The following is a 57,671-nucleotide window of genomic DNA, read 5'->3' on the forward strand; positions in this document are numbered from 1 at the left end:
AAGTACCGTGCCCCTTGAAGTCATTCATGCTGGTATAAATCCCCATCCATTTTCCACAAAAAAGATCGAATAAACGCGCTGGCATCAGTCCTCTAATAAGCGGCAACAGTCCAACCACCCTGGGAGCGCGCACATAGACTTTCCCTTTCTTCATTCCATCCCAAATAGCATTTGCCATCTCTTCAGGTTTGATAAGAGGTGTCAGCAATGGTGCTTTCACTCCTGAAAACATACCCGTATCGATATAACTGGGCGTAACAGTGGTCACCTTTAATGGAAAGCCAGCCTGTTCCATTTCAAGACGAACAGATTCCGACCAGCCAATCACGGCCCATTTGCTGGCCGCGTAAACTGACATTCTGGGGTTAGGCACAAGACCAGCAGCCGAGGCAATATTAACCAGCCGGGAGCCTGGTCTGTTTGCCATACCCGGCAGAAACAGTCTTGCCAGATGCATCGGAGCTGTCGTATTGATGGCGAGGGTTCTTTCAATATCTGCCGCTGAATGCTGGACAAAATTTTTGCCCACCACAATGCCAGCATTATTAAACAGGATATCTATGTTTGGATTGCTCTTCTGTGTCTCATGAAAAGCCTGCTCGATTGACTCTACTGAGTTGAGATCAACAGAGAAAATCTGAACATCCCCATCACTCTGACGAAGAGCATTGCTGGTCTTTTCCAGTTGCGCTTCATTAATATCCCACAGAATAACCCGGGCTTTTTCAGCTACTGCCCGCTCTGCCAGTAAACGCCCAATTCCTTGAGCGCCACCAGTAATCAGGACAACTTTGGATGCAAGTGTCGTCATAAATAGATTACCTCTTCCGCCTTAAACATCTTGCTGCAGTGTTTTACACAGTGCTGTGGTTTGTGGCACAGCCATTTTTAACTGATCAAAGTGAATAGCCTGCAGCTGTCCTGATACGGCAGAAAGAGTCTTGTCAGAGAGGATTCGCTCCTCGAATGATCTATCAAAAGCTGTTGCTGCCTGTTTCAACAGGATTCGGGCATGGGTTAGATCAGCCTGGCTGGACTCAGGGCTGCTCTGCTGATACCGGCTTGCATTCTCAAGGCGCAAAGAGGCCGAGCAGATAGCATCACGCAGCAGAAGATGGTTGTTCACAGGCTTATAGCGGGCAACGCCACCAATAATTGGATCAACCAGTGGCCCAAACAGCGAACGGCTTATCGACCGGCGGACAGGTGAATGGGCAATATAGTAACCGCCGTCCGGCCCGGTAATAGTTGTGGCAACAGACTCTTCCGCTCCTTCGGTATAGGAAATCACTTCCCCGGTCTTTCGATCCAGCAACCCTACCCCAACGGAGATTGGCAGACGGACAGTTCCCTGCTCAAAACCGTGACCTAACATCACCGCTATGCCGTTGGCCGTTACGGTCATTGTCAGCATATTAAGGTTTTTCTTGCCGAACATTTCGGGATACATATCCAGGTTGGCTTCCCAGACAATCTCCCCGCTCTTGTTATTGTCCTTAACTTTAAAGAGTGAACTGGTAGTAATCGCAAACACTTCATCATTTTCAGACGCCACGGTAATAGACGCAGGTATTTGCTCACCGACATTGATACGCCAGCGTTCATTAAGGTTGTTATCCAGCGCGATCAGATTCCCGTTATCATCTGACACATAAACCCGCTTGCCATCAGGTGTTAAAGCGGGAGTTGAACCCGTTCCCCCTTGAAAGAACTTACTGACTGCTGGCTTCAACTGATAAAGGCCATTTTCGGCCTCAACCATATCTATGCCATATAGCGCGCCGTTGGAAGCCTTGCCGTCCTGCTGTCCATCAATATCATCAGGAGCTGTTGCCGCAACCCAGATTCGGCCAGTATTAGGATCAATAGAGAAGTAGTTGGCAACATTCACGCCCCCACCATAAAGAACATCGGCCACTTTACTGAACATGCCTTTGGCTCTTGGGTCATGACCAAAAACGTCTTTCATGGTCTCGTCGGTTTTATCTATCAGCCAGGGTGCTGGGCGACCAATTGTTGTTTCAAGGGAAGGCGCGCCAGGAACAACAAAAGCTTCTGCAAATCGCTGTGCACCGGTTTTTCTATCCAGGGCAAACATCTTTCCATCTATCAGCAGACCGACAATGCTGTCAGATTGAGGGTGATAACTGGCACCAAAGTTATGGGTGTTGCGGTACTCACCGGGGCCAAGCTCTGGCTCTTTCAATCCGGTTGAAACATCCCAGATCACAGTACCATCCGGCCTTACCGCCAACGCACGCTCGTAAAGCGTCAGGTAAATGATTTGTTTGCCGGGATTATCAGGGTCGTCGAGCACCAGGGGGGCACCCCCACCCTGGTTATAGATTTCTCCAGAGATAGACCAGCGTCGTTCACCGGTATCCTTATCCAGGCTGACCAGCACTACTGGCTCTGTTGGGGAAACCGGGCTGAAATAGAGATTGCCGCCCCGATCTATAGATGGACCTTCCCCCACAAACAAATCCTTCTCAACAACCCAATCCAGCTCAACCGTAGGTGAGGTTGCTGTTAACACTTCATCAGAGTTACGGGTACTGCCATGAAGTGAACGAAATGTGTCGTTCACTCCCAGAACAGGGTGCTCCGGCATTGCGTAACGGGGGCCTTCCGGCTTCCATTGGCTTAGTGACGGATTGGAATAGGTTTTGGGTGTAGACAGATAAGCGCTTAAACCGAGGCCGAGCGCAGCCGTAACCGCAACCACTGTACCGGTGGCAATGAATGCTTTTTTCATAGTTTATGTCTTAAGGCTTGTAATTTTTGAAGAGCGGCATCAACGGCATGCCGCTCATGTAGTCACAGGAGGCTGGGGATAATTAACGCCCCCAGCGTCTTATTGCTGCTGGCGTGTAGTCAGACTTTGCAGCCCGCATCCCAAACTTTATGCCGGTGCCGTTTTTATTGATGGGTCCATTGGTGATGTAGCGATTGGAATGAAGGTCATGGAAAACCTCATTCACCATCCAGGGCACCTGAGCCGGGTTAAACTGGATGCTGTGAGCCATACCCACACGCCATAGCTGGTTACGGCTGTCATACAGATCTGCTATGGAAATCTGCCAGGTATCTTCATCAAGGAAGAAGGTTCGCTTGCCATACACATTACGCACATCATCCTTGAGCGTCGCTTCAATTTCCCACACCCGGTGCAGTTCATAACGAACATACTCGGGGTTGAGGTGCCCTGGTTGAATAATGTCATCGTTGTTCAGATCATTCCCGTACAGCGTATAGCTGTTGTAGGGAATGTAGAGTTCTTTTTTGCCTTTCAGCGTCCACTCATACTGATCAAGGGCACCATTGAACATATCCAGATTATCGGATGTTTTCAGGTTCTCAGTGGCAGCAGCCGGGTTATCGTAAGAAACGTTAGGCGCACGGCGCACACGTCGCTGACCTGGTAAATATTTCCAGGCCCGGCGAGGCTCAGCCACCTGATTGAGGGTTTCGTGAACGAGCGTGACCTCACCAGCCATGCGGATGGGTGCCAGCACTTTCGACTTATAGAGATAGAGCAGATTGTCATCGACGTTTAACTCATCAATGCTGGTGTAGAAGTTCAGCTCAGTCTGCTTGATGATTTCCCTGAAGTCGCCATTAGGCTCGGCAATGATCTGACTCAAACGCATTTCAGCACTGCCTCCCCTGTAGCGAAGCAGGTGGTTCCACATCGCCTGCATACCATTTTCAGGAACAGGAAAGGGAACACCACTCGTCAGGCCTTGCAAACCATTACCGCCATCCAGCATTTTGGTTTTGCCCAGACTCTCAGCTGTCGCCTGATAAACAGACTCTGGATAGCTCGCACTTCTCCGGGTTGGATAAACGTCCATCTTGAATGTTGTCGGATGCCGCTCGAACAGCGCCAGCTGCCCGACGGTGAGTTTGTCCCGGTGCTTCTCAAGGTTCTCAGAGGTAATGGTGAACATCACTTTATCTGCAGAGAAAGGATCACTCATCGAACCATCCGCCTGCACCATGCCCTGCTTGGCGGTTAAACCGCCGGTCCAGGGAGGAATAGTTCCGCTGGCATTACCGGCTTGTTGTGCGCCAATGGGTGTCAGCCCCTGCTCCGCTAATGGATTCGCTGCACTTGTCAGGGCTGGCAGTGCCAGTAAGGCACTGAAGGCCAGGGATTTTGCAAAGAAACTGGTCATCATAGATTGGTCTCTTTTTATTGTTATTGGTTTTAATTAGAAACTTGCGCTCACACTGGCGCTGATAAAGTCACGGTCATCAACCCAGCTGTAATGGTTATTTCCGAAGAAACTGGTGTAGGACAAGCTGGCCTTATAGTTATCTTTATAAACAGCGCCCAGATTGAGGGTTGCGGCCATTTGCCCTTCTTCGAAAGCACCTGCTGGCTGATAGGCGTAGCCATTCACGTCATGACGGAATGACAGGGAAGGCATCAGGGTCAAGCCTGGCAATACACCGCTATAGGTCAGAGTGGCATTCAGGCGATAGCCCCAGCTGTCGGATGTCGTGTAACCATCATCAGTACAGAAACTGTCTGTGGTTTTACTATCCGCATCACACACTCCGGTGCCGGTGGTATCTCCACGACCAAACAGTGCAGAACGGCCATAGCGGTTTCTGTCTCCCAATGAACCGATATGCATAAAACCAACTTCACCGATTAATGCCAGTTCAGAAGCACCCAAAACCTGCGGGATAGTATTCAAAGCAGTAACCTGTACTTGTGTCACCGGTTTTCTGACATAACCCTGCACCTTCTGGCCATAGGTGGCAGCAGAGCCTCCACCAGTTGCAGCATTGGCGAGAAAGTCGTTGATATTGAGCTGCAGTGGCATATTGGGGCGGTAAGACACTTCCCCAGATAATGACCAGCCGCTATCCAGACTGGTGTTGAAACTCAGGCCATAAAGACGGATATCTTCCGGATACACCGCATTGTATTTAGCCCCGTTAACAAAGCCTGCCGGGCGAATCGTGCCCAGTAATGGGTGAGTAATGGCTGGTACATAAAAGTCGATAGCACTGGTTGGCCCGACGTTTACAGGACGGAACTGGCTCTGATCAGCATTGGTTGCATTCAGGTAAGGCAAACGACTGTGGTAATTAATGAAGTAGAGACCAAACTCAGTACCATTTAATGCTTCCGCATAATATTTAAGGGAAGCACCCCACTGACCACTATCTCCGGGCAGCTGATCTGCGGTTCGATCGATGATGACATTGCCACCCAATGGAGTAATTGCTGACTGTTCAGCGGGTGAAAGCGTGGCACTGGTATAAATCGGTCCACAACCTGGCTGAATAGAATCGGTGCTGGCAAAGAATGTGTTACAGCCATCCTGTACCGTTGGATGCCAGTTCATTTGATAGAAACCTTCTAGCGTAACGGCTGAAGTCAGGCCGATGCTGCCATAGAGCATTTCTACAGGAAGAAGACCTTCCTTGATTTCAACACCCGGGCGATTAAACGCTGCAGCATCTACCGGGTTAATAACATTTATCCCGCCCTGCACAAAGGTACTCTCTCCCCAACTGAGTACCTGTTTACCCAAGCGGATATCTACAGGCTTCGTACCCAGATCAAAATAGGCCCAGCCATAGGCTTCCAGCATTTCAATACCGCTGAAGCTGGCCATATCATCAAAACCACTGTCGTCGAACTTTGTATAGCGGCCGTTTTTGGTTTCCAGCCAGTGGTCATACCAGTACTTCACGCTGCCCTTAAAACCGTAGTTCTGGTACTCCAGAGTCAGCTCTGTCAGACCTTTGTACTGGTTTGATATCACATCACCTTTTTCAAAATTCAGGCGTCCATTATCGGCGTTTGGACCAACACCAGTTCCCGGTTTTATATTCAGGTTCTTACTATCACCGTAGGAATAAAGGCGACTGTCCGGGTCTTCCGTACTAACACTGATGCCTGCGCTAAGAGTGGTATTCAGGCTGCCTGTCAGTTCGCCATTTAGACCTTCAAAGCTGACAGCCTGCGCTGTACCTGAGATTAAAGCTGAAGACAAAGCGACAGCCAGAGTGAGAGGGTGGAGAGTATGTGTTCTGCTCACGGCATCATCCTTATTATTGTTTTTGTTTTTCGTTTTAAATTCGCAGGACGAAAATTTATTTATTTCATGCCGGATGGTATAACTCCTCCAAAATGTTGACCTGATCCTATCGGACGGAAGTTTGATCTGAGATGACAAAAAAAAAAGAAAATCGCGCTCAGGCTATAACCGTTGATGATGGAGCAACGACCTTGAACGGTGTTGCAATCGTGCTGGCAGGAACACTGGAAGAGCTGGGAATTGCAGTCGCCCCTCTATTAGAAGAAGCCAATATCGAGCCTGGTTTGCTATCGCAAATTGGTCAGCGTATTCCGATGAATAAAATGGCTGTTTTATGGAACGCAGCAGCCAGGGAAACAGCAAATGATACGATCGGCCTAAGGGTTGCGGAACGTTTTCATATTAATCATTTACACGCCTTCTACTTTGCCCTTCAGGCCTGTGATACCGTTCGCGAAGCTTTCTCCAAAATCATGCAGTTTTCTGCGGTGATCAGCACGGCCATGACTGCTGACCTGAAAGAGCTTCCTGATCGTGTGGAATTACGTTTTCAGTTGCGTGATAAATTGGTTTCTCCCTGCAGCGAAGCTATTGATGCCACGGCAGCAATCTCTCTTCGCTTTCTGAAAGAATATTTAGCCCTGAATGCCAGCGATCTCCTCTCTATCCACCTACCTCGCCCTCAACCGGAAAACCCTGAAGTGTGGGAAGAATCAATGGGATGCCCGGTGAGTTTTGATGCTGACCATTTGCGGATCTGCTTACACCCTTCGATTATGGATAGACCATTACCAACGGCAAATTCTGCTATTGCTCAGGTGAACAGCGACCTACTTCAACAGTATCTGGATAATCTTAATAACGATTTTCTCACCCGAGCTAGAAAGCAGCTGGCAACTTTATTCAATTCTGGTCAGGCTACCCAGGACGCTCTGGCTGAAGCTTTGGATACCAGCCCTCGCAATTTACACAGGAAATTACAGTCTGAAGGGCTGAACTTTCGACAGTTGTTAGACGAGCTAAGACATAAGAGAGCCCTAGATGAAGTACGCCACTCTTCCCAGCCGCTGACAAATATTGCCCATGGATTGGGTTTTTCTGATTCCGCCAGCTTTAGTCGGGCTTTTAAGCGCTGGACTGGGGTTTCTCCTACAGTTTACCGAGAAACATCAGAGGTGCAGTGATCGTCTCTTGACCATCAAAAAGCAGAGATAATTTTTTAAAGTAAAAACCAGAAAGGCTAAGAGCCCTTCCGGCAATTTTACACTTAGCACAGAGCCCTATTATTGTTTAACCACACTACGTTCGTAGTTCAGGCGCTTTGCGGCATCCAGAGTGAGAATCTGCATAAAGGCTTTAGTTTCTGAATCATTCCCAACAGGCGCGCCTGCGGCACCTCCACCAAAAACATTTGTCGGTACTTTACGCTTGGCAAACGCTTCCGCCCATAGCTGCTGAATCTTGATTTCTGCTTCCAGTTTTTGTGCCAGAGCATTATCAGCCTGAAGAATCACTTGTTTCTGATAGGCTTCAGCATCCGCAAGAGTTCGCTGTGTTTGTGCTTCAATTTTTGCTTTTTCAAGATTAATTTCTGCAGTTTCTTTCTGGATTTCAGCTTCTGCTTTTAGTTTTTCTGCGCCAGTAATTGCAAGCTGCTTATCAGTTTCAGCTTCAGTGGTTTTTTGAATCTGTTCAACTTTTGCCTGAGCCTGACGTTCAGCCACTTCACGCTCACCACGAGCAATGGCTAACAGGCGCTGTTCTTCTTCCTGAACTCTCTGCTCCCGGGCAATAGCACGATCTGCGGATGCTTTCTGTTTGAGCTGCATACGCTCAATAAACTTTTGATTGGGCTTCATATCTGTAACAAGTGCAGACACAACAGTGATTCCAAAATCGGTAAAGCGTTGAGCCTTTCTCTGAGGGAGTCCGCTTTCATCCAAGACTTTTTTAACCTGAAATACAGTCTTTGAATCTTCCCCGTACTCTTCCTGATCTGTACCTAAAGAAGCATTTGCGGAACCAACAGGAGATTTAGACGACTGAATAGTGACTTCTTCCCTTTTCACAAGGAAGATGCCGTTGCTCATTTGGTTTTCAAACTCAGAGTTAAATTCAGTTCGTCCACCAGCGTAATATTCTTCTGCAGCCATCAACGAAGCATTAGCCTGCAAAGTTTCTTTAAACGCAGGCAACAACGCAGTACGCAAAAGGTTTTCAGGTGAACGGTACTCATGGGCTAATTTGAGGAAAGAGGCTTCATCAGAAGGAATAGAAAAGCGTACCGTGGCTTCTGCGTGAGCATCTACCTGATCAAGGAACATAATGCTCAACGGTGGCAAGCTGGCTGATGCTTTATCAGCTTCACGTTCCGCAGAAATTGCACTCAGGCCTGACCCGGAAGCTGCCTGAACAGTCATAGCTCGCTTCCAGGAGTTGTAACGACCAAATGGATAAAACTTATAACCAATTTCAGTCACTACAGCCTCGTTACCAGTGACTGTACGAACATGGTAGATATACCCAGGCTCAGCATAAAAAAATGACTGGCTAAGTACGTAAGTCAAAATTAATAGCAATACACCGGTGATACCAGCTTTTGCGAGAACCGGAGAACTAATATTCATTGTTATTCTATATCCGTTAGAAATATTTTTATTTTTGGCTAAACATTGAGCCCTTCACCTGTAGAGCTCAATTATCTTCAGTAAATTGAAATCTATCTCTTATCTACGTGTTCATTGATAAAAGATTTTGGGTCAGAGCGGTTCGGCCATTTCTACCAGATTATAAACGACAGCGCCATACTCCTATTTAATGCTTTCCTCCTCAGCTCTTCATTTAAATCTTGATAAAGTCGCATCTCTGGCTGTTGATATGTTGCTTGCCAAAATACAGAGTGAGAGGAATGAGGGAATCTTTCTAACACCCTATTCCTCCACTACATACCTCCAGCCATACGCAGCGCCCCATAAGCAATCACTCCTGCTGCACCAACAACGCCAAGATTGCTCAGGCCACTCATAGTATTCCAGAACATAGGCCAGTAACTTCTCTGGTTTACGTTCTCTGGCGTTTTGAAATCGATATCGAGACTTTTATCTGAGAAATAACCATCTTCATATCGTGTTGGGCTGAACCAACCTCCTCCCGCATAAAAGCGGCAATCCCAGGCTTCAGGATCATCCTCACAGGCTTGGTGGTAAATAGATAAACCTCTCTGGTAAACCGTCAGTTTTATCTGGTAATCCGTTCCCGGTGTCAGTTGATTTTCATAGCTTAGGTCTTCAGCAGAGAACAAAAGCCTTGCCGGATAATAAATCAGCCAGGGGATATGATTCCGATACAGGTTTTTTCGTGGATCAATACTGTCAGTTGCCAACATCAGTTCCCATAATTGAGAACGCCGTACTTTCTGGTCTTCAGATAAAGCATTAAGGGTTTGGGCAACAGCTTTCCGCTCATTCACATAAATGGTGTTTCTGGCCAAAGGCCAGCCAAATGTTGATTTATCAAACAATTGAATACGCACCACAACATTCTTGAATACGTCTCCCATATCCCGGGCAAATTCATTGATGGTTGTAGATGAATAGTCCTGCACTCTCAGCGCTGCCGGGAATCCCTTTTCCTGTCGTTGCCCATCAACATCTTTTGCACTCTGCCAAACCAGAGGTTCAATCTTTTCGCCATCAAAAGACTTCGGCAGCGAAAATGCATTTCCAGAACGGGAACGAATACGTTCTTTGGGCAACACAGTAAAACCAATATGGTAGTTACTGTGCTGGCGACACATCAGGCTGGAGCCTTCATAAGAACCACCATACATTCTCGAAATCAGATAATTGTTCCGAGGTTCCTTAACCGAAAGTTGTGGTGACATGGTTGCGCCATGGAAATAACCAATACCGTTATCAACCGTCACGCCCTCCTGCTCACCGGGCAGCAAATCAAACCCATTAGCAAGCCGATCCAGATAACCGTTGTCGTCTTTATCAACTTGCTGGTATTGGACGTCATAGGTCAGAGTTTCATTGCTGCAGTGCTCCGATTCTGAAACCACAACATCCATATAACAGGTTCTGGGAACACTGTGACAACTCTCTGTTTCTTTGCCATCAGTGTCTTTGGTTGTTGTGCACACTTCATCGGAACCGCAGGCATAACTGGTGACTAACTGACAATCTTCCCAGGACCAGTGCAGATGAGAATTATATTGCACGGCACCTGCCCACTCCGGGACAGGCAGCGCACGCAACATATCTTTGGCAGCAGCAGGATCTACATTGTGCAGATCCCGCCACTCCTCTTCATCAAAATCAACAGGGCCTCTGGTTTTGGTATGGCTGCCACTATCACAGAGCAACTGTTCCGTATGAAAGTTGCGGGTTTTATGGGAAGGAATAACTTTCCCCTGACAATAGTGGCTGGGCCGGCTGGCAGGCCAGCTCTTTTCAACACAGAAGTTGTCGTAACTGTATGCCCTGAAAGTTAAGCCAATAACGAGCCAACACAGGGCTTTCAAGCAGGCTGTAAGTTTCATAAAAGGCACCAATTAAAGGGCTGTTCTTTTTTTCCGTTTGGTTGCGGTATGGCTGTCTTTGGTCAGGAGCACCAGAGAGTCCTGAAGTTTTCTGGCTTCATCCAGACGAAGCTCCATTTGCTCAAGAACACTGATGCACTGGGTAATTACTCCTTTCAGGGTTCCAGCTTCAACAACACCCACATCAGCTTCTGGATCATCATCGTCTTCATCACCAAATACGATATTTTCTTTCTTCTTATACAGTTCCTTCTGCTCTTCGCTGGTGTAGAAATAATCCCGGTAGTTGGCTCTGACTTTTCTTAAACCACCGCTTTTTCCCAGTGCTAGCTCTTGCTCGAGATCCTGCTTAATCAACCCAATAATCAGCTGTTTCGCTGCTTCTTCTGGTTTGCTTCCCAGCAGAGTGGTACTGAAGTGTTTGATAGACTCACTCAACCACCAGGCACCTTTGTCATGCAGAGTGGCCTCCGCTTCTGTAGCGTGATTCAGAGCACGAACAAGATGGTTTTCATCCCATGCGGTCATAGCGCCAATGGAAACACTGCTGAGCAAATAATCCGCGTTGAAGATGCGTTTCTGATAGTTCACAGGAATGCTGCCAATTTTTATTCCATAGCTGGCACGAATGTAAAAGCGAGCCCAGAACGCCTCTTTCAAAGCAACAAACGCATCTCTCATGCCTTTCTGATCTGAACTGGTTCTGTACCTTTCAGACTTACCAAACACATCAACAAAGCCTTCCAACGCTTTGCGGGTGAAAGCATTGATACTCTGATCAATGGTGTTGCGCTCTCTGGTAGACATGGCCCTCTTATGAAGAACCTGTCTTTTCATCTGACTGATGGCTTCAGCACTCAGCAACTGAACACCACGCAGCTGATCTGTTCCGATACCATCCTGCTCATGGAGAATTCCACCGGGCAGAGTCAGGCGAAAATGCAAACTATCAACTTTTCCCTGAACCACTTTGAGCTGTTGCAGGTAATGTTCTTTCAGTGGTGAAAAATCTACCTTGTTCGCGAGGTCAGCTTTTGCTTCCTGTTGAAGGGTAGGCAATAGAGCCAACCCGGCAATACGGTCTTCCAGAAAGTCCACTAGCTCATTATGTGAGCGTATTGCAGCAAAAAATCCCTGAACGGAAACAGAACCGATAAGAGACGCATCAGACATCTGCTGAAGACTTTTCAGAGAACCACGAAGTTCTTCAAAACCACTATGAAGAGTTTCCATAGCCGCAAAGAGATACTCATGGGAACGTTTGTCACGCTCTTTCAGCAAATTCAGGGATTCAGCCTCAAGGCGGGACTCGTCATACAGGTGAATATTCAGGCTTTCCAGATCACTGACACGGCTTGATAACCCAGGCTTTTCCTGAGCATCTGTAGCGTCCAATGTGCCGGTGTTAGCAAAGCCGAAATTTGCAAAAGAGTTGGCTGTAATGAAAGCGGCAACCAGTGTCGTAAGAGAGGATTTCATAGTTAAGGCCCTGTTGAATGTCAGGCCGTGAGACTGAGGGTTTTCTGGATAGTTCCCAAACAATTTAAAAAACTTAAAATCGTTCTAACCCCATGATTTTATTTACATAAATGAATTAAAAATAATTTGCCAAAATGCATTTTTGGTACTACGCGCCCGAGTCACTTGTAACGTGCTATCTCTGAAATCTGATGTTGATTTCAACCTTTTCTATACTTCCCAATTACTTCAAATGAAAACTTTTCTTATGGACAAGATACCTGCTCCCAACAGCGGTAGACCGAGACATTCGGAAGAACAAAATCCCTCAAAGCAGAAGAGAGACAAACCTCATTTCCGGGGCAGTGCTCTTACATCTCAAACCAGCGAAAAGCTCCTCCCTATTGATGAGAATGACGGGGGATATGTTTCAGGTTCTGGACATAATTCACCCGTTAGGCGAGCAGCAACACCACCTTCTGACGGCTCAACACAATCACTGAATAACGGTTTATGGGAGAGGATTGATAGTTTTATTGCTGCCCGAACCATTCCTGCTCAATACCCTGATCCTTTAATTCATCAGGCAGTCAATCATATGAAGGCGGGAAGGCAAAAAAAGATGATTGATTGTCTGCAAAAGATTCCTCTCCCCGAACGCTATGATGCAATCAAAAGGCTGCGCTACCCTCCGCCAGAATTTTTGGTTGATCCATTAATCCTTGATCTGCTGGATCAACTTATGATCCACGCTTTTGTTGACCAGTTTGTTTTTACCTTTGCACACGACCTTCCCGATATTTATTACGGGTTTTTAGATGACTTTAAAAATCTGCATGATTTCATGGCTTCACTGGAATTAACTCCCAGCAATCCAAACCACAAGGTATATATGGACATCACCGATCACTTAATGATGACATTACAGAAATTGATAGAAGGTCGTTAACCTTCAAACATCAGTTTTTATTTTTCGAAATGAAAACTGAAATCAGCTCGCAAGATGGTAAAGTGCACGCCTGAGAAGAATAAATCCAAGCAGGGCCGCACATGCACAAGGAAGACAGTATTGGCAAAGGTGTCATCATGGCATTACTCACTGCTCTTCTGTCTTCAGGCACAGCTGCTCTAGGCAAACACACCGCTGAACTGGTGCCACCAACAACCATTGTTCTTATCCAATACATTGTTTGTGTGGCCATTATGCTTCCCTGGCTCTACAAACAAAAACCTGATTATTTGAAAACAACACGCTTTTCTACGCACCTAATTCGAGGATTAAGTGGCTGGCTCTGCTTTGTGGCTTACTTTGTTGCTTTAAAACATATACCACTTGTAGATGCCTCTCTGCTTAGAAATACCGCACCGTTGTTCGTCCCTTTAATGGCGTGGGCCTGGCTTAGAGTTGTTGTTCCTAGAAATCGCTGGATACCTATGATCGCTGGCTTTGTTGGCGTTATCTTCATTCTCCAGCCCGCCGGTGACGACACCAGTATCTGGCATATTGTTGGGCTGATGTCTGGTATTACCCTTTCACTTTCGATGTTGGGAACGCGGACTCTGTCCAGCACGGAGCCTCAGGGGCGCATTCTTTTTTATTATTTCTTTCTGTCCATGGTTTGCAGTATTCCGCTGGCACTTTATTTCTGGCAACCAGTTCCGATGCAGGCATGGCTCTGGCTGATCATGATTGGGTTATCAATCTGGGTGATGATGTGGTGTTATACGCAAGCCTACAGTTATGCCAAGCCCAGCGTGATTTCACCAATCAGCTATATGGGTGTGGTATTTGCAGGTTTGATGGGATGGTACTTCTGGAATCACACGCCAGACAGTCTGAGCCTTTTCGGTATGGTGATTGTTGTCGGTGCAGGAGTTATCACGGTAAGACTGGGAGCCAACCCTGCAGCTAAAAAACAATAGAGCATCAAAAAGCCCGAACAGTTACCTGCCCGGGCTTTCACACACACCTGGCTTAGCCAGTATCACAAGTCACCCTGCCCCCACAGCATGACTCAGTGATAAGTTGCATTGCTTGAGGTTTCCCCCAGAGCAACTGCGTACATCAGAGTTTCTACCGCTTCAATTTTGCTTAACTCACCTTCACGGAGTTTATCTGCCAGGAACTTATTCACAGGCTCTCCAGACGCTAAAGCATCCACAATAATGCTTTCGAGTCGCTTAACTGGTGTGGCGATGGTGATGCTGTCCGTAGCAGGTGTAAAATCGATACCGGGTTGAGGATTTACATACGGCTTAGTCATTATTCTTCTCTCTACAGCATACGAACACTGTCATACGTATTTGTGCTTACATCCTGTGGTTTTCTATTGACCTCTGTCAAGGGTGTTCAAAAGGTTTCCTGAAATATTTCCGGGCTATGCTCTGTAAATAGAGCCAAACCTAAAAGAGGCAGAAGATTATTAAAATTATTTTGAGAGGACTACGAGCGTAGCCCTCAGTTGCTACCAGAGCTTACTACTCGTCGCAGCCAGAACAGTTTTTAGCGACGGGTGTATGACCTTCAACACCATACTCCAGCAAATCAACTACATCCGCAGCCACTTCTCCGGTGAACCGAATACATTGCTGAATATGTTCTCGAGAGCCAAACTCCACATGCTTGATCAACTTACGACAGCAAACGTATTTATTGCGAAGGATAAAACGGTTATGTAGCTCTTCAGAAAGAGGAAACATGTCGTCTGACATTCTCTTTCCTGGTTTTTCCCGCCCTTTATCAAGACCAAGTGCCATAACACCACCAGCTACAGCACCACAGATACAACCGGATTTACCAATACCAACAGGAAAGCCTGAGGCCATTTTCACCATTGCCGGGTCTGCGGGTTTTCCAAGGTGATCGTTCACAACCGAGAATACGGCTTCTGAACAGAGGAACTTACCTTTACGGTAAAGCTTTTCAGCCTTTTTTCGAGCCTGCTCACTGATGTCGGAGTACTGTCGCGAACGCTCCTGTTCACGCTGTAAGTTTTTTTGCTCTCGTAACGAAAGATTTCCCGCACAGGATTCTTCACTGGCAGAGCGTGATGGAGCCATAAACTTTTTAAAAAACATGTTTCACCAGGTTCAATAGCTGGTTAATTGATGTCATGGAATTCCACAAAAAAGGGCAACTATAAAGTTGCCCTTCTTAATGCCTTACGCAGATTTCACATGACTAACGAAATCAAAACGCTTGCCCCGATACTGGGGATTTTTCAGGTTTTCCAGAGAGAAAATTTCATCCAGTTCTTCGTTGTCCAGCAGGCCACGCTCCAGAACAACATCACGTACATTGCGGCCAGACTCTGCACAGATACGGCCAACAATATCACCCTCATGATGACCGATGTGCGGGTTCAGGAAGGTGATAATACCGATGGAATCCAGTACCTGACGCTCACAAACCTCACGGTTAGCGGTGATATCAGTCACACACTTTTCAGTCAGGGTTTCACAGGCGCTGGTCAGCAGGTTCATGGACTCGAACAGACTCTGGGCAATTACCGGCTCCATTACGTTCAACTGAAGCTGACCGGACTCAGCTGCCATGGTGATGGTCATATCGTTACCAACAACCTTGAAGCAGATCTGGTTAACCACTTCAGGAATAACCGGATTCACCTTGGCAGGCATGATGGAAGAACCAGCCTGACGCTGTGGCAGGTTAATTTCATTCAAACCAGTACGTGGGCCAGAAGACAGCAGGCGCAGGTCGTTACAGATCTTGGAAAGCTTCACCGCCATACGCTTCAGAGCGCTGGACAGCATCACGTAAGCACCACAGTCAGAAGTGGCTTCAACCAGATCAGCAGCCTGGGCATAAGGCTGACCAGTCACCTCAGAGAGCTTACGCACGGCCATGGCAGAGTAACCGGATGGAGTGTTCAGACCGGTACCAATGGCAGTTGCGCCCAGGTTTACTTCCAGCAGAAGTTCACGGCAGCGCTGAATGCTTTTCACTTCTTCTTTCAGAGTAACGGCCCATGCGCGGAACTCTTGTCCCAGAGTCATAGGTACAGCGTCCTGCAATTGGGTACGCCCCATTTTCAGAATGTCAGCGAATTCTTCAGATTTGGTTTCCAGTGCTTCAATCAGGTTTTCCAGATTCATCAGCACGGTGCCAATACCGTTGTACAGTGCTACACGGAAACCAGTAGGGTAAGCATCGTTGGTAGACTGGCTCTTGTTGACATGGTCATTCGGGTTGATGATGTTGTACTCACCCTTATTATGACCCATCAGCTCCAGAGCAAGGTTGGCAACAACCTCGTTGGTGTTCATGTTCACAGAGGTGCCAGCGCCACCCTGGAAAGCATCAACAGGGAACTGATCCATGCAGCGGCCAGTGTCCAGAATCAGATTGCAAGCTTTGACAATATATTCAGCAATTGTCGGATCAAGTGTGCCCAGGTCCCGGTTAGCCAATGCTGCGGCTTTTTTGGTGTAGATCATACCGCGGACAAATTCCGGATTGTCGCCAATACGTTCGCGACTAATCTGGAAGTTCATCAGGGCCCGAAGAGTGTGAATACCGTAGTAAGCATCAGCGGGTACCTCCATGGTACCCAGAAGATCTTCTTCCTTGCGATACTGCATAAAATTGTCACCAGAAGAAAAAACAGAAAAGCTCTCGGGAGGCAAAACCAAGAAAGAAGCACTCGGGAGGGCATTAAAATCAGGTCGGCAACAATACTCGTGTAAAGTAACCTCTGTCGATTGTTGCCTTCACGTAAGTTATGAAAATATTGACTTGAGTCGATCTTTTTTTACGAAATAATTACCTCTGCCGGGCAGCACGAAATTGCGTTTCTATTACGGTTACACGAATCCTGCACTTTTTGCACATCCATCACCCATGTTCTTTTTTGTTACCTGAAGTTAAAAAATATTGAAAACCAGGCATTCCTAAGCTGAATAAATATTGACAAAAAACGGCTCCAGCCCTTGCGTACAAAGCTTTCGTTGATTTGTATCACCCAGCAAACAAAAATTAACTTTTCCCTGTCCATTTATTTTGCATTCCCCTGTTTTTTCTGTTTTATTTTGCGGCACAGGATCTTTTTGACCGTTATACCAGACAGACTTTTGCTCTGATGGTGTGAACTGAACGAAAGTCCAGCCATCAAATTATTAAATAGAATTACCATCGGAGCATTTGATAATGGCTCAGAACAAACTGTTCATCGGCAACCTCTCTTTCCGTGCTACTGAAGATGAACTGTCTGAACTTTTCGGTCAGCATGGTGAACTGGAAGAAGTCAAAATCATTCTTGATCGTGAAACCGGCCGCTCCCGCGGTTTCGCCTTCGTGACATTTGTTGAGGAATCCGCAGCTCAGGAAGCTCTGGCTCTGGACGGCAACAGCGTTAGCGGCCGTGATATTCGTGTAAGCATTGCAACCGAGCGCCCTCGTCGCCCAGCTGGCGGCAATCGCGGCAACCGTTTCTAAAGCCTGTTTGATTCTGCTGGTTGATCGCCTTGGGAATCAACCAGCATCCCTACTCTCCTCCTGTTTAATTAATTTCCACTGGCGCACTGCCAGAGTGGAACTATATTTTCCTTCCGCTGCCTGATAGCCAGAAGTTTTTAAGATCTATCCGGTTATTAATTCGGGGGAAATATGCGCGCTTCAGCTTTTTTCATACTTTCTTTTCTTTCATTAACGGCCCAGGCCTGGACGCCATACAGCCCTGAAGGGCTTTCCCAACGCTATGATTTACCAGAAGAAAAAGCCCAGACCTATTCAAAACTTCTGGATAATATCCTTCACATAGACCGTCACCGCTCCTCACTGGAACAGGTAAGTGATCAGGGCAGCGATTTCTGTCAGGTTTTGCTGGATCAGCTGAAAGAAACAGATGAAGAAAAAAGTGTTCGCCAGCTGGCTCTGAGCCGGGCAGTGGGTCGTTGCAGTAGCGAAGATGCCCAGAAGATCATCTCAGGCACTCTGGATGCCAGCTCTGATAATCTGAGGCAGGCTAACACTATTATTTCCGGGCTTCTTTACAACCCTAATAAATTTACCCTCCAGACTGTGGACGCTTTCCTGAGCAAGGCTTTGGTCAGCAAAGCCCAGAAACTTGCTCATGTCAAAGCCACCGGAGAGCCAGTAGAACACCAGAACGAGGATGGTAACAATGCCTATGATGAGATGGTGTCTGTGCTTTGGACTGTCGCTACTGAAGCGAAAAGCCTGCCTCCTTCAATGACCACACTGGTTAGAGAGGCCATTGCAGGAAAAACGACTCTTCCCGATGACTATCTGGAACCCGCGCTTTATGGCCTTGCCCGCCATAAAAATAAAATAGATCCCCAGCTGGTAAGCGGCCTTGCAGACTCTGGCCTATGTCAGAGACTACCAGCAACCTGTGCCAGCACACTGCATAAGTTTGATAGACATGATGAAGTGCAAACTCTTCTTACCCGCTACCAAAATCTGTGTGGTAACCCACAGGATGCTGCAGAGAATGAAAGGCTCTGTACTTCTCAGCAATGGCAGGCCTCATCCTTGAAAGCCATGTTAAATTCCGGAAGAGAAAACCCTCTAATCCATGAAGATACAGGCGAAGATCAGGAAACGTCTTTCGTAGAGCCTGATTATTACTACCCCCTGTAAAAATCAGGCTCATGACCTTCTATAGGACATTATCACTGTTAGTCTTAGGGCTGAAGTTTTCAGATTAAACAGGTGCGTGATGTCCTATCAGGTTTCTTTTCCCCAACGACAGGTTCAGTGCTCAACGTTGATATCCCGTCTTGAACCAGTCGGTGGCGATATACTTGCCGTGATTGTAAAAGAAACGCCCTTTCACCCTCTGGATTATGCTTGGCCAGACCAGCCTGCGGATAAGGGGCACCTGATATTTAACAGTCAAACCTTTCCCGTTATCGATTGCCTGACCGGTGCCATCAACCAGAACAGCAACCAGCTTTTTATCGACAAAGATATTCCCGTTCGTAAAGGTGACGATGGCTGGGATTTTGTTGTTGTTCATATTCTGGAAAAGACACCAGATACCGAATCTCTCCAGCAAGAATCAGAAGTCACTCTGTGCATTGATGAAAAGTATCAACACCTGCTCAGCGTTGGTCACACTGCCTGCCATTTCAGCGCTATGGCGCTGAACAAAACATTGATTCCACTATGGCGAAAAGATCCGGGCAGAAGAGATGCACTGAACAGCCCGGACTTTGATCAAATGGCAATTGTCAGCTCCAATATTCAGCCCGGTGGTTCACGGGATCATTACCGGCTGGGTAAAACTATTCGCAAGAGAGGCCTGCAAAGTGCTGAGTTAATGGAACATGCCTCAGAACTGTTAAAGCAGGCTGAAAATCTGGTGAACAACTGGTTGCAACTGGAAGCAAATATTGAGGTTAAATGCGACGGATCATCATTAACTGATCGCCGCTATTGGCACTGCAACCTTGGAGAAGACGGAGATGTCGTTATCCCCTGCGGTGGCACCCATGCCTCCAATATGAAAGAACTGGGAAAGGTGAATATCACCTGTGAACCCGTTGGAGACATGGAGTTTGTAATGGTCACCAAAACAAATCAGTAATCCTGATTAAACACTGGCCACTCATCAACAACCTGATCTTTGCGCACGATCAACAAGCGACCAAACTGCAGGAATACAAATTCACTCTGGGTTGGTCGCAGGAAAACCAGATCATCGGTTTTGAGTTCCACGGACTCAGAGCCGGTTAACAACTCCTGGTTCGTGCTTCTTCCATAAAGCGCGTTATTGCAAAGCCCCTGTGGGGATACAGGTTCAGCCTTCCACCAGCCACCATAGGTGAAAAACACTTTACCCATATTTGGCGAGATCAGTTTCCACAACCCAGAAAGCTTCTCCATCATTGGCAATTGAAGGTTATCCAATGTTTTCAACACTGGCGCCGCAATAAATGCCGCTGGATGATGGGTTGTTAAGGTTTCCAAATCAAAGCCCGTAGGCTTTACAAACGCGGAGCCTATAGCCAGATCATTGATTGCCCCACGGTCACTTTCCGGATACAAGGCATAAGTTGTACTGCCACCAGAGTTGAAGCACAGGTCATCGGCATACAGCTCTGGAAAATCATTTTTGATGGCATCAACAAACTGCTGATAGCTGTTTAATACCTGATTCCTCGCTGCCATCCTTTTTGAGGCCAGCAACCCTGAGAGTTTGCTGACATGGGGCTCATAACCCATAAGGCCAGAAAACGACAAATACTCTTTATTCTCCGTAATAAGCTGAAGCAACTTTTTGAAACTATTAGCATCGGCAACACCGCCACGGTGCAAACCAATGTCAATCTCTACAGCTATTCTCAGGTTCCTCTGCTGCTCAATGGCAAGCTCAAGGTACTGCTCCAGACGTGCATAGCTGTCTACCAGCCACTGAACCTGAACGCTGGCTCTTTGGGACCTTTCTTCTGATGATTTCTCAAAAACTTTACGAGCCGCAGCCACAGGAAAAGGTTTACCAACCAGATAGTCTGCACCAGGAAACCGATCCAGCAGCTGGCTTAAAAATGGCTGATGAAAAACCATTAATCGGTTAGTGCCAAGCTCTTTTTGCAGATACTCAAGAAGCTCAAAAGACGGCAAAGATTTAGCGGGAACTCTTAATTTTGAAGTGTCGCCAACCACCTTTTTAACTTCAGCGATATTGGCATCCATGCGATCCAAATCAATCACCATGCGTGGATGACTCACACCGTGATCCTTTAAAAGTTTCTGTAGCTTTTGAAAATAAAGCGTATGGGGGCGACCACGGTCTCTGCGCCAGTAAAAAAATGCAGCAAGCAGAGCCAACAGCAGTAACAGCTTCATATACATCCTGTTTTTTCTTTTTATCTAATTATTTATAACTTTATTTCGAGTCTTTCTTCATTAACCGCTCAAGGGCAAGACCAACCCGCGCCAGAGCCAAGAGTTTCCCTGGTCCGGAAGGGCTGGTCACAGCTTTCATTAAGCGACTCATAAGCGAGAGTTTTTCCCGTGAGTAGGGATACCAGTTAGGTTCCGGCTTACCTTTGGTGCTATCAATCAGCACGGCTTTGGAGCGCGTCATTCCCAGCAAACCTTCCGCGCCTTTCATGCGTCCGTAACCAGAATACTTCACACCGCCAAAGGGAAGGTTCACATTGCCTTCGGTGAGCATCACATTGTTGATGTTCACACAGCCAGTTACTACAGCCCGCGCAATGCGATCGGCCTTTGCACTGTCAGTTGTCCAAACGCTGGTACTTAAACCAAAATCACACTGGTTATGCCTGCGGATAGCATCATCAACTGAGCTGAACTTATAAACGGGAACCACAGGGCCAAAGGTTTCTTCTGATGCAAGACGCATATCTTTAGTTACACCGAGAACAATCGTTGGCTTATACATGCCATGACCGGCCGGTTCGCCACCACAAAGAATTTCAGCGCCTTTTTCCCGGGCATCCCGAACCTGCCCATCAATAATTTCCATCTGAAAAGGCGTGGTAATTCCGCCCATATCAGAATCGGCTCCGGTACCCAGGGTAATTTTGCTGAATGCCGCTTTCAGGCACTCCACAAAAACATCATAAATACCGTCCTGAACATAAAGCCGCTCAATAGCCGTACAACTCTGACCACTGTTATGCATATTGCCCCAGGTTGCAGCTCCAACCGCTCGGTCAATATCGGCGTCATCGCAAACAATCATGGCATCCTTGGCGCCAAGCTCCGCAACCACAGGAATCACCATAGGAGCAGCTTGCTGCAGTATCTTCTTGCCAGTACGAACACTGCCAGTAAAAGCAATCAGGTCGGGACGATGGGCAATCAGTTTTTGTGCGGTTTCACCGGCACCGTGAACAACTGTAATTGCCTTGGATAACAGAGGGGAAAGGTTACAAATCTCCTCGAAGATATCCTTCATAGGAGTCTGTTCAGAAGGTTTAATAATAACGGCATTGCCAGCGGCGAAAGCAAACAGGGCTGCAGTGCCGGCAATGGCAAGAGGCAGGTTCCATGGCGAAATAACCAGCACTACACCACGGGCTTCGTGATAGATGCGAGATTTTTTTCCCAGCAGAGTTATGGGTGTTGGAACTTTCTCATCAGCCAGAATACGTGCTGAGTTTTCTACCAGCCAATGGCAATCCTCGATCATCTGAACCATATCAGACAACATGGCATCGCCACGGCTACGACCGGACTCTTCCACTATCCGGTCAAGCAAACGTTCTTCATTGTTCTGCAGATAGTTAATAACCCGGTGTATTTCACGGGTTCGCTCTTCAACAGTCGACAGGCGCAGTTCCTCACCTGCTAGCCGTGCTTTGGCAAAAGCCTCTGCAATTTCAGCGTCGCTGGCATTCTCAATGCTGTAGAGCGTTTTGTCTGTTACCGGGTCAATAACATCAATCACTTGCACGGAACCTATTTGTTTTGCTTCACGCATTTCTTACTGAACAGCAACATGCAACGGTTGGGGCCACGTTCAGCTCCAACCAATCTGTTACCATCGTACCAATCAAGGTCGAACAAAACCAGAACAATAGTGCAAAGTAGAACATTTTCTACTGATCGGCAGACTTATCCATCATCATGCACAACTTTTAAAACGCCATCTTTATAGAGCACCTGCAACATGTGAGTTGCCTCAGGCTCTTTTAGACGCTCCTTAACCGGCACCGTGTAAACATCCCAAACCAGGTTGTCTTTATTGATAGTCAGCACAGCAAAGCCATGCTTCTCACTGTTGAAGTGAACCAGATGGTGGTTCTGATCCTTCAGATACATCCGGATAATATCCATCAGTAGACTGAACCCGCCAAACATTCCGGCTTCATCTTTCATATTGGGAGAGGTGATGGATGGAGTCATCAGCTCGATGCCCAGATTTTCAGGGGAATCTGGCTCTTCAAAGGGTTTGATATAAGAGACCAATGAGGTGTGCATATCCCCGGTCAGAACAACCAGATTCTTTATTCCCATAGATTCTATGCTGTCTTTAATCATTCCCCGTTCATGCACATAACCATTCCACTGGTCAGTATTAATTAACTCATCAGGAATAATGTCCAGATGGGAACCATAAGCGACGAACCGGGAAAACATGGTCTGGTTACCCCAAAGCCGCCAGTGGGCATCACTGCTTTTGATCTGCCCCAGCAACCAATCTCTCTGCTCCACTCCCAGCATGGTTTTGTCTGGCGTATCTTCAGGAATCTGCTCTCCATCCCGGAAACTGCGAGAATCGGTCACAAAAAAATCGGCCATTTTTCCCAACCTGAATGAACGGAAGAACTTCACCAGTTCTCTGGGATCTTCAGTATTGCGATTAACTCTGGCTTTGGATGGATTGTAATTCACCCATGCAGTGCGTGAATCCAACATCAGCTGGTTTTTCTCAGCTGCTGTTAGGTGGCGATAACGCTTTCCGGGAATTCCGGCCTTGTTATGTACCCTGTCCCAATAATGGTTATCAGCCACTTCGTGATCATCCGGAACAAGAATAAAAGGCATGGAAGAAAGAGATTCCTGTAGCTGCGGATCAGACAGATAGTTCTGATACAGGAAACCAAAATCGGCGGCATTCATTGCTGAACGACTGCGACTGGGTAATGTAAGAGGTCTTAAGATTTCAGCAGAGTCCGAATCATAAGATGCATATTCGTAGGTGAAGTCTCCATCAAAAAAGGCCAGATCAAGCTCACCACGCTTCGCCATAGCCGCCATTATCTGGTGAGCATTAAAGTAACCGGTTGAGAAATCCTGACAGGTCAGAACAGCCATACGGAAAGAACGTTCCTGATCTTTCCCAGGAAGGGTTTTTGTTCTTCCGGTTATGCTGACATCACTTTCATGGCGAAAACGGTAGAAGTAAACCGTGTCCGGAGAAAGCCGCCCCTCCAGATTCACATGCAGCGTGTGGTCAGTGAGGGAAGAAACTGTATGGGTTTCCTGAATGATAGTTCGCCCGAACTCTGGATCGCGAGCGACTTCAAGTGTGATGGAATGAGTGCCGGGGTGAAGTGTCGGGTCCAACCTTGTCCACAGAACAACACCATCCGAAGAGGGATCTCCCGAGCGAACACCTTGAGGAAAAGAGTTATCTGCAGACACGCCCCAAGCGACAAGAGAACAGATAACAACCAGAACATAAAAACAGCCTGATAAAAAAACACGGCACTTCATCTTTATCCACAGCCTTCCAAAATACGGAAAGCAGGAAGTCTAGATGGCGCGCCGTGTTTTTCCTGCTTAAGGAGTTCGTCCTCCAACACGAGGTCTCTTCCATTCAGTCACTTTTACAGACATCTTGATTTGAGAGTGCCTTAACGGTGATTCCACCTTTACTGTGGGCCGCCCGGTCCGCCACTTGGCAGCCCAAACATCGCCCAAGCGCTTGTTAGCTTCGAACACCCCCTGATCTTCAATGCAGCTTATATGGAAGGGCTTAGGTGAAGAACTACCACCTGAAGGCCAACCAGACAGCGGCTTCGCTTCCCCCTCTGCACCAACCTCCCCAAATGTGCAGATTGGGCATACATCATCTTCAGACTGTTGAGTATAAGGAGTAAGTATTCCCTTATCTGCATCCTCCAGCGTAACTTTGCTAACAGCAGAGCCACCAATCCAGTGTCTTCCCAGAAAATTAAGAATCGGGTGTTCTTCCTCCCCAGCTTCTATTCTGCGCTCTTCCTCTCTCGCAAGGCGCTCCCGATTCGCAAGTTCACGCTGATACCCCTCAACCCCGACAGCCCGGGTTATCCAGTCACCAGCTTTATCCACCGCAGTAGCCGCAATATTCCGTCCCCTATAGGCCAGTTCCGCAGTAAGGAAACGACTCCCCCACTCAGGGATTAGCCATTGCTGAACAGATATATCAGTACTGTTCGCCACAACTGTCATCCCAGGCCAGAACATTCCATCCTGCCAATCAATACCTACAGGATCCTGCTCATCATCGGAGCCAAACTTAAACATAGATTTATCAGTTTCATGCTCGATATAAGCAACCTGACCAAAGTTGTCTGGAACAGAAAAAACATTGCGGGCTCCAGAATCTTTTTCCAGATAAGAGCACTCTCCGTCCTCGGCTTCATGTAAACATTGCTGCTGATTAAAATAAGCCGCGCAACTGTCTGCTACGGCTTGAATGACTGAAGGGTGCAAGGCGCTGCGAACAGATGGAAAACTTGTTCGCTTTACCTTCAAATGCATAGCATGCAACATCCAGGGAATTACCCTTTGACTGGCACCTTCCGCAGCAAGGTTTATTCGAGCCATTCTTTCTTGCTCAAGATCATAGAAAAATATTGTCAGTGCTCCTCCCCCGCTCTTATCAGGGAGCAGAAAAATACGTTCTATTCTTTGTTTGCCCAGAACTCGCGCCAACTGGTGATAGCTACTGCTTTTATTGCTCTCTGGCAGACTGGCTGAAATAACATTCACTTCATAAAGAGCAGGCAGATCGGCCCGGTCCTGAAAGATCGCCTTAACGACAAAGTGATTCGCAATATCTCCGGTCAAAGGCACATGAATATATTGAGTATTCGTGCGACTCTTCATCTGCTTCATGTGACCACCCAGCGAATGCAAACCCTTCAGCCCCGCAGCCAGAGAATAAATATGAGCTTCCGTCAGAGGTTTTTCGGTAACCAGCTGATAAATAGATGGGATGCCAAATTTGGTTAATGTAGAAGGAAGTGCATACCAGGCACCTGCCTGCAAGATATGATAGATATTACTGATAGAGTACATCGCGTTTAAACCATAGCCACCAAAAGCAACCAAGTTCAGCAAAAACTTTGCTCCCCAAACTTGATGGGCAATAGCGGTATAGAAAGAGTAAAACCCGATAGTTCCAATCACCGGATAAACAATTCCCCCCCAGACAAAACTGTCATATATCCACTGAGCACGGCTGCGGTCCAGCTCATCAAAATAAAAAACCTGATCACCGATATGGAACGTCGATCCAGTTTGAGAAAAAACAGCCCGAATCGGGGTTCCATTAGGCAAGCTCGCCTGCTGGGTATCACTGTTTTCCTCAGGCTGTCCTGTAGCGCATACAGAAAAACTGCTTATACACAAAGCAGCGACCATTAAAAGAATCAGCCTCTTCATAACGCGCACTCACAAGCTGTTACTGTTTGGCGGCTTTCGACCATGGGCTGTCGAAAAAGTTCTAGTACAGATAAATATTTTCAACACTGCCTATAGTTAGAAAAAGATTGACAAGGATGCCTTTTCACAGTGGCCGACAACAGAATTCCACCGGGGAGAAGCTCACAGGCTCCTACACCTACTCAAGAGCCCACTGAAACAGGCAAACAGCCCAGTGTTTGGAATAGGCGTATTACCTCTGCCGTTAATGCCATAAGAAAGAAGCTTGGCCTTTCTGTACCAGACGATTTTTCCACAACTCTTTCAAAAAAAACTTTCGATAAGAGAACAATCAAGCATATAACGCAGCCAGTTTCTGACCAGAAATATGAAGCAATAAAACTCGCATCCGCAGGTCACAAGTGGAAAGCGCGTTGGAAGCGAATAAAAGCTGTTTTTAATCCAAAATCCTCAGTGTTAACAACTTTCAGAACCCTTGGAAAAGGACAATATGGAAAGGTTGATTCCGTCTTCGAGGGGCATGCAGGCAAGATGCATGTGCAAAAAACTCTGACAAGATCCGTGTCCTATGATGAGAGACTGAAGTTTGTTGAAGAAAAAAGGCTCCAGCGACAACTAGAACACCCAAATATCGCCAAAATAGTAGAAACATCCGGAGAAACATCCGCCAGCACCATGCATATGGAGAATGCTGGAGTACCTCTAACCCATATGATTCACGGCGTAAAAAATACTGCGCCAGAGGGAGCCCTAAAAAGGGGAAAGGTTTATGGCATTAAACCTTCTAAAGACACAACTATTAACGAACGAAATATCTTTCGTGTTTATGGAGGCCAAATCCCCCATCAAGCCTTGCAAACCACCTTCAGCCAAACACTGGGTGGCCTCGCTTACCTGAAAAGGCAAAAAGTTATTCACCGGGATATCAAGCCTGACAATATTTTGGTCAACCCGAATTTGTTAGGCCCTGAGAAAGATGAGAAAAACAAACAGGCTGAAGCCATTAAAATCGCTGATTTTGGTTTTGCCAAAGCACTTGTTTCCAACAAAACCAACGAGGTGAAAGGTACGCCCGTTTATATGGCTCCTGAGGTGATTGATTCAATTATGTCTGGCGGCTTACAGACCTACGGCATTGAAGCGGATATGTTTTCTGCTGGCTGTGTGTTTTTTGAATTGATCACAGGGGAGAAATTCCAGGCACCAAGGGGTTTTACAGATCACGCCTCGTTTTACACTTTTTACCAGAGATGGACAAGAACGCCTGAAGCCAGAGTCTATATGGTGTCTGCAATAAAAAAAGCGCTTGTAAGGGAGCCCAAGGCCTATTCTGATCAGGCTGTTGATTTGATATCAAGAATGCTTGATCCTAATCCCGCAACCCGAATTACTCCGAGAAAAGCTCTCCAGCATCCATTCCTGACACGCAGATTTCCTTCCGCCTGATAGGCTGCATAAATGCTTGAATATAAAAAATGGCAAAAAAGAGCGTCTTTATGTAAGCGATGAAGAGAAATATCTCTTCTCACGATCATCGTTTTCATGGCAGACCATGGTTATAATTGCTGATTCAGGAATATTCTGGCTAACAGCGAATCAGCAATATGAACCGAATTCAAAGGATTTTCTCTCCCGTTCTGGTAATGGTAATGGCTCTGATGGTAACCGCCTGTGGCTTTCAGCTGCGCGGCACTATCGATATTGCCTCCGAAATTCAGAACCTTTCTCTGGAAGTATCTGACCGCAGCTTCCAGCGCACCCTGACCCGCACCCTTGAACAGACTGGTATTACCATTTCTGAGGATGCTCCCTATACCGTAAAAGTTGTTAGCCTGGACAGAGAAGAAGCCATGGCCACAACTTCTGGTGGTGGCATTGTTACCGACTATGACGTGATTGGTACTTTGAACTGGCAGCTGGTTGATAAGAACGGTCTGGTGCTGATTCCTAAAGGCGAACTCAGCCAGTACGGTACTTATCAGCGTCGTGACGGCGAATACAATGCTTCACAATCGGAGCTGGAGCTGGTCTGGAGTGAGATTCAACGGAACCTGGCCTTCAGCCTGACCCGCCGTATTGCATCTCTGACTAATGCTGAGCTGGACACACTGACTGAAGAGGCCATCGAAGCACAGGAAGCAGCAGAAAGAGCCGCTGCGCAAACCCGCCCTTCCGGTTTACTGGGTCAGTAGCCGCTTCATGAAAGTGCGCATCGACCAGCTACAGGGCCAGCTTCGCAAGAATCTGGCTCCTGTCTATATTGTCTCAGGCGACGAACCCCTGCAGATTGAAGAAGCCTGCGACACTATTCGCAAAGCTGCCCGTGATAACGGTTACACCGATCGCATTGTGCACCATGTTGATCCTGGTTTTGCCTGGCAGGAGATTATGGCAGAGGCCAATAGTCTCTCTCTGTTTGCCACCAAACAGCTGATTGAACTGCGGGTAGCTTTCGACAAGATAGGTGACGGGAAAAAGGTTTTGCAGGAATACGCCGAGCACATTCCTCCCGATACCATGCTGTTGTTGATCACGACCCGCATTACCAAAAAGCAGGAAAAGGTAAAGTGGTTCACCGCTCTTGAGCAGCAAAGCGTTTACACTCAGATCTGGCCTGTTGAACCCCATCAGCTACCGGGTTGGATCAGTCAGCGCCTGAAACGTGCCGGACTCAATGCTGAACCAGAAGCCGTCACTCTTCTTGCAGACCTTCTTGAGGGCAACCTTCTGGCAGCCGCTCAGGAAATTGAGAAACTCAAACTACTCAGCGATCAGGTTATTACTGTTGATACCGTTCGCAATGTTGTTGCCGACAATGCCCGCTACGATGTTTTTGGCTTGGCCGATGCCGTTCTGGCCGGCGATGTTCGTCACAGCCTGAGAATATTTAACGGTCTGCTGGCTGAAGGTACCGAGCCAACAATTATGCTCTGGTCGTTATCCCGTGAACTGAGGCTGACAAATCATATAGCCAGCGGTTTGCGACAGGGAATGGGACTGGATGCAGTGATTGAACAGGTGGCTCGCCCCCATAAACAGGTTCCTTTTCTTCTGAAGAAAAAGAAAAACAACTATATGGGCTTTATTCGTCGCCATGGAGAAAAAGCTATTCGCGATATGATAAATCGCGCTGCCTTGATTGACCGCACCCTGAAAGGGGTTGAATCCAACTACAATACCAATGATGAGCTACTGGGCCTGACCATGCGTATGGCCGGCATGCCAACCCTCACTTCGCTCAACTAATAAAACCAACCAGTAAACAGGATAATCAAAAGCCGTATGTCCCTGACGGAATGGTTCCCGATTTTCACAGTTTGCCTGCTAGGAGCCATTTCTCCCGGCCCAAGCCTTGCGGTTGTTTTGCGAAACACCATGAATGGTTCCCGCATTCATGGTGTTGCCACGGGGGTCAGTCACAGTATGGGTATTGCCTTTTATGCGCTGGTTGTGACAACGGGTATCTCCGTTCTTATTACTGAAACACCGCTTGTTTTCCGCTTTATCACCTGGGGTGGAGCGCTTTATCTGACATGGTTGGCCATCAATGCGCTCAAAGCTTCAGCAGACATTACTCATGGTGGAGAAGTCAGTAGTACGACCGAACTGACCATCGCCGGAGCGGCCAGACAGGGATTTCTGATTTCTTTTCTGAACCCAAAGATTGCTGTTTTCTTCCTGGCTCTGTTCAGTCAGTTTGTAAAACCGGGAGCGGAATGGGTGCAACAGGGAATTATGGTGTTAACCGCCACAGCGGTGGATGGCATCTGGTATTCACTGGTTGCCCTTGCCTTCAGTCACCCTCGATTAATGCCGGCGATTCAGAAAAAAGCAGGATTAATTAATAAACTGACCGGCATTGTGTTGCTTTTGATAGCGATCAGGATTGTTTTGCCCTGACAGTTTCTCAGTTCAACTCATCTTCCAACTGCATCCTGTTTTCTGCCATGCAGGCACGGAAAATATCGCTGTCTTCAATAAAATCCTGAAGAACAATATTCACCCGTTTGTTATTTTTTTCAGCGGCATTCATCAGGTATTTCATCATTCCTGAGGGTTTGCGAACCGTATCAATTAATTGATCCAGCGAACCGGGAAGACCGGGCACTGCCATTTTCTCAATATCATCATCCCTTGGTGTCAGAATCATCTGGGAAACATAGAACTGATCGTTACGCCGGTAGGGAATATTGGCGGCAAGCCTTTCCAGAATTTCATCGGGACGGTTTTTGTCGTACCAGGTGTTGGAAAGATTTCGATACCAGTACCAGATCATTGGATGATCACCGCTGTCTTTAGCGACCACAATGACCTGCTTCCCTGCATTCTGGAACTCCTTAAGCGAAGCTCTCGGTGTCATTATCTTCGGGTCGGAAATCCTTTCTCCAAGTTGCGACTCTAAAAGCTGATAAATTTCCCGCCGCTCCTCACGGCTCATGCCATGGGTTTCACCAACATGAAAAATGACCACTTCCCCTGGATTTTCATCAAGAAAGCGACGCAGGTCTTCCACAACTTTCGCCATACTTGCGCCTTCAAGCTGGTGCACTGTTACCAGCTGCCCCTTAATCTTTCTTGCCCGAATATCTAGATAGCGAACACCTTTTTTCAGTTGCTCATAAACGCTTAAGTCCTGGGTTTTCGCCCAGAGCTCTACGACCTGTCTTACGGGAATACCCAGCAGTGGAAACTTCAGTTTGTTGAGAATATCCCGCACGGGCTTGTCCATAAACGGATCTTCACGGGAAAGGGCGTTGATTTTGTAACTGCCAGTATTGTGGGTGCCCGGCATACAGATCTGGTTTAAAGAGATATCGCTGTTGGAGTACAACTCAGTCATCCAGCGGGCAGGGGATGGCAAATCTTCCGCTAACTTTGGGTTGTAAACATAATTCAGCCCATAAACCTGATCGATTCTGCCTGCCCTGCCTATGCGTAACTCCATATTTTTCAGCAGGCGGGTTTCGATACTGGCTTTCTGCTTCCATGATCCAAAAGCTTTCTTATCCAGAATCTCGACCCGTTCATCACCGGAGACGTCCCGGCAGAACTTCTTCCCCCACTTCAGATGGAATACCTCTCCATCCTCTGGAAAAACAATCCGCCCCCTGTAACGAACCTGAATACCAATACTGAGATTGCTTGCCACAGCTGTAGCACTGGTGTGCGCACGGTTGTTAATACAGAACTCACCGTCAGGGACAGAAGCCTGAACCGTAGCTACAGACCAAAGTAGCAGGAGCAAAATCCAGCGAAGAGTCTTTTCTGCAACCACAGCCATGCTTCCTTTCTAGGCGCGCTAATCCTCTTGTTATCGGCCTGATTCCGGTATCTGTTGAGAACATTCCTTTATGACTCAGACCTTAGCCGTAGCATGGCCTGTTCCAGCGAACTTCTGTGACGTTCTTCCTGTCAATAAAGGCATACGAATGGAATACATAGATATTGGAGGCACTATGAACAGACAGGACGTTGTATGGATTTTGGTACGGGCTACAGGATTCTGGATGCTGGCTCTCAGCCTGCAGATGCTGCCTTCACTGTTTATGGCAATGCCTGAAATTATCAATATCTTGCTTTCATGGGATATGTTGATGGAGAGCGGTAACTGGCAGGCACTACTTAGCCATGGCCCGGTTGCTCACTCTGCCGGAATACTCAGCAAGTTAGCTGTTTACCTGATTTCTGCTTTTTATCTGATTGGCAGGGGCGAAGGGTTGATTGCTGCGATTAACAGAAGGTCTTAAGACAATATGCCTGGAGCGCTTGCTCCAGGCATAAACACTTCTTAGAAGGTTCTTACCCGCCTTGCGTTGTACCACTCATTCGCTTTGTGCTTTTCGTAGTAATACCAGATTTTTCTGTAGGCCAGATCAAAGTTCACAAAATTCTGACGGAAGATTTTCGCCAATGTTTCTGGTGAGTAACCCTTTCTGAATAACTTCATCATTTCCTTTTTAAAGCCGCTTTTATCCTCAACTGCCGCCTCAAAGTGGCTCAATACCTTGTCTGATAACACGGCATACCAAACAACAGATTGAGCAAGACGTGGAGGGATGCCATCTGGATTGACCGGCAACCGCGCCTGGGATAGCAACAAAGTCGCCAGAGCTTCTGAAGGAATACTATCAGTCAGAGTTGAACCAGGGAGGTCAGAGGTTGGTTGGTAGCACTTATAATAATAATCAGAAAGCTGACTGCCTTCCTGATTCCCGGCGAGCTCAGCCAAGGCCTCTCGACACTGCCGGGTTACATTAGCCTTCTTTTCTTCAAAGGATGCCGTACTACTTTCAGCAGGGTTGAAATAGTAATAGAACGCCTTAATCGACCACTCTTTTAATTTTTTCTCCAGCCTTTCTTTTATCTTTTGAGGATCTGATATTTTTGATTCAGACATTCCTGCCAGAGCATCTATCTCAGCAAAGAGGAATCCTTTGAGTGGGTTATATACCGCTTTTAAGTAATTCGTCCAAAGCAATTGATCCGGATTACTTCCTTCAAATTGCTCAGTAAGGACTTTATGGGAGTACTCCATGTACAGTTTTTTGGCTAATGCCTTGCTACCGGCATCAATCATACCCATAGGACTGTGGCTATAAGCTGTGGCTGGCACGGCATAATCAATTGCCATACGAGCAATGGGAGGAACAACATTCCTCTCTGCTGCTGGAGTTTTCTCTTCCTCAGAAGAACAAGCCGTTGAAAAAATAAGACTGGCCGCCAGTGAAACATTCCGAATAATGCCTTTCATGCCTTCTCCCTGCTGGATAATTCAATATTCCATTTCAGAGTAGACCCAGATAATTAACTGATAATAAAAACGCCCGAAAAAATCGGGCGTTAAATAAATGAAAGGACAATCAGGTGTTAATCAAAAAGGCTCAGATCCCGAACCGCACCACGATCAGCACTGGTTGCCATCTTGGCGTAAGCCTTGAGGGCTGTTGATACTTTACGCGGACGCTCAGCTACAGGTTTCCAGCCATCTTTGCCTTTGGCATCCATAGCAGCGCGACGCTTAGCCAGTTCATCGTCAGAAACTTTCACGTTGATGGTTCGGTTAGGAATATCAATATGGATCAAATCGCCTTTCTCCACCAAACCAATAGCGCCACCAGCCGCAGCCTCGGGAGAAGCATGACCAATGGAAAGGCCAGATGTACCACCGGAGAAGCGGCCATCAGTCAGCAGAGCACAGGCTTTGCCTAAACCTTTGGATTTCAGGTAACTGGTGGGATACAACATTTCCTGCATACCGGGGCCACCTTGAGGGCCTTCATAGCGGATAATAACAACATCCCCTTCCTTCACCCGATCTTCCAGTACATCACTGACAGCATCTTCCTGGCTCTCACAAACGTGAGCCGGACCTTCAAACACCAGAATGCTTTCATCAACACCGGAGGTTTTCACCACACAGCCATTCTCGGCAATATTACCGAACAGAACCGCCAGGCCACCTTCCTGGCTGTAGGCATGATCGAGTGTACGGATACAGCCATTTTCACGATCGGCATCCAGGCTTGGCCAACGGGTACTCTGGCTGAATGCCTGAGTAGTGCGGATACCGGCAGGGCCAGCTTTGTAGAAGGTTTTTACGCTGTCATCCGTGGTAGTCATGATATCCCACTTAGCCAAACCTTCCTCTACAGTTGTGCTGTGAACAGTGGGAATATCACTGTGCAGTAACCCTGCTCGATTCAGCTCGGCCAAAATACCAAATACGCCACCGGCCCGGTGCACATCTTCCATATGGTATTTCTGGATATTGGGCGCCACCTTGCAGAGCTGAGGAACCTTGCGGGACAAGCGGTCAATATCCTGCATATCAAACGGCACTTCCCCTTCCTGAGCCGCAGCCAGCAGGTGAAGAATGGTATTGGTTGAACCGCCCATGGCAATATCAAGACACATGGCATTCTCAAAAGCCTTAACGCTGGCTACAGAACGAGGCAGAACAGATTCATCATCCTGCTCATAGTAACGACGGGTGATATCCACAATACGGCGACCAGCTTCAAGGAACAGCTGCTCACGATCCGCATGAGTTGCCAGCATGGAACCATTGCCTGGCAGAGAGAGACCCAGAGCCTCGGTCAAACAGTTCATGGAGTTGGCAGTAAACATACCGGAGCAGGAACCACAGGTTGGGCAGGCAGAACGCTCGTATTCATCCACCTGTTCCTGATCGGCATCAGAAGCTGCAATCACCATCGCATCAACCAGATCCAGCTTATTCTCAGAGAGCTTGGTTTTACCGGCTTCCATCGGCCCGCCAGACACAAAGATCACCGGAATATTTAAGCGCATGGCAGCCATCAACATTCCTGGGGTGATTTTGTCGCAGTTGGAGATACAGACCAGCGCATCAGCGCAGTGAGCATTCACCATGTACTCGACAGAGTCTGCAATAATATCCCGGCTAGGCAGAGAATAGAGCATGCCATCATGGCCCATGGCGATACCGTCATCGACAGCAATGGTGTTGAACTCTTTTGCCACACCACCCACTTTTTCAATTTCACGGGCAACCAGCTGGCCCATATCTTTCAGGTGCACATGGCCGGGAACAAACTGGGTAAAAGAGTTAGCTACGGCAATAATGGGCTTCTGGAAATCTTCATCGGTCATACCTGTTGCGCGCCACAGGGAGCGAGCGCCAGCCATGTTACGACCCTGGGTAGAAGTTTTTGAACGATAAACAGGCATGGGCCACCTCAAAAGCAGGTCGCAGTCGTTTACTGCGTGGTATTTTTCTAAATTATGATCCTTAACAGAAAAGCATCATACCAGATTTAGCACTGACAGTGATTTACTCTGCAATTAATGATTTTTCTAGCTCAGAGCGAATGGCATCGGGTATAGGTGCTGACTTTGCGGAAGCATAGTCATAATGGATCATCACAGCATCCCCACGGGCACAGCATTTGCCTTGTTGCCACACTTCCTGACGGATGGTCATGGAGGAGTTACCAATCTTGACCAGCCCGGTACGAATCTCCACATCCTTATCTGTGCCGTAATGAATCTCGGCAAGAAAGTCGACGGTAATTCTGGCGATAATCAGCTTCCAGTTATTCACATCCATATCGGGAGTAAATAGCTGAAAGATTGGCTCTCGAGCTTTCTCAAACCATACAGGCACAACAGTATTGTTGATATGGCCGAGTGCATCGGTTTCAAAAAAGCGGGGTGAAATGATTTCTTTATACATCTTTATTTATTCGTGAAACCACAGAGCTGAAATCTCAGGCTTCCACTTCTTCTGTTGTTTGTCTGTAAAATCCGGGGGAATGTCCCGTCCATTTTCGGAAGGCACGGCCAAAGTTACTGGGATCGTTATAGTCCAAACGCTCTGCAATTTCTTCAACGGTTAAACGGGTATTACGCAGATAATGCAGTGCCAGACGTTTACGCTCACGGTTCACCAGAGTGCGATAGGTGATATCCAGTTCCTGCAGCTGACGACGCAGAGTTCGGGGTGAAATCGAAAGGTAATCCGCGGTTTGTTCCAGGGAAGGAATAACACCTTCCTTACTGCGAATATGGGCCAGCACCCGGCCAAGAAGACCAGTCTCCACCTTCATATCCGCTAACATTTTCTGGCACTGACGCTCGGCAACTTCCCGGGCAATATCGTCCGCCATGGGCATAGGCGTGGAGATATAGTGAGCCGGAAAACGGTATTGGTGTGCAGCATGACCATAGGTGACTGAGGTATCACCAAAATCAAAATCGTCGTAATAGTCCACCTTGTCCATAGCCAGCTGCAGGGTGTGCCCGGCAGAGGCCTGGGGGCCAAAGGTGTACATTTTCATAACCTGCTGGGAACCGATAAAAGCTTCCACATAAAAGCGGCGGTTATCCCCAAGGTCCAGCGCTTCATCAAACTGGAGAATGGCAGTGTCGCCATCCACCTCCAGTGACATAACCATTAATGGAAAGCGTGTGCCCAGATACCGGACCGACATACTGATCATTTCACCAATATAACGGCTGGCCATTGCGGCGGTAGCAAGAATGCCATGGCTGGGGAGGTTCAAACGCATGCCAAGCTTCCAGCCCAGACCATCAATTCCAGACTGCTGGCAAAGAGTGATCAGTTTGTCGCACCGTTCAAAATCAATTGAGCCGTCATCTAACTCAAGCTCGGAAGGTTGAATTCCAGCCCCTCTCAGGAGAATGCTTTTATCAAACCCATGTTCCGACATCAGCGCCATCAAGTGGCGGATATAAACAATAGGCAGAGCTATATTTTTTTTTATATTTTTCATAGCGCCCTATTAACACCTCACTCCGTCAAACATGCCACTACAGAATCAAACCACTTAATGGACTATTGTGCCAGATAAAATCCGGGGGCTTTCTTCATTTTTATCACACCCTGTCTGGTTATCATACTCACACAAACGACGGAATAAATATAATAATGAGTCACGTTAAGAATCAGGTAGAAAGACCTGCTGGTGTTGATGTAAAGCCCCGTCATGTTCAGTTTGACCTGAATAATCTCGATCGATACTGGCACGGCGGTGATCCATTCATCACTCATTTTTTTAACGGGCTTTCAACGCTATTTCCTCAGGGTGAGCGTTTTTTTATTGATTCCGTCCGCGCGGTTATGGATCAGGTTGATAACCCGAAGCTGCAGGAAGAAGTGAAAGGCTTCATCGCCCAGGAAGCCATCCACGGCAATGAGCATGACAAATATAATAACCTGTTAAAAGAGCAGGGTTATGATATTGATATGCTGGCACGCCACCAGGACTGGTGGACTCGCCTTGGCAACAAAACCATGACCAAAAAGCAGCAGTTGGCCACAACCTGCGCTGTTGAACATTTCACCGCTATTTTGGCTAATGGCATGATGGAAGAACCAGACCGCTGGCTGGGCAATGCTCCTGAAGCTATGCAGGCCATGTGGCACTGGCATGCGATTGAAGAGACTGAACATAAAGCTGTTTGCTTTGATGTTTATAACGAGATTGGTGGCTGGTACATCACCCGCAACCTGATGATGATTCAGACCACCATTCACTTTTCTTACATGATTGCCCGTCACGTTATTCACTTCCTGGCGAAGGACAAGGTTTTGTGGAAATGGCAAACATGGAAGACCGGTTACCAGTTCCTTCTGGGTAAGCGAGGCATTATTCGCCAAGTGTTCCGGGATTATGTCGATTACTATCGCCCCAGTTTTCACCCTTGGCAGCAGGATAACAGCTCATTAGTTGGCAGCTGGAAAGAGAAGTTTGGCAATCGTTATCTGCGCAAGAAAAACCCTCAGCCGGCGGCTTCCTGAATCAGGAAGCCTGCGACTCATCAACCGGGCAGGTATTCTCTAAAACACCGTTCTCTTTGCTAAAGAAAAAGGTAAGCCTGCCCAGGTTGATTCCCCACTTGCTGACTTCAGCAATGTTCAGTATTTTGTTGTCCTGTTGTAGATAAAGGCGATCATCAAGTTTTACCCGCCAAGTGCTGCCTGATACAGGAAGATCAAGCACATACTTCCATTTAAAGCTGTTACCCGCACTTCTCCCTTTGGCCAAACCAACAACATCTCCAGCAGTACCTTCGTAATACCCATCGCCCAGAGAGTTAATCTTCCACAGCCTTTTAGAACTTGTGCCATCTTCGTAGGTGAAACGTTCATCCAATGTGAGTTCACGCCCTTTAACGGTTCCATCCATAACCACCTTGAAACAGTTGCGTACTGTGCCAAACCGGTCTTCAAAAATGCCCCAGGCCCAGGTTCGCCCTAGAAAATAATCTTCAATCACAAGATCAGGCATCTGCGTTTCCATAGGCTTTTTCTCCGCAACACAAACTCCCGCTAAAAGTGCCCACCAGCCACCTAACAGAATATGCCATCGATTGTTCATACGGGCTTCCTGAGCTGATAAAGGCGTACATCAATGCCTTTGTTCCGAAACCCTGCTGAACAGTAGGCCAAGTAGTAATTCCACATCCGCCGGAAACGATCATCAAAACCTAACTTTTTGATGGAAGCCCAGCTGTTATTGAAATTCCTGTACCACTCATCAACCGTTCGCCCGTAGTCTCCACCAAAAGAGCGGGAGTTCATCAGCTCTAATCCTGCCCGGGACACCTGCTCATACATAACCGAATGGGAAGGCAACATACCGCCAGGAAAGATGTACTTTTGAATAAAGTCAGCGCCTTCCCGGTAATTTTCAAAGCGGCTTTCATCGATAGTGATAACCTGGAGAACAGCTTTACCACCAGGCTTAAGCGTTTCATAAATTTTGCGAAAATATTTTGGCCAGTGCTCTTCGCCCACAGCCTCGATCATTTCGATAGAAACAATACGATCACACTGCCCATCAAGATCACGGTAATCAGTAAGCTCAAAATTAAAATCATCACTGACTACCGTACGACTTTTCGCGTAATCAAGCTGTTCAGTTGAAAGAGTGACTCCTCGATATCCAACATTGTAATTTTCCTGCAACTTACGGGCAAAGCCGCCCCAGCCACAGCCAATTTCAACCACGCTCATGCCATCATTTACATCAAGCCAGTCCAACACCACCTGATATTTGTTACTTTGCCCTTGTTCCAGAGTTTCTGAATCATGATGAAAAAGAGCACTGGAATATGTCATCGAAGGGTCAAGCCAGTGTTGGTAGAACTCGTTTCCCAAATCATAGTGGGCAGAAATATTCTTTTTACTTCCGCTTTTGCTATTGTTGTTAAGCCGATGGATATACCTATTTATTTTTCTGCTGATCCAGCTGCTATCAAAAATACTTTCCAGCTTGAATTCATTGACCGCTCCCCAGTGTGCCACGGCCTGAATATCTGGTGTCGACCAGTCACCTGCCATGTGGGATTCAGCCCAGCCTAAAAGACCTTTGCGTGCAGATCTGACAACAGCACCAAGATTCACAACCTTGATCAGAGGAATTGGCAACTGATACTGAGCACGGCCAACAATAAACGAAGTTTTATCTGAAAACTGAATTTCTATTGCTGAGATATCTGCCTGAAGAAACCGTTTAGAAACCCAGTCAGCAATAAACCTTTCAAGTAATGAGTGTTCACCCTGGCTTCCAGAATTCGAAACCTGACTTCTCACCGGATTCATACTTTACTCTCCTTAGCTCTTATTATTTCTCTAGCGTCACTACCCGAACTGTGACTGAAGAAATACCCCCGAGAGGTATGCCTGAATAACGAGATGCCTTTTGTCCACAATTTAAGTGCCTGCCAGTGAATAGCAACAACAACTTTCAGCGTCATAAATGGCAGAGCAACCAACTGTTTTAAAATCTGAGAATCAGAAACCGATTGTCGCTCACCTTTAAAAACCGCGCTAAATAAACGCCCACTGTTATTGTGAAGACTTATACCAAGGGTGACATTTTGCTCCGGTGGTTTAACCCGAAACTGGTAAGAACAGCCATCAGTTTCAAAAAAGGGAGAAACATGGAGTTTTTTATCAGCTTGTTGCCTTACAACACCATTCTCAGAAACGTGACTCTCAATCACATAACTGTGTCGCTCACCAAAGGTATTAGAAACTTCATAAACAACGGCGTTTATCTGCTCCTGCTTGTCATAACAAAAATAAACTGCGAGGGGGTTAAACACATACCCAAGAATTCTCGGATAACACAGCAATCGAATATGCTTCGGAGATGGAATACCCCGCTCCTGAAGAAGATCTTCAATATATTTACGAAGAGGTTTTTCTGTTCCGTCTCCATAATCTTTGTCAAAAAATGAAACCAGATTAAAACGGTTTCTGGTGAAGAGTTTCAGGCGGCTGCTTAAATCATCCAGCTCCTCCAAATCAAATAACCAGGATGCTACCCGGTAAGTGAACTGGTGTTTGCGGGGCTTGATTCTATTGTGCATCAGGCTCCCCGAATACACTGCCGTTTTCACTAATACGCCTCCATTCCTGGAAACGCAGGAGCCTTCGCATTGTCCGGAATAATCAATCGATCATTCTCCCCAGCAACAACCCATGGTCTGCGTTGCCCACCCAGGCTTTCTGCAACAGCCAAGCCAGACTGCAATCCATCTTCGTGGAAACCATAACCAAACCACGCCCCGCAATACCAGGTTCTCTGTCGACCCTGCAGTTCCCACAACCGTTGTTGCGCCTCCAGTGCACGAACATCAAAAACCGGATGATCATAAAGATAGGAGCCATGAATCTTCTTTGGGGAAGTGTCTGGGTTCAATGTGACAAACAGAGGAATATCATCAATATGCTGCAATCGATTCATCCAGTAAGTCACTGAAGGACCAGTGTCGCTTTCCTTGCTGACGCTGCAGTTATGAAGGTTGCTGTTATGAAGATAGTTCCAGCTGGCCCACGCTCGCTTATTTTTCGGCATAAAGGAGCTGTCGCTGTGCAAGATCGCCCGATTTCTTTGAAATTGAAAGGAACCCAAAAGCATCTGTTCCAGCTCATCGGGTTCAGATAAAAGTCGCAGTGTTGTGTCAGCATGGCAAGCCATGACCACATGATCAAATGTCTGTTCTCTGCCTTTCATATCTGTGATAGCAACACGATCGAAGTAACGTTTTACCCGGCGTACACAACTATGGGTAAACGTCGCCCCACCTTCTGGTGAGTCTTTTATCTGCTGGATAATGCGTTGCACATACTCTCTGCTTCCACCATGAACTGTCATCCACTGCGGTCGGTCAGTTAACTGCAACAGGCCGTGATTTTGGCAAAAACGCAGGAAAGCCAGCGCTGGATAATCCAGCATTTTTTCTGCAGGGGTAGACCAGATAGCAGCGCCCATTGGCACGAGGTGATCATCAATAAAAGTTTTGCTGAACTTGTGCGCTTTGAGCAAACCACCCAAGGAGATATTTGCGGGGAGCTGTCTCTCCCAGTCGCCACTCTTGCTATAAAATTTCAAGAGATCTGCCAGCATTTTCCAAAAAGTGGGCTTAAACAGATTTCCTCTTTGAGCGAACAATCCATTCAAATCGGTACCGGCATACTCCGTTTTGCCATTGTTAATTGATACCGCAAATGACATATCTGTTTTAGCAACAGGAACATTTAGATAATTAAATAAGGCAGTCAGGTTTGGGTACGTCTTTTCATTAAAAACAATAAAGCCGGTATCAACAGCAACGGGTGATGACTTCCCCTGAACTGTAACCGTATGGCTGTGACCACCAAAACGATCGTCTTTTTCATAAAGGGTTACCTTGTGTTGACGCGAAAGCAGCCAGGCGCAGGAAAGCCCAGAAATACCAGAGCCTACCACCGCAATATTCAAGCCTCTGCCATCCATTTTTTTGTTATCCGTTGAGAATGTAACTGCTGTGCTTTTACGGCTGCATTTCAATTTTAGATCATGATCCAGTTGCTTTTCTCAGACGTATGCTGCATTAAGTATCTGTTGGCTGTTTACCTATCATGAACTTGGCACTTAACTATAAAAACATGAAATCCAGAAACAGCGCCCCTCCAGGTTCAGAAGATCTGGGGCAAAAACTGGTCGATCTTGGCAAATATCGCGATAAACAGTTGTTTCTGCCAATTTATGACCACTTCGCTCCCCGTCTGAAAAGCCACCTTATGAGTCGCGGAGCCCATAGCGAGCAGGCTGAAGAACTGGTACAGGAAGCCATGCTGGCCGTGTGGAAACACTGTGGCACTTTTAACCCTGATAAAGCGACTGCTTCCACCTGGATATTCCGTATCACCAGAAACCTCTGGATAGACCGGATGAGAAAGGACAAATCTCATCTATTGTCACCCATTGATAACTACCCTGATCCGGCTTTTACCCCCAGCCTTGCTCCCGCTGACGGCAAGATATTGAAAAATGCCATCGCATCACTACCACAATCACAGGCTCAACTGGTTTACAAAGTGTATTACGAGGGAAAAACCCACAAAGAAATCGCTGATGAATGCGACATTCCTTTAGGCAGTGTGAAGTCGGGATTGCGGTTGGCTTTCGAGAAACTTCGTAAATTTACGGGAGGTGTACAATGACTCCCCATCATCACCCAGATGCCAGCACCCTGATGAGCTATGCGGCAGGTAGCCTTCCTGACGCTATTGCAACGGTTGTGGCATGCCATGTTTCAGTGTGCAGACAATGTCAGGAAGCTGTGGCTGAAGCAGAACAGTTAGGCCGTTTTCTGATGGAGCAGCAACCAGATGCAGAGCTTTCTAAAGATGCTCGCTCCAAAATGCTCGATATGCTGGATTCCGTTGAACCGGAATCTCCAGAAACAGAGCAAACAATAACGCCTCAGGAAGCCGACAGTGAAATCCCCCTGCCACTGCGTTCTTACCTGGGAACAAACTTTGACAGTTTACGCTGGAAGTCTATGGCTCCGGGAATGAAGCAGTTCATTATCCCTTCAACTCAGGGGCAATTAAGACTGCTGCGAATCGCACCGGGTACCAGTATGCCGATTCATGGTCATACCGGATCAGAACTGACCATGGTTTTAAAAGGTTCCTATAGCGATGAGCTGGGACGTTTCGGAACAGGCGACGTGGCTGATCTTGACCCTGAAATCCAGCACCAACCAGCTACAGACACTCACGAAGATTGTATCTGCCTGATTGCGACAGATGCTCCGTTGAAGTTCACCAAACTGGTGCCAAGACTTCTGCAACCTTTCTTCAGATTGTAAGCGTTATCCCCGCCTGCAACAGGCGGGGAACCCTTGGTACAGCTAGACTGTTTCCCAATATCTGAATCATTTTGGAAACATCTATGCCGTCAGACTCGCCAGAACAAACAGCCTCTCTGCCCCGTTTTGGATTCAGCACACGTATTGGTTTTGTTCTGGCGGCTGCGGGCTCTGCTGTGGGTCTTGGCAATATCTGGAGTTTTCCGGCTCAGGTAGCGGAAAATGGTGGCGCGGCCTTTGTTCTGGTGTATCTGGTTTTATCCCTTTTACTCGCCTATCCGGCCCTTGTGGCAGAGTTGATGATTGGTCGTTATGGCCAGAGTAACCCGGTTTCAGCGCTTGAGTCTGTTCCACAAAACCCAGCCTGGCGCACAGTGACAAAATTTACCGGTATTGTTGCTGTTCTGATGATCTGCCTGATCTTCAGCTTTTACAGCATTGTGGGCGGATGGCTGGCGGGCTTTACCCTAGCACCTCTTTTTGAAACAACCGGCATGCCTTCTGCGTCATCCTGGTTGCAAACGTTCTCCCCAGCCCGAAACTTGCTGCTGGCTATTATTTTCATCGCCCTGACACTGGGAATAGTCAACGGTGGTGTACAAAAAGGGATTGAGCGGTGGTCAGCCCGGCTGATGCCACTTCTGGTTCTGCTTCTGGTTGGCCTGATTTTTACAGTTATGACGCAGGAAGGCGCCATAGAAGGATTACACCACTACCTGATCCCGGATTTCAGCCGGATCAATGAAACACTGATTATGAATGCGCTGGGGCAATCCTTCTTCTCAATGTCTCTCGGGGTTGGTGCCATGATGGTTTATGGTTCTTACCTGAAACGCAATGCCAACCTTCCTAATGTTGCCCTTCAGGTTTGTCTGCTGGATACCGGAATTGCGTTTCTGGCTGGTTTGTTGATTATCCCCGCTCTGTTTGTGGCACTGAATCTTGGGGTTTCTATCTATCTTCCCGATGGACATCTTGCCAACAGCGACACTCTAGTTTTTGAAGTTCTGCCAGCACTGTTTAACAACCTTGGTGTTTTGGGAATCCCCATCGCTTTGGCTTTCTTCTCTCTGATGTCCATCGCTGCACTCACATCATCCATTTCCATGCTGGAAGTGCCGGTTGCCTGCCTGACCGAAAGAGCTGGTTTATCCCGCAAAAAAGCCAGCCTGATTGTTTGTGTTGGAGTGCTCACTATTGTTGCGATTGTGATCGCAAAGTTCGATCCAATGTTTGGTGCAGTCGTCTCTCTTACAACCGGTTATGCCCAACCTATCGACAGTCTTTTATTCTGCCTTTTCGCTGGTTGGCTGATGGGTAGAAACAGAAAACTTCAGGAGATTCGCAAAGGCTGGCCTGATGTTGAAAAAAGCCTGTTTTGGAGGGTTTGGCCGTGGTACATAAAAATCATCTGCCCAACCATGATTGCCTCGATCTTTATCCTGCAACACCAATCGTAAATAGGTATTACCACTAAGAGATTTTCTGTAGCATTAACTGGTAGATTGCCAACTCATCTTATTAACTAGTGAATCGAGCATTGCATGCTGACTTCTGCCTTACAGACAGCCAACTCTGAACAACCGCATTTTGCGGCTGTTAGCAGTGCACGATTTAGCTATTACCTGGCTTACTTTATCTAGCCGGGTTGGCCCTATATGCCGACCTGTAAGACGGTCGGAAGAAATCTACGCAAGAACTCTCTCCTCCACCACTCTCTTACAGGTCTGCTCTTAAAAGAACAGTCATGCAGGAGAAGTACATGACATCAATACAAACGACAATAGCCGCTCCATCTGAAGTCTCGACAGGGGAAGCCTCAGCACGTCCTGGATTTTCATCCCGCATGGGATTTGTTATGGCAGCCGCAGGTTCTGCTGTAGGTCTGGGAAACATCTGGGGGTTCCCAACACAGGCTGCCCAAAACGGCGGCGCAGCCTTTCTGCTTGTTTACCTAGTAATGGTGGTCGCACTGGCTTACCCCATGCTGGTTGCAGAACTAACCATTGGTCGTTTAGCGAAAAAGAATCCGATCACAGCTCTTTCCTCTCTCTCTGAAAAACCTTTATGGAAAAAAGCCGGCGTTCTTTCTGGCATTGCCGGTATCACCACCCTCTCATTAATTCTGAGCTTCTATGCGATTATTGCCGGTTGGCTGATGGCGTTTATGGTGGAACCTTTAGCCCGGATGGCAGGAATGCCAGAGCTGGCAGACTGGTTGGTTTCCTTCTCAACTTCTCGAAACATGGCCACTATGGGCGTGTTTATGCTGCTCACTATTTACATCGTTAAGAACGGTGTAACCAAGGGCATCGAAGCATGGTCCAAGAAACTTATGCCCATGCTGTTCATCCTGCTTCTGGCACTGGCTGGTTACATCATCACTCTGCCCGGCGCCGAAGAAGGATTAAAAATGTACCTGGTTCCAGACTTCAGCCGCATCCTTGAACCATCTCTGTTGGTAAGTGCCATGGGACAGGCATTCTTCTCACTGTCTATCGGTACCTGTGGAATCATGGCTTACGGCAGCTATCTGTCTGAGAAAGAAAGTCTTCCTAAAACAGCCGGAATGGTTGCCACCCTGGATACCAGTGTTGCAGTACTTGCAGGCTTATTGATTCTACCAGCTATGACTGTTGCCCAGGCTAACGGTGTAGCAATTTACGGTAGCGATGGTGCTCTTCTGTCTTCAGATACCCTTGTATTTACTGTTCTTCCTACACTGTTCAACAACATGGGTAGTATTGGTTCTATCGTAGCTGTCGCCTTTTTTGTTCTGATGTCCATTGCTGCACTGACCTCTTCCATCTCCATGCTGGAAGCACCTGTTAATACCGCCTGTGAACACCTGAATCAGTCACGCCCTAAGATGGCTCTGGCTATCGGCAGCTTTATTGCCCTGATTTCCGCAATCATCATTTTAAACTTTGGCGAGCTGTTCGGATTCGTAATTACTCTGACCACCGTTTACGCCCAGCCAATTCTAGCCATGGTATTTGGCCTGTTACTGACCTGGGTACTACGCCGTGATCGACTGTTGAAAGAACTGAAGAAAGGTCACCCAGAGCTGGAGCAAGGCCTGTTCTGGAAGATCTGGCCCTGGTACGTGAAATTCGTTTGCCCAGTAATGATGCTGATGGTGTTTATCTAAATCTTGATGAGTTAGACCAAAGCCTCACCCACTTTGGTCTAATTTTTCTGAGGAACGGGAGAGCATACTATGTACACACTCTCCCCATATTACGGAGTCCACAGTGGCTCCGATTTTTTTCGAGAGTTAAGGTTGGGCAGCCAACTGACCTGAAACCTGCTTACTCAACTGTACAAGAACAGAACTCAGCCCCTGAACAAAGGCTTGCTCTTTTGTTTCTCCTTCGGCCGCCTGAGCAGCAAAAGATTCCTCTCCCTGTCGGTAAACTGTTTCCCGCATTCTGTTTTCAATACGCCAGTTCACTGTTATTTCAACGTTTTCACCAGGGAAAGATACATCTGTCAATTCAACAAATACGGATCGATCCGGGCGATCCCCCCCTAGCCACGGACCAACACTTACAGGTTGACCTGATAATTCCCTGCCCAGGTTTGTGCTTAACACGTGCTCAATCTGGCTTTTTACATCGGTACCCCAGCGGTCATTATCAGCCCGGTGAACCTTGTATCCGTCACTCCAGCTCAATGCGTTTGACGTCATCCACCCGGGAATAACAATGGGAGCAACTCCAACCTTCTGGGTAACTTTCAGGTTTCCAGCCGATGCATTAGCCTGCAACCGGTAGTAATCAAAGGTTTGAGTACTGGCACAACCACCCAAAACAATCAGCAGAACAAAACTGTAAAAAATCCGCATCACTGGTTTACCTTTGCTCGGCCGGTAAGAATCGAATTGGGCTGTTGTTCAAGCATAGTGGCTAGCTGCTCAACGGAGCGGGCAGCCCGGTCAAGACTGTTGAGACTTTCACCCAGCTTGTAGATAACCGGTGAGTCCGGTTGGAGATAAGCGTTCATGGCTACTGCTGTTTCGCTCATAGTGGCCATGGTTTTTTCCATGCCGGCCATGGCTTCATCCATTCTTATCCCGGCAGAATCTGCATTACTCCCCATCTTTCCTGAAGCCAGTTCAACTGCTGTCATAGTGCGATTCATATTGCCCGCCAGCTGCTGGAAGTCATCACTACCAGTAAGGGTTTTCAAGTTTTGAACTGTGCTGTTAATACCAGCAGGCAGCTCTTTGAAATCGCTGGAGTCGGTAAACCCGCGAATATTCGCCATGGTTTGCTGAAAGTCTTTAGCAAGGGCAACCAGATCCACTTCACTGAAGTCATTCAGCTTTTCCATATCACTGGGAACAGTGGGAATCTGGGGAAATTCAGTATCAACAAGAATGGTGCGAGGTTCACTGTTATAGAAATCCACTTCAATGTACAAAAGGCCAGTCAGCAAACTCTGCAGTTTTAGTTTTGCCCCAAGACCCTTACTGATAAGCAGCTCTATCAAACCTTCCCGGTTGTCTTCATCATCAAACTCAACCCGGCCAGGATAAACATCAATCACAACGGCATTGAGCGGCGTGTTGGAACCTTTATAGAAGCGCGCCTTTACACTGACAACTTCGCCAATCTGAACACCTTTCAGAGTAACGGGAGCTCCGGTATCCAAACCTTTTACCGAGGCATCGTAAACCAGCTCATATCGCATCCTGTCTTCACCAAAGACACTGCCGGTGTTAACAATCATCACCATGCCAATACCAAGAACCAGCATCACGACAATAAAGAAACCAACACCTGCCGCTTTTGTACGTGCATTCATTCCATAAGCTCCCCGTTTCTCCCTTCTTCGCCACGGGCAAGAAAGGAGCGAACAATATCCCTCTGGCTATGATCCCTTAACCATTTGGGATCACCCTGATCCAGCCAGGTTTTGGTGATGGCATCCAGATAAATACCATTGTTGGCAATAGCGAAAATACTGGCAAGTTCGTGGGTTACTATGACCACGGTTGTGCCGGTTGAATCCCGCAGATTCAGAATAAGATCATCAAGGCGACGTGCACTTAAAGGATCAAGCCCCGCAGAAGGCTCATCAAAAAACAGAATTTCAGGATCAAGAGCTATAGCTCTTGCCAGCCCGGCACGTTTACACATGCCACCACTGATCTGAGACGGATAATAATCTTCAAACCCCGAAAGCCCCACAAGCGCCAGTTTATAAGCCACCAGTTCAGACGCTTCTTTGCGTGGAACACCGGCATGGCGTACAGGCAGGGCAATATTTTCGACCAGAGTCATATCACTGAAAAGAGCGCCGCTTTGGAAGGTTACCCCCCAACGTGAACGGAGTTTCTGCCTTTCCTGTTCATCCGCACTGGTATAGCTGACACCGTTGTAAAGAATGTCTCCCGCAGCTGGTTCATACAAACCAGTAAGATGTTTGAGAAGAGTACTCTTTCCACAGCCACTTCCCCCCATCACTACAAAGATATCGCCCTGATTAACTTTAAAGTCGATATTTTCCTGGATCAGTTGAGATCCATAGCGCATGGTCAAATCGCGGGCTTCTATCACTGGGGTGGGCTTTTGATCATCCATGGTCAAATATCCAGGTGATAGAACATGATATTCAGGCCAGCATCAGCCACCACAAAGAACACAATCGCTAATACAACAGCTCTGGTTGTTGCCCGCCCAACAGCGGCAGAAGAGCTGCCACAGTTCATTCCCGACTGGCACCCAGCCAAAACGATTAACCAACCAAAGACCAAACCTTTAAAGCAGCCAACAGCCACATCAACAGGTGTAAATGAAGATAACAATTGGAAAAGATACATGCGGGGAGTCATATCCATAGTCATGGCAATCACTCCACCGCCAAGCATGCCCAGTACAAAACTGTAGATACACAACAAAGGCATAGTAATGGTCATAGCCAGCAGGCGTGGCATCACCAGAAAATCCATGGGACGAATGCCCATAGTGGTCAGGGCATCCACTTCCTCGTTAACTTTCATGGCTCCCAGCTCTGCGGCCCAGGATGCGCCGGTTCGACCAGCCATAATCACCGCCGTCATTAACGCGCCCATCTCCCGCACCATTCCTACAGCAACAAGATTGGCGACATAAACCTCAGCTCCAAACTGGCGCAGCTGAATGATGCCGAGATAAGCGAGAATCATCCCCACCAGAATACTGATCAGGGTAATAATGCCGATTGCCTGTGGACCCGATTGATTCAAACAGGACACTGCATCAACTGCGCGCATATGGCTACGCCCGGCGAAAAGGCGTAGAGAGCTCATGGTCATTTCACCGATAAAAACCATGGTATCAATAACTTCATCCCAGGCATGTTTTAACCCGGCAAACCGGCTATGACCATCTGGTGGCTGAGTTGTATTACGGGGTACGGCTGTAGCGAGTTCAAATAAACTTTTCAGATTTGATGGCAAGGCTGAAAAATCAAGCTGTTGCTGTTTTTCTGGGTAACGATGGATAAAAGACAACAGATATGCAGGAAACGCGGAATCCCATGAAAAACTTTCATCCACAATCAACTTGATAAGTTTTCTGGGTTCCTGTTTTATAAAATCTCTCAGATTATTGGCTTCAGCAGATCTCGCCTGTCCGCGCCAGTCGCCGGAAAGAGTAATCAGAAGATGTCGTTCATCTTCATGTTGATAAGAAACTTGTGCTTTCATCGCCCCAGAATAAATCCAGACCCATTCCCTTCAAGATATAGCAATTTCTCCATACAGACTATTGAGACAAGTAACACAAAACAAAAGAATACACTTTATACAAAATATACATAAAAAAAATTCGATGATATGATCCAAAATGCCGTAGCGCAGTCGTGTAAATCAGCTTGGAACTAGATGTAAGCAGAATGCACAGTAAAAGAAAAAGAATAAATAGTGGCTTCACGCTTGTAGAATTAATGGTTGTTGTGGCCATCCTTTCGGTACTGGCAACAGTTGCTGTACCCGGTTTCAATAACTTCATTCAACGTAACAGCGTTGCGTCTGAAGCCAATCGTCTTATATCACTTCTTCGTTACGCCCGCTCAGAGGCTGTACAACAACAGCAAGCTGTGCGCGTATGTCGTGCCAACGCAGCCCAGAACGCTTGTACAGCTGCTGGCAACAATGGTTTTCTGGTCATTAATGACTTCAGTTCTGAAGTTTTACAGGCAACTCCTCCTTTCTCAGGAGATCTGGTGATATCGAACGTCAATATCATCTTTTCAGAGGATGGTTCCACCGGGAATTCCGGAACCATTACGGTCAAGGACGGTAATAACAACAATTCAGCTGATATCCAGCTGAACGGTGCCGGACTGGTCACACTCTAAAAACAATGAAAAAAGCACATCTTGCCCCGGCGACTGTACGGGGCTTTTCGCTGATCGAAATTCTGATCGCCCTACTGATTCTCTCTGTGGGCATTCTGGGCATGCTGGCGCTTCAGGCACAGTCGGTAAAATCCAACATCAGTTCTGAGCAGAGAACTCACGCCTTGATGATTCTCGACAGCATTGAAGAAACCATCCTGGCAGATACAGACAACCGGGGGGCAAGCATCTGTGGAGCGAATGCTTTCGCTCCCTTTACCAATACACTCACAGGTATAGATAACACTGCCAGCTTAGACATGGTTGACGTAAACGCTCCCTGTCCCATCATCGATCCTGTCACCAACATGAATATCTACCGGTTCCGGGTTTCATGGGATGAACTTCAATCATTTAGCGATGATGCCCCCCAAAGCCCTACCGCAGTCATCAGGGAGGTAAGACTGTGATATCAACCAATGCTTTAAAATTATCTCAAAGAGGCCTTTCTCTTATAGAGCTGCTGATCGCTCTTGCACTTGGCACACTACTGGTATTGGGGATAACCCGCTATTCGATTGATGCTTTGCAGAGCCAGCAAGCCGTTATCGACCTAGCCGACATCCAAGACTCGGCACGTGTAACCATGGGAACAGTTCAAAGTAATATCCAGCGAGGTGGTTATCAAGGTTGTGGCAGATTTGCGCAGAACCTCTCAAGTGAACTAGCTGGAGACTGGGGCCAAAGATCCAAGTTTCTTACTTCCAATGCTATAGAGATTAGTGGAAGCAGCATTAGAACTGTATCTATGTCACCACTCCTTTCTGCTCCTGTTTCTCTCATTATCTCTGCAGACCGACGAACGATTACGATAGATAATTCTACCGCAGCCCCCGACGAGCATGTAACTTTTGACAAGCGCGATGATATTGATGCCAACCGATTAATTCTTGCAACATGCCAGATGATCGAAATAATAGATCCGCCAGAGATTGAGAAAGGTGATACCTCGTTCACTCTGGCAACCCCCATTAGCACAGAATTCATTCACCTTGATACAAATGAAGCCCTTGACGGTTTAACGCTGTATAACTACCGCGAGCATACACTCGCATATGGTGCCAACGGCATAAACATACAGGGTACGGGTGGCCAACCTGAACCATTTATTTCCAATCTGGAAACCAATGGTGCCGCATTTACAAGAGAAGACAATGGTACCTATACCGTCACGCTCAACTTCCTGGATACCCTGAGAAACGATATAGATGGAGCGCCACCTCAGGGGGAAAGTGAACCAGGCCTCTACACAACAAGAGTTATTCCTCGCAACCTGCTGGAGGAGCAACGATGAGCCTGCGCAGTTCTCAAAACGGTGCCACCCTGATCATTGCATTGGTGATGCTCCTGGTCGTCACCATGGTTGGCCTGTCAGGGCTTTACAATATTACACTCCAGAACAAACAGGTGCGTGTAATAGAAGAAAACCGTACTTTTTACAGCGCATCAAACGCTGTTTTTCAGCAGGCTCTCGTGGCACTGAATGCAAATCCCGAATTTGATAAATCGATTCCCTCTGTCTTACCCGGAACAGCAAGCGAAACTTCTTATAGAAACTTAGGTAACTGCAACGGTATAGGGAATAATTTAGAACAGCTATATCGCTGCAAGTCCGTCCAAACAACGGTTGGCTTCCCTACAGCTGGTGATGCAGATCAACCAGACCTTGAAGGCCCTAATCGCTCCTACACCTTGCATTATCAATACCGAAATTTCGGCACAGAGTTCTGAGCCATTCGTTGCCACTAAACATGGCCACTTAAGAAATAATCGCTTAAGAAAAAGAACAGCCAATGAACAAAAACAAATCAAATAAACTGCTTGCTATGGCGCTCTCCGCGTCCTTGGGAGCAGGAACCTTTCATTCGGCGCTGGCCGATGACACTGAGATATTTTTTGGCGGCCAAGCATCCGGCCTGGTGATAGCACCAAACGTGCTATTCATACTGGATAATTCAGGCTCCATGAACAGTCCAATATGCCAATCCGGTGATCGAGATTGTGAAAACGATCCAGACCGAGCCAACAAAACCAGGATGCAGCAGTTACAGGCCTCGTTTTCCGACCTGCTCGACAGCACCCAGAACCTGCCCTTGAATGCCGGTTTGTTGAGATTTTGGAAAAACAACAGCTATAACAATACCAATGGCGTTTATCATGAAGTAGAAAACCTTGAAAATCCTGTCGCTTCCATTCCTGTTGAAGTAGTGACTCCAGAGGTAGGTGTTGGTGATGCCGATGAAAGCTCACTCAACAATCAAGTCAATGCCTCCAATACATCGGTACGGGTAGGTGTTATCTCAGACGGTGCTATCGAGGCCTTCCCTCTCCCAATAAACGGCAATAACTTCGGAAGTGAAGCACCTGGCGGTGGAGTAAACCTTAATAGCTATATGCGTTTCTATCCGAATTACCATAACGCTTATTACTTTGAAGGTTTTGAGATTCCAGCAAACGCCGTCATCATCGAAGCCAGACTCGATATGCAGTCATATAACACAAGCAGCTGGCTCAACTCCACCAACACTGTGCAGATCAGTGCGGACACTGTTCTTAATACCCCACTGAATAGTTCCAACAGGCATATCACCAACAGATTAAACACCCAGATTCCTGCAGCAAACAGAGTGCAGTGGAGAATGGGAGATAACCGAATTGGAACTGGCAACTGGTTCCAGACTCCCGATATCAGCAGCGTTATCCAGGGCGTAATCAATAGCAATCCCAATACCGATATCACCAGTCTGGCATTTTTGTTTAACCCGGTGACTGCCAACAGCAATCTAGAAACCTACTACGACAACCAGGCTGCGCGGGTACCTCGTCTCCATATTCGCTATAGTGCCCCCGCGAATGGCGGTCAACTTGAAGCTCATACGGCGGGATTCCGCTTCAGTGACGTTTCAGTTCCACAAGGGGCAACCATCACCAAAGCAACTTTACGCCTGACCCCCGACAGCGATAACGCATCAACTCCAACGTTCATCATTAAAGCCGAGAATGTTGGCAACTCTGCTGCATTTGAAGAAACTGATAGCAACATTTCAAACAGAACTCTCACCAGCGCATCCACATCCTGGACGCTCTCTCCCTGGCAGGTGACAGACTCTAACGGTGACAGGAACCTTTATGAAACAGACGTTACCAGCAGCCTGCAGGAAATTGTAAATCGCAGTGACTGGTGTGGTGGCAATGCTGCAACATTTGTTGTTACACCTGAAAATGGCTCCTCTGGGTTCAGGGATATTGTCAGTGAGGAAGCTTCTGCTCCACCACCAGCCCTGGCAGTTGAATACACAGTTTCTGGAACACCCGGTTGCAGTCTAAAAACCATCAAATACCCAATCATTGATCGGGGTAATGATGTCATCAAACGCAACTCATCTACATCAACAACACTCACATCTGTAGGCCTCAACCTTCCCAGAGGGGATGTTGGCCTTCGTTTTTCACAGTTCCCGGTTTTGAAAGACGTTGATATTCAAGAAGCCTTTATTGAATTTACAGCCAGCGAAGACTCCAACAGCACTTTCGCTACAACCATCAGTGGGGAAAGAGTCGATGACTCAGAGCCATTCACACAGAGTGGAACAACAATAAGTGCTCGCACCACAACAGGCTCAACAGTTTCCTGGACTCCCGAAACCACTTGGGAGGCAAACAAAACATACAGATCCCCGGATGTTAGCGATATTCTTGAAGAGATTGTGAGCCGATCCGGATGGTCTGCTGGAAATGCTCTGACCCTGTTTGTAAAAACCAACGTTCCAACCGACTCAAAAGATAAACGAGTTTACTCTTGGGATGGCTCCCCCTCCCAAGCACCCAGATTGATTATTAAGTTGTCAGAGGATGGCTTTAACGACTCAATTACGACCCACAGGGTACGAGATCGTCTCAAGAGCTATGTTAATGAACTGAGACCTGGAGGCGGAACTCCTATTATAAAATCGCTATTGCAGGCTCAGAGTTACTACTCTGGCAGCAATTCACCGATTACCAATACCTGTCAGAGCAACCATATTGTTTTGCTTTCGGATGGTTCTCCCAACGGATTCAACTCCAGTGAAGCCAACCAGATTACGAGCCGGACAGGAACAACCTGCAACTACAACAGTTCGATCTCTGGGCAACAAACCTGTGGCCGCATCCTGACAAAATGGATGGAAGAGAACGATCAAAAATCATCCCTGGATGGTGAAAACACAGTTACAACCCACACTATAGGCTTTGCTGCCAGCGGATCAGCCCTTAGTTTTCTGGAAGGTGTCGCCAGCAAAAAAGATGACGACAGTGCCCGTTATTACACAGCTACAGATGCTGCTTCATTGACCCAGGCATTCGGTAAGATCCTTCAGGAGATTTTGTCTGTGGAGGCCTCCTTCAACAGTGCCAGTATCTCCGTAAACCAGTATCGTAGTTACCAGCATAACAACGAACTGTACTACGCACTCTTCACTCCTAACGATAAAACCAACTGGAGTGGTAATCTCAAAAAATACAAACTGGGTACCAATGATGACCAAACAAGCTTCTTCCTGGTAGACAAGAACGGTAATAAAGCTGTTGACAAAGACAGTGGCGGCTTCAAAGAGGGAACCACCAGTTTCTGGTCAAGCTCCCCTGATGGAGGCCAAACTGAGCTAGGTGGTGCAGCCTCGCGACTGCCAAATCCGAACCAGAGAAAAATCTATACAGATGTTGGCTTGGATGCTGGAGATTCGTTGACCCAAGAACCCCTTTCGGTTAGCAACAGCACAATCACCAAGGGTATCTTGGGAAATCCAAGTATGAGCAATGACTATCGCAGCGATATCATCAACTGGGGACGCGGCTACAACCAGTCAGGCTCTATTCGTCAGCAAATCGGTGATCCACTGCACTCTCAGCCTGCACTGATAACCTATGGTTGTACGGTGTATCTAGATCCGGACGATAAGTCGAAAGGCTGCGCCCCAGAAAAAGAAGATATCAGCCTGTTCTTTGGTACAAACCAGGGCTTCCTTCATGCTATTGATGGCACAACAGGAACAAACCAAGGTCGGGAAATTTTCTCCTACATTCCAGAAGAGTTACTGCAAAACCTAGAAAATTACATGATTGATCCCGAGACAGGGAACAGTGTCAAAAAACCATACGGTATAGATGGCAGCCCAGTAGCCTGGAGAATTGATCACAACAAGAATGGTGCAATAGAAGCCAGCGAAGGAGATAAAGTCTATCTCTACTTCGGCCTGCGTCGCGGCGGTGACCTCTACTATGCATTGGACATCACTAACCGTAACAACCCTAAACTGAAGTGGAAGATCTCTTCCGCCAGCACCGGCATGAGCAAACTTGGTCAAACCTGGTCCAAACCTGCCCGCACTAAGGTCATCATCAATAACGTTGTAAAGCGAGCTTTGATATTTGGTGGTGGTTACGACATCAGTAACGATATCAGTGGCTCTCCGAGGGAAGGTGATGCCAAAGGTAACGCTTTGTTTATTGTCGACGCAGAAAATGGTGACCTTCTCTGGAGTGCAACAAACAATAACAGTGGTTCCCTTAAGCTGGACAAAATGGACTACAGCATTCCTGGAGATATTACTGTTCTTGATCTGAACCTTGACGGTTTCGGAGATCAAATCGTATTTGGAGATATGGGTGGTCAAGTGTGGCGGCTGTTTATTGATCAACGCCAGAGCAAAATCAACCAGAACCTTGTTGTTACGCCATTTGGTGGTACCGGTCAGCAAGACGCACAAGGTGTTGTCGCTGATCTGGCAGATACAGATGAAGAAGACAACAGACGCTTCTACATGAAACCGGTAACTGGTATTACCCAGACTGGCTACCGCAAACTGTTCACCATTGCCATTGGCTCTGGTTATCGAGCCCACCCTCTTGATGAGACCGTAGACGATCGGGTTTATGTATTGAAGTCTGCTGCTGTTTTTGACAACCCATTATCTGTAAAGACTTTGACAGAGTCTGACCTTTACGATGCAACAGACAATAAAGTTCAAAGCGGTAATGACGAAGAAATGCAAGCAGCTCAAAGGGCCCTTGATCTGATACCTGTAAACAGTGACGGATCCCAAAAAACTGACTCTAATGGAGCACCACTACCTCCTTTATCTAATGGTGGCTGGTATATCCGTCTGGAAGAGAGCGGGGAGAAAGCACTGTCCGATATCTCTTTGATTGATGGCTATTTTAGTTGGGCCACCTATGAACCTGCTACACAGGCTAACAGCTGCAAGGCGGTCCAGGGCACAAACCGCTTATACCGGGTAAGCGCTAAAGATGGATCAGCCCCAGACAACCAGCGTAAGAAGACTATACAGAATACCGGTATTGTGTCTTCTACCAGGCTCGTAGTCATCAAGTCCAGTGAACTTGTTAACGGTGACCCTGACGACGATGGCCATAAACTGTTTGAATGCGTCGGCACTGAATGTTACGAAGCTGGCAGTGGTGGAATCATAAGGCAGACGGGTTGGATAGATAAGAAGACCCACTAAGTTCAAGCCCGTTGATGTCTGACATCAACGGGCTTTCTAATTTAACACAAGAGAGCACCATGAAGAGTTTTAGCCTTTGCACCAAGCAGCAAGCTCCCGAGCAACAAGGTTTTACACTTGTAGAGCTGATGATTGTTGTCGCAATAATTGGCATTCTTGCAGCTGTTGCTTTTCCTTCTTACCAGGCATATATCATTCGTAACGCCTGCGTAGATGCCAGGGGAACGTTAGTAGCATCAGCCAGCGCATTGGAGAGATATCGAGCTGAGAACAGAGGTTATGCTGGTGCCATTGCTGGAACACACTTCCCAATACAAAGCCCGGTAGATAGCAACAACATTAATTATGATATTGATTTCCAGGCTCCAGCCACCACATCGACCTTTATTCTCCAAGCTACACCGCGAAGAGCAATCTTTCCTACGCTTACCCTCAATCAATCTGGTATAGGCACTGTGGATGGAGGAGCCTTTTCCTGCCGCTAAAACAAAAAGCCCGGCTTGTTTGCCGGGCTTAATTTGAAGGCTTTACGAATTATTTCGCCGGTTCGCCCAGCCCAACATTGTTTTTCTGCAGAACCTGTTCCGCACGGTAGCTTGAACGAACAAGCGCGCCAGACACAACTTCCAGGAAGCCTTTATCCAGCCCCCACTGACGATACTTATCAAACTCTTCAGGAGTTACATAACGCTTGAGTTCGATATGGTTGCGGGTTGGTTGCAGGTATTGGCCAAAGGTCACGATATCCACACCGATAGCTCGCAGATCATCCATCGCTTCGATAATCTCATCTTCGGTTTCACCCAAACCAAGCATGATGCTGGTTTTGGTTAATACTTCAGGATTGTGCTTTTTGGAATGTTCCAGAACTTTCAGAGTCTGTTCATAGCTGGCTCTTGGGTCACGTACCGGATGAGTCAAACGACGAACGGTTTCTACATTCTGGGCAA

Annotated in this window: 50 protein-coding genes (2 of these 50 cut by a window edge); 22 read left to right on the forward strand and 28 right to left on the reverse strand. The window is 47.2% G+C overall.

Annotation, left to right across the window (positions count from 1 at the left end; translation table 11 throughout):
* The 4 genes from ACY2RR_RS02665 to ACY2RR_RS02680 all read right to left on the reverse strand — a co-directional run.
* On the reverse strand, positions 1-811 hold the 5' portion of the coding sequence (locus tag ACY2RR_RS02665; protein WP_490106591.1) for an SDR family NAD(P)-dependent oxidoreductase. The gene continues 5 nt to the left of window position 1, outside the view; the window shows 811 of its 816 coding nt (coding positions 1-811); it begins with the start codon at positions 809-811; the stop codon falls past the left edge of the window.
* A 21-nt stretch (positions 812-832) separates the two neighbouring features.
* Positions 833-2,755, reverse strand: coding sequence for an outer membrane protein assembly factor BamB family protein (locus ACY2RR_RS02670; RefSeq protein ID WP_490106592.1), 1,923 nt, complete (start codon positions 2,753-2,755; stop codon positions 833-835).
* An 82-nt stretch (positions 2,756-2,837) separates the two neighbouring features.
* A complete protein-coding gene (locus ACY2RR_RS02675; protein WP_490106593.1) occupies positions 2,838-4,181 on the reverse strand; it encodes a DUF1329 domain-containing protein in 1,344 nt (447 codons plus the stop codon).
* Between the two features lie 33 nt (positions 4,182-4,214).
* Positions 4,215-6,062, reverse strand: coding sequence for a DUF1302 domain-containing protein (locus ACY2RR_RS02680; RefSeq protein WP_490106594.1), 1,848 nt, complete (start codon positions 6,060-6,062; stop codon positions 4,215-4,217).
* Positions 6,063-6,193: 131 nt separating this feature from the next.
* Between ACY2RR_RS02680 and ACY2RR_RS02685 the strand changes: the two genes are divergently transcribed.
* Positions 6,194-7,246, forward strand: coding sequence for an AraC family transcriptional regulator (locus ACY2RR_RS02685; RefSeq protein ID WP_490106595.1), 1,053 nt, complete (start codon positions 6,194-6,196; stop codon positions 7,244-7,246).
* A gap of 99 nt (positions 7,247-7,345) precedes the next feature.
* Here the strand turns inward: ACY2RR_RS02685 and ACY2RR_RS02690 are convergent, their stop codons facing one another.
* The 3 genes from ACY2RR_RS02690 to ACY2RR_RS02700 all read right to left on the reverse strand — a co-directional run bounded on the left by ACY2RR_RS02690 (position 7,346) and on the right by ACY2RR_RS02700 (position 12,084).
* Positions 7,346-8,689 (reverse strand): SPFH domain-containing protein, encoded by a 1,344-nt coding sequence (locus ACY2RR_RS02690; RefSeq protein ID WP_490106596.1) that lies wholly within the window; start codon positions 8,687-8,689, stop codon positions 7,346-7,348.
* 314 nt (positions 8,690-9,003) lie between these two features.
* A complete protein-coding gene (locus tag ACY2RR_RS02695; RefSeq protein WP_490106597.1) occupies positions 9,004-10,605 on the reverse strand; it encodes a hypothetical protein in 1,602 nt (533 codons plus the stop codon).
* A 12-nt stretch (positions 10,606-10,617) separates the two neighbouring features.
* Positions 10,618-12,084, reverse strand: coding sequence for a hypothetical protein (locus ACY2RR_RS02700; protein WP_490106598.1), 1,467 nt, complete (start codon positions 12,082-12,084; stop codon positions 10,618-10,620).
* A gap of 247 nt (positions 12,085-12,331) precedes the next feature.
* Between ACY2RR_RS02700 and ACY2RR_RS02705 the strand changes: the two genes are divergently transcribed.
* A complete protein-coding gene (locus tag ACY2RR_RS02705) occupies positions 12,332-13,012 on the forward strand; it encodes a hypothetical protein (protein WP_490106599.1) in 681 nt (226 codons plus the stop codon).
* Between the two features lie 101 nt (positions 13,013-13,113).
* Complete coding sequence (locus tag ACY2RR_RS02710) at positions 13,114-13,986, forward strand: DMT family transporter (RefSeq protein WP_490106600.1); 873 nt, start codon at positions 13,114-13,116, stop codon at positions 13,984-13,986.
* 92 nt (positions 13,987-14,078) lie between these two features.
* On the opposite strand, the gene ACY2RR_RS02715 is transcribed toward ACY2RR_RS02710, so the two are convergent.
* The 3 genes from ACY2RR_RS02715 to aspA all read right to left on the reverse strand — a co-directional run bounded on the left by ACY2RR_RS02715 (position 14,079) and on the right by aspA (position 16,665).
* Positions 14,079-14,327 carry a hypothetical protein gene (locus tag ACY2RR_RS02715; RefSeq protein ID WP_490106601.1) on the reverse strand — a complete coding sequence of 83 codons (249 nt, stop codon included), beginning with the start codon at positions 14,325-14,327 and terminating at the stop codon, positions 14,079-14,081.
* Between the two features lie 214 nt (positions 14,328-14,541).
* Complete coding sequence (locus ACY2RR_RS02720; protein ID WP_490106602.1) at positions 14,542-15,141, reverse strand: C-GCAxxG-C-C family protein; 600 nt, start codon at positions 15,139-15,141, stop codon at positions 14,542-14,544.
* A gap of 84 nt (positions 15,142-15,225) precedes the next feature.
* A complete protein-coding gene (gene aspA, locus ACY2RR_RS02725; protein ID WP_490106603.1) occupies positions 15,226-16,665 on the reverse strand; it encodes an aspartate ammonia-lyase in 1,440 nt (479 codons plus the stop codon).
* A 565-nt stretch (positions 16,666-17,230) separates the two neighbouring features.
* On the opposite strand from aspA, the gene ACY2RR_RS02730 reads away from it, so the two are divergent.
* From ACY2RR_RS02730 to ACY2RR_RS02740, 3 genes are all read left to right on the forward strand, one after another.
* Positions 17,231-17,518, forward strand: coding sequence for an RNA recognition motif domain-containing protein (locus ACY2RR_RS02730; RefSeq protein ID WP_490106604.1), 288 nt, complete (start codon positions 17,231-17,233; stop codon positions 17,516-17,518).
* 171 nt (positions 17,519-17,689) lie between these two features.
* The gene (locus tag ACY2RR_RS02735; RefSeq protein WP_490106605.1) at positions 17,690-18,685 is read left to right on the forward strand and encodes a hypothetical protein; all 996 of its coding nucleotides are present in this window, start codon (positions 17,690-17,692) and stop codon (positions 18,683-18,685) included.
* 79 nt (positions 18,686-18,764) lie between these two features.
* Positions 18,765-19,634, forward strand: a complete 870-nt coding sequence (locus ACY2RR_RS02740; RefSeq protein WP_490106606.1) for an alanyl-tRNA editing protein — start codon at positions 18,765-18,767, stop codon at positions 19,632-19,634.
* Here ACY2RR_RS02740 and ACY2RR_RS02745 read toward each other — a convergent pair.
* From ACY2RR_RS02745 to ACY2RR_RS02760, 4 genes are all read right to left on the reverse strand, one after another.
* On the reverse strand, positions 19,628-20,896 hold the full coding sequence (locus ACY2RR_RS02745) for an alanine racemase (protein ID WP_490106607.1): 1,269 nt from the start codon (positions 20,894-20,896) through the stop codon (positions 19,628-19,630). The genes ACY2RR_RS02740 and ACY2RR_RS02745 overlap by 7 nt on opposite strands.
* Positions 20,897-20,936: 40 nt before the next feature.
* Positions 20,937-22,502: an aldehyde dehydrogenase family protein gene (locus tag ACY2RR_RS02750; protein ID WP_490106608.1), complete on the reverse strand. Its 1,566-nt coding sequence runs from the start codon at positions 22,500-22,502 to the stop codon at positions 20,937-20,939.
* Positions 22,503-22,636: 134 nt separating this feature from the next.
* A complete protein-coding gene (locus ACY2RR_RS02755; RefSeq protein ID WP_490106609.1) occupies positions 22,637-24,241 on the reverse strand; it encodes an alkaline phosphatase D family protein in 1,605 nt (534 codons plus the stop codon).
* A 66-nt stretch (positions 24,242-24,307) separates the two neighbouring features.
* Complete coding sequence (locus ACY2RR_RS02760) at positions 24,308-26,176, reverse strand: hypothetical protein (RefSeq protein ID WP_490106610.1); 1,869 nt, start codon at positions 26,174-26,176, stop codon at positions 24,308-24,310.
* Between the two features lie 129 nt (positions 26,177-26,305).
* Here ACY2RR_RS02760 and ACY2RR_RS02765 point away from each other — a divergent pair, with 129 nt between their 5' ends.
* The 4 genes from ACY2RR_RS02765 to ACY2RR_RS02780 all read left to right on the forward strand — a co-directional run bounded on the left by ACY2RR_RS02765 (position 26,306) and on the right by ACY2RR_RS02780 (position 30,076).
* Positions 26,306-27,622 (forward strand): serine/threonine-protein kinase, encoded by a 1,317-nt coding sequence (locus ACY2RR_RS02765; protein WP_490106611.1) that lies wholly within the window; start codon positions 26,306-26,308, stop codon positions 27,620-27,622.
* Positions 27,623-27,780: 158 nt separating this feature from the next.
* Positions 27,781-28,368 (forward strand): LPS-assembly lipoprotein LptE, encoded by a 588-nt coding sequence (locus tag ACY2RR_RS02770; RefSeq protein ID WP_490106612.1) that lies wholly within the window; start codon positions 27,781-27,783, stop codon positions 28,366-28,368.
* A gap of 7 nt (positions 28,369-28,375) precedes the next feature.
* Positions 28,376-29,422, forward strand: a complete 1,047-nt coding sequence (holA, locus tag ACY2RR_RS02775; protein ID WP_490106613.1) for a DNA polymerase III subunit delta — start codon at positions 28,376-28,378, stop codon at positions 29,420-29,422.
* Between the two features lie 36 nt (positions 29,423-29,458).
* A complete protein-coding gene (locus ACY2RR_RS02780) occupies positions 29,459-30,076 on the forward strand; it encodes a LysE family translocator (protein ID WP_490106614.1) in 618 nt (205 codons plus the stop codon).
* Between the two features lie 7 nt (positions 30,077-30,083).
* On the opposite strand, the gene ACY2RR_RS02785 is transcribed toward ACY2RR_RS02780, so the two are convergent.
* Entirely contained in the window at positions 30,084-31,457 is a 1,374-nt protein-coding gene (locus ACY2RR_RS02785; protein ID WP_490106615.1) for a phosphatidylinositol-specific phospholipase C domain-containing protein, read from the reverse strand.
* A gap of 70 nt (positions 31,458-31,527) precedes the next feature.
* Between ACY2RR_RS02785 and ACY2RR_RS02790 the strand changes: the two genes are divergently transcribed.
* Positions 31,528-31,923, forward strand: coding sequence for a hypothetical protein (locus ACY2RR_RS02790; protein WP_490106616.1), 396 nt, complete (start codon positions 31,528-31,530; stop codon positions 31,921-31,923).
* 41 nt (positions 31,924-31,964) lie between these two features.
* Here the strand turns inward: ACY2RR_RS02790 and ACY2RR_RS02795 are convergent, their stop codons facing one another.
* The 4 genes from ACY2RR_RS02795 to ACY2RR_RS02810 all read right to left on the reverse strand — a co-directional run bounded on the left by ACY2RR_RS02795 (position 31,965) and on the right by ACY2RR_RS02810 (position 36,450).
* Positions 31,965-32,927, reverse strand: a complete 963-nt coding sequence (locus ACY2RR_RS02795) for a hypothetical protein (protein WP_490106617.1) — start codon at positions 32,925-32,927, stop codon at positions 31,965-31,967.
* Between the two features lie 116 nt (positions 32,928-33,043).
* Entirely contained in the window at positions 33,044-34,885 is a 1,842-nt protein-coding gene (ilvD, locus tag ACY2RR_RS02800) for a dihydroxy-acid dehydratase (protein ID WP_490106618.1), read from the reverse strand.
* Positions 34,886-34,988: 103 nt separating this feature from the next.
* Positions 34,989-35,390, reverse strand: coding sequence for an acyl-CoA thioesterase (locus ACY2RR_RS02805; RefSeq protein WP_490106619.1), 402 nt, complete (start codon positions 35,388-35,390; stop codon positions 34,989-34,991).
* Between the two features lie 34 nt (positions 35,391-35,424).
* Positions 35,425-36,450, reverse strand: a complete 1,026-nt coding sequence (locus ACY2RR_RS02810) for a helix-turn-helix domain-containing protein (RefSeq protein WP_490106620.1) — start codon at positions 36,448-36,450, stop codon at positions 35,425-35,427.
* A 155-nt stretch (positions 36,451-36,605) separates the two neighbouring features.
* Here ACY2RR_RS02810 and ACY2RR_RS02815 point away from each other — a divergent pair, with 155 nt between their 5' ends.
* Positions 36,606-37,478, forward strand: a complete 873-nt coding sequence (locus ACY2RR_RS02815; RefSeq protein WP_490106621.1) for a metal-dependent hydrolase — start codon at positions 36,606-36,608, stop codon at positions 37,476-37,478.
* A gap of 1 nt (position 37,479) precedes the next feature.
* Here the strand turns inward: ACY2RR_RS02815 and ACY2RR_RS02820 are convergent, their stop codons facing one another.
* The 4 genes from ACY2RR_RS02820 to ACY2RR_RS02835 are packed head-to-tail and all read right to left on the reverse strand — an operon-like array spanning position 37,480 to position 41,466.
* Positions 37,480-38,058 (reverse strand): DUF3833 family protein, encoded by a 579-nt coding sequence (locus tag ACY2RR_RS02820; RefSeq protein WP_490106622.1) that lies wholly within the window; start codon positions 38,056-38,058, stop codon positions 37,480-37,482.
* The gene (locus ACY2RR_RS02825; protein ID WP_490106623.1) at positions 38,055-39,284 is read right to left on the reverse strand and encodes a class I SAM-dependent methyltransferase; all 1,230 of its coding nucleotides are present in this window, start codon (positions 39,282-39,284) and stop codon (positions 38,055-38,057) included. The genes ACY2RR_RS02820 and ACY2RR_RS02825 overlap by 4 nt, the downstream gene beginning before the upstream one ends.
* Positions 39,281-40,087 carry a DUF1365 domain-containing protein gene (locus tag ACY2RR_RS02830; protein WP_490106624.1) on the reverse strand — a complete coding sequence of 269 codons (807 nt, stop codon included), beginning with the start codon at positions 40,085-40,087 and terminating at the stop codon, positions 39,281-39,283. The genes ACY2RR_RS02825 and ACY2RR_RS02830 overlap by 4 nt, the downstream gene beginning before the upstream one ends.
* Entirely contained in the window at positions 40,087-41,466 is a 1,380-nt protein-coding gene (locus ACY2RR_RS02835; RefSeq protein WP_490106625.1) for an NAD(P)/FAD-dependent oxidoreductase, read from the reverse strand. Before ACY2RR_RS02835 ends, ACY2RR_RS02830 begins: the two co-directional genes overlap by 1 nt.
* Positions 41,467-41,618: 152 nt before the next feature.
* Here ACY2RR_RS02835 and ACY2RR_RS02840 point away from each other — a divergent pair, with 152 nt between their 5' ends.
* The 4 genes from ACY2RR_RS02840 (at position 41,619) to ACY2RR_RS02855 (ending at position 45,980) form a co-directional block, all read left to right on the forward strand.
* Positions 41,619-42,176, forward strand: coding sequence for a sigma-70 family RNA polymerase sigma factor (locus tag ACY2RR_RS02840; RefSeq protein ID WP_490106626.1), 558 nt, complete (start codon positions 41,619-41,621; stop codon positions 42,174-42,176).
* Positions 42,173-42,829: a ChrR family anti-sigma-E factor gene (locus ACY2RR_RS02845; RefSeq protein WP_490106627.1), complete on the forward strand. Its 657-nt coding sequence runs from the start codon at positions 42,173-42,175 to the stop codon at positions 42,827-42,829. Before ACY2RR_RS02840 ends, ACY2RR_RS02845 begins: the two co-directional genes overlap by 4 nt.
* An 83-nt stretch (positions 42,830-42,912) precedes the next feature.
* A complete protein-coding gene (locus ACY2RR_RS02850) occupies positions 42,913-44,289 on the forward strand; it encodes a sodium-dependent transporter (RefSeq protein ID WP_490106628.1) in 1,377 nt (458 codons plus the stop codon).
* Positions 44,290-44,591: 302 nt separating this feature from the next.
* Positions 44,592-45,980, forward strand: coding sequence for a sodium-dependent transporter (locus ACY2RR_RS02855; RefSeq protein ID WP_490106629.1), 1,389 nt, complete (start codon positions 44,592-44,594; stop codon positions 45,978-45,980).
* Positions 45,981-46,106: 126 nt separating this feature from the next.
* On the opposite strand, the gene ACY2RR_RS02860 is transcribed toward ACY2RR_RS02855, so the two are convergent.
* From ACY2RR_RS02860 to ACY2RR_RS02875, 4 genes are read right to left on the reverse strand one after another with little or no spacing between them, the layout of a single operon-like run.
* On the reverse strand, positions 46,107-46,676 hold the full coding sequence (locus ACY2RR_RS02860; RefSeq protein WP_490107048.1) for a PqiC family protein: 570 nt from the start codon (positions 46,674-46,676) through the stop codon (positions 46,107-46,109).
* On the reverse strand, positions 46,676-47,638 hold the full coding sequence (locus ACY2RR_RS02865) for an MlaD family protein (RefSeq protein WP_490106630.1): 963 nt from the start codon (positions 47,636-47,638) through the stop codon (positions 46,676-46,678). Before ACY2RR_RS02865 ends, ACY2RR_RS02860 begins: the two co-directional genes overlap by 1 nt.
* A complete protein-coding gene (locus tag ACY2RR_RS02870; protein WP_490106631.1) occupies positions 47,635-48,417 on the reverse strand; it encodes an ABC transporter ATP-binding protein in 783 nt (260 codons plus the stop codon). Before ACY2RR_RS02870 ends, ACY2RR_RS02865 begins: the two co-directional genes overlap by 4 nt.
* Positions 48,418-48,419: 2 nt before the next feature.
* A complete protein-coding gene (locus ACY2RR_RS02875; RefSeq protein WP_490106632.1) occupies positions 48,420-49,523 on the reverse strand; it encodes an MlaE family ABC transporter permease in 1,104 nt (367 codons plus the stop codon).
* Positions 49,524-49,711: 188 nt separating this feature from the next.
* On the opposite strand from ACY2RR_RS02875, the gene ACY2RR_RS02880 reads away from it, so the two are divergent.
* The 6 genes from ACY2RR_RS02880 (at position 49,712) to ACY2RR_RS02905 (ending at position 57,206) form a co-directional block, all read left to right on the forward strand.
* On the forward strand, positions 49,712-50,176 hold the full coding sequence (locus ACY2RR_RS02880) for a GspH/FimT family pseudopilin (protein WP_490106633.1): 465 nt from the start codon (positions 49,712-49,714) through the stop codon (positions 50,174-50,176).
* 5 nt (positions 50,177-50,181) lie between these two features.
* Positions 50,182-50,625: a type IV pilus modification protein PilV gene (gene pilV / locus ACY2RR_RS02885; protein WP_490106634.1), complete on the forward strand. Its 444-nt coding sequence runs from the start codon at positions 50,182-50,184 to the stop codon at positions 50,623-50,625.
* Positions 50,622-51,509 carry a prepilin-type N-terminal cleavage/methylation domain-containing protein gene (locus tag ACY2RR_RS02890; protein ID WP_490106635.1) on the forward strand — a complete coding sequence of 296 codons (888 nt, stop codon included), beginning with the start codon at positions 50,622-50,624 and terminating at the stop codon, positions 51,507-51,509. Before pilV ends, ACY2RR_RS02890 begins: the two co-directional genes overlap by 4 nt.
* Positions 51,506-51,946: a pilus assembly PilX family protein gene (locus ACY2RR_RS02895; RefSeq protein WP_490106636.1), complete on the forward strand. Its 441-nt coding sequence runs from the start codon at positions 51,506-51,508 to the stop codon at positions 51,944-51,946. Before ACY2RR_RS02890 ends, ACY2RR_RS02895 begins: the two co-directional genes overlap by 4 nt.
* A 62-nt stretch (positions 51,947-52,008) precedes the next feature.
* Positions 52,009-56,721 carry a pilus assembly protein gene (locus tag ACY2RR_RS02900; RefSeq protein ID WP_490106637.1) on the forward strand — a complete coding sequence of 1,571 codons (4,713 nt, stop codon included), beginning with the start codon at positions 52,009-52,011 and terminating at the stop codon, positions 56,719-56,721.
* A gap of 59 nt (positions 56,722-56,780) precedes the next feature.
* A complete protein-coding gene (locus ACY2RR_RS02905; RefSeq protein ID WP_490106638.1) occupies positions 56,781-57,206 on the forward strand; it encodes a type IV pilin protein in 426 nt (141 codons plus the stop codon).
* Between the two features lie 49 nt (positions 57,207-57,255).
* On the opposite strand, the gene lipA is transcribed toward ACY2RR_RS02905, so the two are convergent.
* Positions 57,256-57,671: the 3' portion of a lipoyl synthase gene (gene lipA, locus ACY2RR_RS02910; protein WP_490106639.1), read on the reverse strand. It continues 592 nt past the right edge of the window; the window shows 416 of its 1,008 coding nt (coding positions 593-1,008); its start codon lies beyond the right edge, outside the window; it ends in the stop codon at positions 57,256-57,258.

The organism is Parendozoicomonas sp. 2304DJ65-17 (genome assembly GCF_058148445.1).

Excerpts from the sequence above, each read along its gene's own strand:
- ACY2RR_RS02720 (WP_490106602.1), bottom strand. The coding sequence starts at position 15,141 with ATGTTTTTTAAAAAGTTTATGGCTCCATCACGCTCTGCCAGTGAAGAA.
- ACY2RR_RS02835 (WP_490106625.1), bottom strand. The coding sequence starts at position 41,466 with ATGGATGGCAGAGGCTTGAATATTGCGGTGGTAGGCTCTGGTATTTCT.
- ACY2RR_RS02825 (WP_490106623.1), bottom strand. The coding sequence starts at position 39,284 with ATGAATCCGGTGAGAAGTCAGGTTTCGAATTCTGGAAGCCAGGGTGAA.
- ACY2RR_RS02875 (WP_490106632.1), bottom strand. The coding sequence starts at position 49,523 with ATGAAAGCACAAGTTTCTTATCAACATGAAGATGAACGACATCTTCTG.
- ACY2RR_RS02705 (WP_490106599.1), top strand. The coding sequence starts at position 12,332 with ATGGACAAGATACCTGCTCCCAACAGCGGTAGACCGAGACATTCGGAA.
- ACY2RR_RS02780 (WP_490106614.1), top strand. The coding sequence starts at position 29,459 with ATGTCCCTGACGGAATGGTTCCCGATTTTCACAGTTTGCCTGCTAGGA.
- ACY2RR_RS02785 (WP_490106615.1), bottom strand. The coding sequence starts at position 31,457 with ATGGCTGTGGTTGCAGAAAAGACTCTTCGCTGGATTTTGCTCCTGCTA.
- aspA (WP_490106603.1), bottom strand. The coding sequence starts at position 16,665 with ATGCAGTATCGCAAGGAAGAAGATCTTCTGGGTACCATGGAGGTACCC.
- ACY2RR_RS02820 (WP_490106622.1), bottom strand. The coding sequence starts at position 38,058 with ATGAACAATCGATGGCATATTCTGTTAGGTGGCTGGTGGGCACTTTTA.
- ACY2RR_RS02850 (WP_490106628.1), top strand. The coding sequence starts at position 42,913 with ATGCCGTCAGACTCGCCAGAACAAACAGCCTCTCTGCCCCGTTTTGGA.
- ACY2RR_RS02760 (WP_490106610.1), bottom strand. The coding sequence starts at position 26,176 with ATGAAGAGGCTGATTCTTTTAATGGTCGCTGCTTTGTGTATAAGCAGT.
- ACY2RR_RS02815 (WP_490106621.1), top strand. The coding sequence starts at position 36,606 with ATGAGTCACGTTAAGAATCAGGTAGAAAGACCTGCTGGTGTTGATGTA.
- ACY2RR_RS02870 (WP_490106631.1), bottom strand. The coding sequence starts at position 48,417 with ATGGATGATCAAAAGCCCACCCCAGTGATAGAAGCCCGCGATTTGACC.
- ACY2RR_RS02675 (WP_490106593.1), bottom strand. The coding sequence starts at position 4,181 with ATGATGACCAGTTTCTTTGCAAAATCCCTGGCCTTCAGTGCCTTACTG.
- pilV (WP_490106634.1), top strand. The coding sequence starts at position 50,182 with ATGAAAAAAGCACATCTTGCCCCGGCGACTGTACGGGGCTTTTCGCTG.
- ACY2RR_RS02770 (WP_490106612.1), top strand. The coding sequence starts at position 27,781 with ATGAACCGAATTCAAAGGATTTTCTCTCCCGTTCTGGTAATGGTAATG.
- ACY2RR_RS02880 (WP_490106633.1), top strand. The coding sequence starts at position 49,712 with ATGCACAGTAAAAGAAAAAGAATAAATAGTGGCTTCACGCTTGTAGAA.
- ACY2RR_RS02700 (WP_490106598.1), bottom strand. The coding sequence starts at position 12,084 with ATGAAATCCTCTCTTACGACACTGGTTGCCGCTTTCATTACAGCCAAC.
- ACY2RR_RS02670 (WP_490106592.1), bottom strand. The coding sequence starts at position 2,755 with ATGAAAAAAGCATTCATTGCCACCGGTACAGTGGTTGCGGTTACGGCT.
- ACY2RR_RS02905 (WP_490106638.1), top strand. The coding sequence starts at position 56,781 with ATGAAGAGTTTTAGCCTTTGCACCAAGCAGCAAGCTCCCGAGCAACAA.
- ACY2RR_RS02790 (WP_490106616.1), top strand. The coding sequence starts at position 31,528 with ATGACTCAGACCTTAGCCGTAGCATGGCCTGTTCCAGCGAACTTCTGT.
- ACY2RR_RS02730 (WP_490106604.1), top strand. The coding sequence starts at position 17,231 with ATGGCTCAGAACAAACTGTTCATCGGCAACCTCTCTTTCCGTGCTACT.
- ACY2RR_RS02735 (WP_490106605.1), top strand. The coding sequence starts at position 17,690 with ATGCGCGCTTCAGCTTTTTTCATACTTTCTTTTCTTTCATTAACGGCC.
- ACY2RR_RS02895 (WP_490106636.1), top strand. The coding sequence starts at position 51,506 with ATGAGCCTGCGCAGTTCTCAAAACGGTGCCACCCTGATCATTGCATTG.
- holA (WP_490106613.1), top strand. The coding sequence starts at position 28,376 with ATGAAAGTGCGCATCGACCAGCTACAGGGCCAGCTTCGCAAGAATCTG.
- ACY2RR_RS02750 (WP_490106608.1), bottom strand. The coding sequence starts at position 22,502 with ATGCGTGAAGCAAAACAAATAGGTTCCGTGCAAGTGATTGATGTTATT.
- ACY2RR_RS02755 (WP_490106609.1), bottom strand. The coding sequence starts at position 24,241 with ATGAAGTGCCGTGTTTTTTTATCAGGCTGTTTTTATGTTCTGGTTGTT.
- ACY2RR_RS02690 (WP_490106596.1), bottom strand. The coding sequence starts at position 8,689 with ATGAATATTAGTTCTCCGGTTCTCGCAAAAGCTGGTATCACCGGTGTA.
- ACY2RR_RS02845 (WP_490106627.1), top strand. The coding sequence starts at position 42,173 with ATGACTCCCCATCATCACCCAGATGCCAGCACCCTGATGAGCTATGCG.
- ACY2RR_RS02710 (WP_490106600.1), top strand. The coding sequence starts at position 13,114 with ATGCACAAGGAAGACAGTATTGGCAAAGGTGTCATCATGGCATTACTC.
- ACY2RR_RS02865 (WP_490106630.1), bottom strand. The coding sequence starts at position 47,638 with ATGAATGCACGTACAAAAGCGGCAGGTGTTGGTTTCTTTATTGTCGTG.
- ACY2RR_RS02795 (WP_490106617.1), bottom strand. The coding sequence starts at position 32,927 with ATGAAAGGCATTATTCGGAATGTTTCACTGGCGGCCAGTCTTATTTTT.
- ACY2RR_RS02840 (WP_490106626.1), top strand. The coding sequence starts at position 41,619 with ATGAAATCCAGAAACAGCGCCCCTCCAGGTTCAGAAGATCTGGGGCAA.
- ACY2RR_RS02685 (WP_490106595.1), top strand. The coding sequence starts at position 6,194 with ATGACAAAAAAAAAAGAAAATCGCGCTCAGGCTATAACCGTTGATGAT.
- ACY2RR_RS02695 (WP_490106597.1), bottom strand. The coding sequence starts at position 10,605 with ATGAAACTTACAGCCTGCTTGAAAGCCCTGTGTTGGCTCGTTATTGGC.
- ACY2RR_RS02900 (WP_490106637.1), top strand. The coding sequence starts at position 52,009 with ATGAACAAAAACAAATCAAATAAACTGCTTGCTATGGCGCTCTCCGCG.
- ACY2RR_RS02715 (WP_490106601.1), bottom strand. The coding sequence starts at position 14,327 with ATGACTAAGCCGTATGTAAATCCTCAACCCGGTATCGATTTTACACCT.
- ACY2RR_RS02810 (WP_490106620.1), bottom strand. The coding sequence starts at position 36,450 with ATGAAAAATATAAAAAAAAATATAGCTCTGCCTATTGTTTATATCCGC.
- ACY2RR_RS02860 (WP_490107048.1), bottom strand. The coding sequence starts at position 46,676 with ATGCGGATTTTTTACAGTTTTGTTCTGCTGATTGTTTTGGGTGGTTGT.
- ilvD (WP_490106618.1), bottom strand. The coding sequence starts at position 34,885 with ATGCCTGTTTATCGTTCAAAAACTTCTACCCAGGGTCGTAACATGGCT.
- ACY2RR_RS02805 (WP_490106619.1), bottom strand. The coding sequence starts at position 35,390 with ATGTATAAAGAAATCATTTCACCCCGCTTTTTTGAAACCGATGCACTC.
- ACY2RR_RS02740 (WP_490106606.1), top strand. The coding sequence starts at position 18,765 with ATGTCCTATCAGGTTTCTTTTCCCCAACGACAGGTTCAGTGCTCAACG.
- ACY2RR_RS02855 (WP_490106629.1), top strand. The coding sequence starts at position 44,592 with ATGACATCAATACAAACGACAATAGCCGCTCCATCTGAAGTCTCGACA.
- ACY2RR_RS02745 (WP_490106607.1), bottom strand. The coding sequence starts at position 20,896 with ATGAAGCTGTTACTGCTGTTGGCTCTGCTTGCTGCATTTTTTTACTGG.